The following is a 57,671-nucleotide window of genomic DNA, read 5'->3' as shown; positions in this document are numbered from 1 at the left end:
AGCGATTAGTATTCCAGGATATCAAGTGCCCTTTTCTTCGAGGGAAATGCCTATCGCTAGAGGTTGGGGTACAGGTGGATTACAGGTGACGCTATCCATCATTGGCAAAGACGATGTATTAAAGGTGATTGATCAAGGATCAGATGAATCAGTTAATGCAGTCAATATTAAAAAACTAGTTGAAAAAACGACAGGCATTGCCATTACGGAAGGAACAGCAGAAGCAACGATTATTCAGTCAAGACATCGCATCCCTGAGCAGCCTTTAACAGAAGGTCAAGTGCTCGTCTTGCAGGTCCCTGCTCCAGAACCATTGCGGTCAGTAGAAAAAAGTGAAAGACAAACGAAAATTCTCCATGCGGAAGAAGAATACAGCGGTGCTTGGCTACAGTTATTTGAACAAATTATGAAATATGGTCAGACCAAAACAGGAGCGGACCACCCCGTCTATGTAGCTGACCGTTATGTGATGGCACCGAGTCCTATCCCCCGATTTGATAATCATAAAATGAATCATTCGGAAGCACTTATTTTATTAGGGGCGGGACGAGAAAAGAAAATCTATGCGGTTCCACCTTATACAGATGTCCGTTCATTAGCATTTGAGGATTACCCATTTACTGTCGAATCTTTCGTAGAACAAGCTTGTCATTTATGCGGGGCAACAGATACGTTTTTGGATGAGATCATAGATGCAGATAAAGATAAAGTGTATTACCAATGTAATGATTCTCACCATTGTTTAGCACAAGTAAATGGGGCGATTCAAGGAAAAGGGGATATAAGCTATGCGTGATAAACCTATCTTACAAGTCCAGCGATTAGAAAAAGTGTTTGGAAGAAGCTGTAGTCATTGTCAGCATCAAGATACGAGACAGTTAGAAAAGAATTTTTGCCCTTATTGTGGGACAGTGTATGCCTGTCGAAATATCTCGTTTGAATTATTTCCCGGGGAAATATTAGGGATTGTTGGTGAAAGTGGGAGTGGGAAATCTACGCTTATGCAATGTTTATATTTTGATGAGACTGCGACAGGTGGGGAAATGTTTATCAACCATGAAGATTTTAAGGAGAAAAACATTTTTGCTCTTTCTAATCAGCAAAAAAGATATGTGCGCAACCATATCCTCGGAATGGTTTATCAAAATCCAGCAAAAGGGTTGAAGATGGACTTTTCCTCTATTGGTAATATCGCTGAGAAACTCATTGCAGCAGGCAATCGCCATGTCGGTGAAATGGAGCGTGTCGGAACGGAATTGCTCGACAAGGTCCATCTTCCCCTTTTTAGAATGAAAGAAGAACCCAAGCGGTTCTCAGGGGGAATGCAGCAGCGTGTGCAAATTGCAAAAGCCCTTTCTAACTATCCCCCCATTCTTTTCTTAGATGAAGTAACGACCGGGTTAGACTTATCTGTGCAAGCCAGTGTCCTTGATTTAATTAAAACGATTCAACGTGAGATGGGTATCAGCATGATTGTGGTATCACATGACTTAGCCGTTATTCGTATGCTAGCTGACCGCACAATGGTGATGTTAAATGGAGAAGTAATTGAAAAAGGGCTAACAGATCAAATCCTTGAAGATCCTCAAGACGCTTACACACAACAGCTTGTTTATTCGTTGCTATAAAAGAGGAGGGTGCATATGTATATTATTCATAACGGTGTGATTGTACTTGAAGATAGAATGCTAGAAAAACATGCAGTATTAGTAGAAGAAGAACGGATCAAGGCAATTGTAAGAGAAGATGAACTCACTTCATTTACCAATGTTGAAAGAATAGATGCAAATGGGGGTTATATTTCTCCAGGATTTATAGATATTCACTCTGATTATATTGAATCTATCATCTCGCCGCGCCCGACAAGTATGATGAATGTCCAAATGGGCCTGCGTGAAGCAGAAAGGATTCTCATTGGACACGGGATTACAACGATGTTTCATTCACTTTCTTTCTACCGGGAGGATATTTTCACCCATAAGCCGATGCGCTTACCAGAAAATGTACAGAAATTAGTTGAAGCGATTACGGAGACATCCGAGCAGCAACATCTTATTCGCCATCGCCTACATGCTCGTTTTGAAATAGATAATCTGGAAGGTGTCGACCGTTTAATAGAGAACCTCCGTTCAGGTAAAATTCACCTGCTATCTTTTATGGATCATACACCAGGTCAAGGTCAGTATCGTAATTTAGAAGTTTTTCGTGAAACGATGCGTGGTTATCGTGATTTAACTGAACAGGAGTTAAATCGTATTATCCAAGACCGCCTATCTTCAAAAGTGATGACGATTGATATGATGAAAGAGATTGCTGAAATAGCGATAAGGCAAGGGGTTAGCATTGCTTCACATGATGATGACCATAAAGGTAAGATTGACCTCGTCCAATCCATTGGGACCACAATCAGTGAATTTCCAATTACATTAGAGGTTGCTAAAAAGGCGAAGCAGAGCGGTCTATATACAATCGTGGGGGCGCCCAATATCCTTTTAGGTGGCTCGCACTCAGGCAATTTATCTGCAGCAGAAGCGATTCGAAATCAATGTGCAGATATTTTATGTAGTGATTATTATCCATCGGCCTTACTCCATTCTATCTTTACGCTCCATGAAAAGTATGATCAGAACCTCCTAGATATGTTCCAAATGGTCACTTCAAAGCCAGCGAAGGCAGTAAACCTTAATCATGAAATTGGTTCTATCAAACCGGGCTATAAAGCCGATTTACTCATCATTGAGAAATTGGATGATGGTTTTCCAACAGTAACATTAACAATGGTTAATGGTGTTGTGATAACGACAACAAATTACCGAAAAAACCTGGCGATGGAGGAGGTAATACGATGACATTCTTAAAAATTGAAGGTCTGGAGAAGAACTTTCAAATTGTGCATTTAGGTCAGACGATTCATGCTGTGCAACAGTTGAACTTCTCAATGAACCAAGGTGAATTTATTGGGATCACGGGCAAAAGTGGCAGTGGGAAATCAACGATCTTAAAAAGTATTTATCGCACATATTTACCTGAAGCGGGGCGGATTTATTTTGACTCAGAGAAATATGGATGGATTGATCTGCAAAAAGCGTCAGAAAGGGAGATTATCTATTTACGAAAATATGAAATTGGGTATGTGTCACAATTTTTAAATGTCATGCCACGAACAACCGCCCGCGAATTAGTAGAGCAATCTGTTTTGGAGACGGGGCGGTCATTATTAGAAGCACAAAAAGAAGCAGAGGAAGTGCTTTCTCATTTTGAACTTGATCGCAAACTATGGGATACGTACCCTAATACATTTTCAGGTGGGGAAAAGTTAAGGTTAAACATTGCCATTGCAGCCGTTAAAAAGCCAAGGTTACTCCTTTTAGATGAGCCAACAGCAAGTCTTGATCAACAGTCCAAGCAAAAGGTGAAAGAAGTGATTCAAAAGTTAAAGGAAAGTGGGACAACATTGCTAGGGGTTTTCCATGATATCGAATTTATGGATGAATTATGTGATCATATTTTTGAAATGAGCCAGCAATCGTTCAAAAGGGCAGGAGCGGCCTTATGATGAAGGCGGATTTACATGTTCATAGCGGTTTTTCAGATGGCGCAGATTCCATTCAAGTGGTTATGGAAAAAGCTGCAGCGACCGGTATCACACATATTAGCATCGTTGACCATGATACGGTAAAAGGGCAAGGGGAAGCCTTGAAATGGGCAGAAACATATCAGATTCAGCTCATTCCTGGGATTGAAATTTCCGCATTTGATTTCAAAAGAAACCGAAAAGTACACGTACTAGGCTACCATTATGATGCTAACAAAGGGCATATTTTAGCATTATGTAATGAAGTGCTTAAGCGTAGACAAGCCCATTCCATTTGGCAAATTGGGCAAATTCAACAGCAAGGCATCCATTTGTCTATAAAAGCAATATCGCAAATCGCCTCACCAAGTGAGACGATTTATAAGCAACATATTATGGCGGCCATTACGTCAGAACCTTACGACTCAGAAGCATATAAAAAGCTGTATCGTTCACTGTTTAAAGGAGGGGGAGTAGCTGCTGGGGATATTGCTTATGTGGACGTATATGATGCCATTCGAGCGATTAAAGCAGATGGTGGATTTGCTGTAATTGCTCATCCTGGTCAACTTGATTCCTATGATCTGATTGAAGAGCTTGTAGATAGTCAGATTGGATTGGATGGTATTGAGCGTAATCATCCTGATCATAGTGAAGCGGATCACCAAAGAATTGATATCCTTATGGCAAGGTATGGTCTTCTTATGACAGGTGGTTCAGATTATCACGGTGCATTTGGTTCATCAGTCCGTATGGGGGACTATGAGTCGCCTATAAACCGATTGTTAACTGATTATTTGGTTTGTAAATGATTAGTGAAAGCCGGTATATTTCGTGTAAAAAGACAGTAAATTCAGTCTTTTATTTAGATTATTATGCTTAAATAAAAGTGAAATAAGTTAAATCGTTTATAAAGGGAGTGAATGAAAATGGGTAAAAAATCATATGGTTGGTTGCTGCTTGTATTATTGACTTTGTTGCTTGGTGCTTGCTCAGAAGAAGGAAATAGCGAGGCTTCTTCAAGTGATGATGTTGTCGATATTGTTTGGTATCCAAGTGAATCAGGATCAGATATGAAATCATCAAGAGATGACATTGGTGAGGTAATTGCTGATGCAACAGGTCGTGAAGTGAAGCACCATTTAACAACGGATTATGCGATCTCTATTGAGACAATGGTAAATAACAATGCGGAGCTCGCTTTTATGGGTGCACAAGGTTATATAGAGGCGAAAGAGCGTAATGACGCTATTCAACCATTAGTTGTTTCAACAGGAGAATCAGGCACGTTAGACGATGCCGTTTATCATAGCTGGTTAGCTGTCAATGTTGATGATGTAAATAACTATAAAGAAAATGGGGAATTTTCTTTAGATACAATTGCCGATAAAAAAATGTCATTTGTATCAAATAGTTCCACATCAGGATTTAAAGTACCTGCCTCTGATTTGATTGCCCATTTTAGCGATAAAAGTTTAACAGAAGAAGATTTAATGGAAGGTGGCCCATTATTCTCTCAGGTATTGTTCGGCAATTCACATCAAGGGTCTGCGGTTAATTTGTTAAAGGGAAGTGCTGATGTAGCAGCTTTTTGTGATACATGTGTAGAAAATTATGTTGAGCTTGTGGAAGGCGAAGCGAATCGTCCGGGTTCGATTTATCGCGTAAAAGATAATGCAGCTGAGCCATTTAGTCTTGTTAAGGGTAAGGAATTTGTGCTCATTAGTGTCACGCCGGTTTTAAATGCACCTTTTGTTGGCAATATCGACCTTTTAGGGGAGGAAGGCTTCAAAAAGCTACAAGACTACTTATCAAGTGACGAAGTAGCAAATAATGAGAAAATCTTCGTTCCTGAGGGCTCAGATCAATCGGCTTTATTCTTTAAGTCTGGAGAAGAAAGATTGGCGCCAGTAGATGATGAATGGTTTAACCCGATAAGAGAGCTATCTAAGTAATCTATGAGGAGGCGAAATCCTTTGGCATTATTAGAAATTAGGGCACTAAATAAATCCTATCAAGGTCACCGTGTACTAACAAATATCGATTTTACTGTTGAAACAGGCGAATTTTTATCGGTTATTGGTCCATCAGGAGCTGGAAAATCAACATTACTGCGATGCATCAATCGCTTAGTGGAAGCGGATAGTGGCGAAATCCTTTTTAATGGGGAAAACATTCTTAAACTTGGCAGAAAGTCATTGAGAAAAGAAAGAGCCAATATCGGGATGATCTTTCAACATTATAATCTTGTCCCACGTTTAACAGTTATCGAAAATGTACTTCATGGGCGCTTCGGATATAAGTCGACTTTACAAGGAATGTTCGGTATTTTTAGTGAAGAAGAAAAAGAAAGAGCTTTCTATCTCCTAGAGAAGCTGGGAATCGCTGAACATGCTTATAAACGCTGTGACCAACTAAGTGGAGGACAACAGCAAAGAGTAGGAATTTGCCGCGCACTTATCCAAGATCCGAAGCTCATCTTATGTGACGAACCGATTGCGTCATTAGATCCTCATTCTTCCAAGGTCATTATGGATTATTTGAAGTCTATTACCGAAGAAATGGGTATCACTTGTATCGTTAACCTCCATCAAGTCGAAGTAGCCCAATCCTATTCGAATAGAATTATCGGTTTAAATAAAGGACATTTAGTTTTCAATGGGCCAAATAGACAATTAGACTCTCATCACATTGGAGAAGTCTATGGGATGGATACAAGAGAGCTTATAACGGTATGAGGAAGGCGAATATGTTAACAGATCAAAAACGATTAAGTAGGAAATGGCAACATCTCTTCTTACTGATTATTGTTTGTTGCTTCACATGGTTATCGATTGAAATGGTCCAATTTGACTTTTATCAAAGCTTGTTAGCTATTCCAACAGCTGGTCTATGGATGGTTGAAAATTTATGGATTACGGGGGATACTTGGCGTGAGTTTCCTGACATTATGTTGAAATTGGTTGAAACCATTCTCATGTCAGTAGCTGCGACAACGATAGCGGCATTCATTTCTTTTTTCCTCGGAATATCGGGTTCAACAACGACGAGGCGTAATGGTTTAATGGCGGGTTTATCTAGAGGAATAGCTTCTGTCGCGAGAAATATCCCTGTCGTAGCATGGGCGTTAATTCTTCTACTCTCATTTGGACAAAACTCACTAACCGGATTTCTTGCCCTATTTGTTGGTACAGTTGGCTTTTTGACGAGAGCGTTTATGGAAACGATTGATGAAGTGGGCTTAAAGTCTTTTGAAGCCTTAACGGCGACGGGGGCCACATATTTTCAAGTAATCTCCAAAGCTGTTATTCCACAGGCATTACCACAAATGTTGAGTTGGATGTTGTTTATGATCGAAACGAATATAAGAAGTGCAACTTTGGTTGGTATTTTGACAGGTACAGGCATCGGCTATACGTTTGACCTGTATTATAAGACATTAAATTATGAAGCGGTTGCGCTGGTGACATTATTAATTATCCTTACAGTCATCGCCATAGAACTCACATCGAACCGTATCAGAAAGGTGATCTTATAATGGGTATAGCCTATATAAAGCGCAGTAAAACGGGTCGAATTAATATAAAAATAGGCAATAAGGTTGACTATACATTAAAAGCCGTTCTATGGAGCCTCGGCATTGTAACTGTTGTTGCCTTCCTTTTTTTTGACTATACCGGCTTTCAGTTAACTTCCGCATTAAAGGAGACAATGACCAATTTACAGACAATGTTCCTTACGCCAGCTTTGAATCACTTTTCTTGGGGTGAAGCGTTTTATCAAGTCGGTGTTACATTAGCATTAGCCGTTCTATCGACAGTAATTGGAGCCGTAATTGCCTTTTTCCTTGCATTATTATCAGCGGAAAACTTATCAAATCAAGGTGTAGCTAAAGTTATTAAAACGTATGTCGCGTTCATACGAGCGGTTCCAACGGTTTTATGGGTTTTGATTTTTGCGATTGCAGCTGGATTAGGGAGTACGGCTGCAGTTTTAGGGATGCTGTTCCATTCCGTAGCCTATTTGGTAAAAGCTTTCTCCGAATCATTTGAGGAAGTTGATAAAGGGGTGCTCGAAGCGTTACGGTCGACAGGTGCTGGCTGGTGGCAAACTATCGTTCATGCAGTTTTACCATCTACAATGACTTATCTTTTATCATGGACATTTCTTCGTTTTGAAATCAATTTTTCGGTTGCTGTTGCAATGGGGGCGGCCGCAGGGGCAGGTGGCATTGGCTTTGAACTCTTTATGGCATCGGGATTCTACTTTGATTTAAGAGAAGTTGGTTTCATCACCTATTGTATTCTCCTTGTTGCGATACTATTAGAGCTTGCGTCGACACAGCTCAAAAAACGCTATTTTCCAAGTCAACATTAAAAGGCTGCCTTACATAGACAGCCTTTTTTAAGCTTCAAAGCTTTTTTTACCTGGTGCTTTCATACGGTAAACTTGAAATAATAATAATGCACAAACGGAAAGAATCATTCCTGAAATATAAGGAAATCCAATCGAAACAGTAAATAATAACCCGCCGAGAGGAGGACCGAGTATTCGTCCTAAGGAATCAAAAGAGGATAAAAGCCCTGTTATATTGCCATGCGCTCCTTTTGCTGATTTTGTTAATAGACTTGACACTGCAGGTCTTATCGCGCCATTGCCCATTCCGAAAATCGTAAGGAAGATTGCAGCGGTTAAGAAGTTATCTAATGTTAAAATAAGCCCCATACCAATCACACTGACGATTATGCCCCCTTGAATGACTGCTCCTTCTCCATATTTCTTAGATAGCCTACCGACTAACCCGCCTTGAACAAGAGCAGAACCGAAGCCCATTATCATAAAAATGATACCTAGTTCTGTTGGCTGTAGTCCTGCTTTTTGAAAAGCAAAATAAGCAAAGGTAGCCTCTAATCCTGCAAGAGACAGGGATACGCACAGATTCAAGATAAATAGAATGGAGGTCGTACCTTTAAACGCCTCCCAAAATGAAGGACGCTCTCTACCTTCGCCTGTACCTGTTGCAGGTAACGATTCTTTTAAAACAAAAAGGACGAAAAGACTCGTAATGAGCGAGAGAGTTCCTGCTACATAAAAGGGTGTACTTAAACTTGCTTGGGAAAATACCCCACCTATTGCTGGGCCAAATATAAAGCCTAAACCTGTTGCAGCGCCAATCATCCCCATGCCCTTTGCACGGTCTTCCTCTGTCGTGATATCAGCAACATAAGCCATCGCTGTTGGCATATTTGCTGCAGACAGCGTTCCTCCGATGATGCGTGCGACAAATAACATCCATAATTCACTAGATAAAGCCATTAGGAAGAACGAAAGTGAGAGGCCTAATATGCCGATGAGCATGACTGGTTTCCTGCCATAACGGTCAGATACACGTCCCCATAATGGTGCGAAGATAAATTGCATAAGTGAATAAACGGCCATTAATAAACCTAATTGCGAGGGGGTAGCCCCAATTTCTTCTGCATAAAATGGTATAACCGGAATAATGACACCAAATCCGGACATAACGAGAAACATAACAGCAAACAAGATAGGTAAAGCTTTTTTCTTTTCGATCACAAAAGTCACTCCAATACTGATAACAGCTCTATAACATAAATATCATAAGGGCAGAGAAAAAGAAAGTGCTGTAGGAAATCAAAGTTATATACCTCTATTATGTCCAGTAATGAAGGATTTAGTGCAGATAATAAGAAGTATCTATTAATTATTATTCTTAAAAAGTGATTTGGTGAGAAAATCTTTTACTAGCATAGCTTCTTGGGCATTCATTCTATTATGAACCAATTAAATAAGTTAAAAGAACTTTTTTTAGAAAACTATAGATTTTTTTGTATAAATATACTATTATATTGAAAATACAATATTTTGATATTTCTTATAATTATAGGGAGGTGCTAGAATGAGTAAAGCTCAGAATAGAAAAGTATTAATTGCTAGCCTTGTTGGAAGCTCGATTGAATGGTTTGATTATTTTCTCTATGGTACGGTTGCTGCTCTTGTATTTAATGAATATTTCTTCCATAGTGATGACCCAACAGTCGGCTTAATGTTGGCATATGCTTCATTTGCGTTAGCATTCTTTATTCGACCACTTGGTGGAGTAATCTTCAGTCATATTGGTGATAGGGTAGGAAGAAAGAAAACATTAGTATTAACATTAACCATTATGGGTGGATCTACTGTATTAATGGGCTTCTTACCAACGTATGAAACCATTGGTGTCATGGCACCTATTCTGCTGATTATTCTTCGTCTTATCCAAGGAATTGGACTCGGAGGAGAGTGGGGTGGAGCTGTTTTATTAGCTGTAGAATATGCCCCAAAGGAAAAACGTGGATTATTCGGTAGTGTCCCACAAATGGGGGTAACTATCGGTATGCTTCTTGGAACTATTGCGCTGTCTATTATGACATTATTACCTGAAGAGCAGTTTCTATCATGGGGTTGGCGTGTTCCGTTTATCATGAGTGCATTACTCGTCTTCTTTGGTCTTTGGATTCGTAAAGGAATCGATGAAACACCATCGTTTAAAAAGGCACAAGAAAGTGGAGAGATTGCTAAAATACCAATTGTTGAAACATTTAAAACGTCTTGGAGAGAAGTACTCATTTCAGTAGGAGCAAAAGTAGTAGAAACCGCGCCGTTTTATATTTTCGGTACGTTTATTGTTTCATATGCAACGAGCGAATTGGGCTTTTCAAGAACAGCGACCCTAAATGCTGTGACAGTAGGAACCATTGTTACAACTATTCTTATTCCTATCATGGGGAGTCTTTCTGATAAGATCGGTAGGAAGAAACTCTATATTGGTGGTACAATAGCAATGGCTGTTTTTGCTTTCCCTTATTTTTGGATGTTACAGCAAGGAACGGTTACTTGGCTTGTCATTGCAACTGTATTAGGATTAGGGATTGTCTGGGCACCGATTACAGCCGTCTTAGGCACAATGTTCTCAGAAATTTTTAAATCAAATGTTCGTTATACGGGTATTACATTAGGTTATCAAATTGGTGCTGCGGTAGCAGGTGGAACCGCGCCATTAATCGCTACAGCATTACTGGCCTACTTTAATGGTTCCTATGTACCGGTGGCATTATATATTATATTATGTGCTGCGATTTCTCTTATTGCCATGATTGCTGTACGTGAAAAAAGTAAACAAGAATTAGATCAAGATGTAGCCATGTAGTAGATTGTTAATTTAAAAAGCTCGGTACGTCATCGTATCGGGCTTTATGAGATGTGGTCAATAGTTGTAAGGGAGATGTTTTTATGCTTGTTTTATCAGAGAAAGAAATTAAAACATTATATGTAATGAAAGATGCGATTGAGGATATGGAAGCAGCACTTGTTGCTCATCATCAAGGTAAAATCGCGAGTCCACAAAGAACTGTTTTAGATATTCCTTCAAAAAAAGCATCGGCATTATATATGCCTAGTGCAATGGAGACAATGAAGAAAGCTGCAGTAAAAATAGTCACAATCTTTCCTGAGAACCCTAAAGAAGGGTTAAAAACAACCCAAGGTGTCATCTTGTTATCAGATACAGAAAACGGTACACACGTGGCTTGTCTGAATGCATCTTATTTAACTAGATTAAGAACGGGAGCGCTTAGTGGCGTCGCAACAAAATACTTAGCAAAAAAAGACGCAAAATCTGTTGCCGTGCTTGGTTGTGGTGCAATGGCAGAGGAGCAACTACAAGCTGTATGCGAAGTCAGAAATATTGATCATATATATTTATATAACCGTACAAGGGAAAGAGCGGAGAACTTTTATAACCGAATGAGAGAGATCCTGCCAAATTATAAAGGGAAAGTGGAAGTGGTAGCAGATCCTGATGATGCTGTGAAACGGTCTGATATTGTCAATTGTAGTACACGAGCAGTGGAGCCAATATTCAAAGGAGCTAGTTTGCAGCAAGGCACACATATCAATGGCATTGGATCCTATTTACCTAATATGCAAGAAGTGGACGTTGAAACATTAAAACGAGCGAGTAAAGTGGTTGCTGATACGATAGAAGGTGTAAAAGAAGAAGCTGGTGACTTTATTATTCCTAATAATAAAGGTGATTGGCATTTTAATGAGCTACATGGAGAGCTTACAGAATTAGCAGCACATACCATTAAGGGAAGAGAATCAGACGAAGAAATTACTTTCTTCAAATCTGTTGGAGCTGCTTATTTTGACTTAGCAGCTGCAGCAGCTGTATATGATAAAGCAAAAAAACAGGGAATAGGTACAGAAGTAGAGGTTTAAGCAAAAGAAAAAAGATGAACCGTCGTATAGGTTCATCTTTTTTATGAATTTATTTAATTCCTCGCATTTTTTTCTGGATTTTTGGTGCAACCAAGAAAAGGACGATTGAAAGGACAATGGATAAACCACCAATAATACCGAAGTAAAGTACTTCTGTTTCAGCTGAATAAAATCTAACCACTTGTGCATTGATGGCTTGAGCTGCTGCACTTGCTAAGAACCAAAGGCTCATTGTTTGTGCAGAGAATGCAGTTGGAGCTAGTTTTGTCGTTGCTGATAAACCAACTGGTGATAAACAAAGTTCACCAAGTACAACAATAAAATAACTTAATACTAACCAAAGTGGACTTACTAATGCACCTTCTGAAGCGAAATATCCAGGTACAAGAATAACGATAAAAGAAAGACCTGCAAATAGTAATCCGAGAGAGAACTTTTGTGGAATCGTAGGTTGACGATCTCCAAGCTTCACCCATAACCAAGCAAACATTGGTGCCAATACAATAATGAATAAAGGATTAAGAGATTGGAACCATGCTGGGGAAATAGTAATTCCCATAAATTCTAAATCCGTACGATTGTCTGCATAGCTGGCTAAGATTGTTGAACCTTGCTCTTGAATTGCCCAAAACATAACTGCTGCAATGAACAAAGGTATATAGGCAATTAATCTTGAGCGTTCCACATCTGTCGTTTTCTTACTTCTGTACATAACAGTAAAGTATATAATTGGAATTCCTACTCCTAAAATTCCGACAATAAAGACAAGACTTTCAAATGTTAAATATCCAGTAGGAATACCTACAGCAACTAGAATAGCAACAATAAGAATACCTAATCCTATTTGTGTAAATACTCGTTTCTTTTCATTTGGTGCTAATGGGTTAGGTACCTGAGTACCTGCTAGACCTAAATATTTTTTCTTAGTTACTTGGAAAGTGACTAATCCAACAAACATACCAACCGCAGCCACACCAAATCCAAGATGGAAACTTGTATCCATTAGTGAACCAACGATTAGAGGAGAAAGGAAACCACCAAGGTTAATTCCCATATAGAAAATACTGAACCCTGCATCACGGCGACTATCATTTTCGCTATATATATCGCCTACAACACTTGATACATTAGGCTTTAATAAACCAGTTCCCAATACAATTAATACCATGGATACAAAGAACATGGCAACGCTTCCAGGAATAGCCAATGCGATATGTCCAAGCATAATAAGGATTCCGCCATAGAAAATAGCTTTAGAAGTACCAAATATTCTGTCAGCGAACCAACCGCCAATGATTCCAGACATGTAAACAAGTGAACCATATATAGACATTATAGATAAAGCCGTTGTTTGACTAAGACCTAAACCGCCTTGTGAAACTTCATAATACATGTAGAAAACAAGGATGGCTCTCATTCCATAGTAGGAAAAGCGCTCCCAAAATTCAGTGAAAAATAGTGTGAATAAACCTTTAGGATGTCCAAAAAATCCCTTCTGAGGCACACTATCGACAATACGTTGTTTGTCGTCAGACATATAACTTCCTCCTTTTTTTACTTATACTATAATAATGTTTTTCAGATTTTTGTCAAATCAAAGATAAGTATATTTTAGCCATATAAACGTATAAATATTGATTTAATGGGAATGCTCCTTTTTTAAAAAATTATATTAAGATTATTCTGATAATGAAATAATATGTTTTTAGGTACAATTATAATAGGTGAACTTTATCAAAAATTCTAATCATGTTGATTACATTTCAGGAAATTTTGATAATTATATGTGAATTCCGAAGACCCACTAGCGGGAACTATAAACCATTGATAGTATTTTCTACTTGAATGATTCTGATACTATCTTTTATTCACTTCCAATAGACCTCCCTAAGGGCATGATAGTATCGTTCCCTTTAATATTTTTTATAAACAAATTAAGAGGTAGGGAGGTTTGTGTTTACATGTATTCTGTAATTGAATACATGTAAACGAAATAAGTATGCAAGTTTACGTTATTGTTTACGTATTATAGTTCTTATGTGTACAAGTATGCAAAAATGTATACATGTTGATATATCAAGGTGTGTGCGAGTTTTGTCTTCTTGTAAACATTAAAGTATACAAGTATGCGTAATTTTGCTGTTTGTTTACGTTTTTACGATTTGGTAACTTTTCTCCCTGTTTCATTGCTTAATACTTCATTCTCTATTACTCTTAAACTATTAACTCAAATTTATGAGAATGAAAGGGTTGGATAAGAGATGACGAATGCAAGAATTGCGGCTGTCGATGTTGGTAATGATTCGCTTAAAGCTATTTTTGGTAAGGTAGAGAACGAGCTTAATTTACCGAATGTCGTAGCAAGAGATATTGAGGATAGACCAGTCATTGGAATTGAAGAGCTAAATAGTAAGGATCCGCTAGATGGCATACATATTCGTGTCCACTCCCCTGCTTTGAAAGAGAATAATGCAATCTATCGTGTGGGACATTTAGCAACCAAAAGTGATAACGCGTCAGAGCTTGATCCAGGCAGTAGTAAATCTGAAGAAGATCAAACATTGGTCATGTTATTTACAGCATTGGCATTGGATGCAGTTAATGAAGAAAAAGGAGCTACATTTAAGAGATCTGGTAATGTGGTTGATGCGAATTATTTATTAGGTACAGGACTTCCATTGAGAGAAGCAAAAGAAGGTAAGGATTCGGGTTATCGTTCTAAATTAATGGGTTCTGTTCATCAAGTTGAATTTTTAATTACACCTAAATACCAAGGGATAAAGGTTAATATTAAATTTGATGATGTTAAAGTATATCCTGAAGGCTTTGCTGCATTCATTAATTTGGTGATGGACAATCAATTAAATATTATTAATAAAGACTTAATAGATAAACGCATACTTATTCAAGATATTGGTGGTTTATCAACAGATATCGCTGTCATTAAAGATCGAAATGTGGATGATGATAAAGCTCAGGGCTTTAATTTAGGTGTGTCTGAATCTTTAGAAGCGATTAGAGAAGAAATAAGATCAAAACATGGTATAGAGCTTGATAGTCGCCGCGATGTCGTGGAGATTATTACAAGAAAAAACAATCGCAACCATATTATGGTTAAAGGTAGCCGCACAAGCGTTCATGACATTACAGATCGCATTCTTTTAGACTTAGCGAAGAAGCAATATCGTTTATTAAGAAACGTATGGCAAAAAAATTCGCAAACTGAGATATGCTATTTTGTTGGTGGTGGTTCCATCGTCCTAAAAGATTACCTCAAGACATTGAATAATAATTTAGATGGCTTTAACATCGACTTTTTTGAAGATGAAAAAGAAAGCATTTGGATGATGGCGAATGCCTATTATAAATTGGTTGCAGATTATGCAAGAAGAACAAACAAAGATAAGCAGGATAAGAAACCTGTTAAATCAAACTAGGTGAGTTTTGATGAAAAAACCAGCTTCTTCGGAATTGAAAAGGGGTCAGTCAATTTCATTCCGAATACCATCCGATACACCAGATTATTTACTAAAAGAGCTACAAAGATTAAAAACAACAGAGAGAAGAAATTTTTCTAGTAAGGTTGCAGAAATTGTCCTTGCGGGAGTCAATCAAAATAAGAGTAATGAGAGAGAAGCTATTACGATTCCACTTCCGAAACACTTAACAAAGGTTCAAAAGGATTGGCTAAAACATGAGCATTCTGAGGCACTACTCGGAAGTATTGTGTATCAGCTTATTTCCGACCCACTCAGAGCCACAGCATTATTAGCCTCTTTAAATAGTGGCTCAGCTAATATCGATGAAGCATTATATTTGCAAGAAGAATCAGGTGTTACCCCTGTTGATGAATGGCAGGAAACTGCTGCGGCGGAAGAACCTGCTGACGATGCGACGTTTGAAGATGAACTAGATAGTTTCGATTGGAATCAAGCGAAGAAAAACGAACCAGAAACACATAAGGAAGAAGCCGAAGAAGAAGATATTGATGATTTATTAGGAGGTTTTTTGTCACATATGAATAAATAGCAGAAAGGTTGCCGACGTGGGCAACCTTTTTGTTATTTTTAAACCCATGTTGGGTGGGGCTGTGAGGACAAGTCTTTTATTTGGGAACAAGAGAGAGAATTGCGACTAAAAAGAGAGTTTTCCAAGAAATAAGTAGCGAAAAGGGGAGAATCGCGACTAAAAGAAGAGCTCCTCAAGAAATAAACAAAGTAAAAAGGAGTGTACCGCAAGTCTGGGTAACTAAAAAGTTAAAAATCAAATCGCTCGAAAACAATTTAAAGAATATTAGCACTTATCAACAGTTGTCCACAATAAAAAGTGGATAACTTAAAAAGGTGAAATTGACTCAAAGGAAGAAGTTATTTATATCACAGGAAAAAGCTATTAAACCAAGCGTTTGTTCGTATGTGTATAACCCTGTGAATATATATAATTTATCCACAAGTTAATTTATTTGTTGTGGATAATAAGTTTTTGTTGCCCTTTTTCATTTTTTTTCATCCGTTTGGAAACAATACGAAGATGAAAATGAGGAGGGGTGAGGAGTATGAAATACGAATGCATCATTATTGGTGGTGGAATCGCAGGGTTACAGGCAGCGATTCAATTAGGTCGTTATAAACACCGAGTGTTAGTGCTAGATGATAATCAAGGTCGATCGTCAATCTGTCAAAGTTATCATAATATATTAGGTTATCCTAATGGCGTAAGCGGCCCTTATCTTAGGGAAATCGGAAGAGCGCATGGAGAGAAATATGGTGTTCATTATCAAGATGAACTAGTGGTAGACATTGTATACGAGGAAGAGGAGTTCATTATTTACACAAGAAGTAATAAGCAATATAGAGGCATGCGGTTATTACTTGCCACAGGAATCATGGACCATATTCCCCCTTATGAATCGCTCGGCCCATGTCTAGGTTTGACTGTGTACGTGTGTCCAGACTGTGATGGGTATGAGGTGAAGGATAAAACAACGGTTGTGATGGGTTCTGGAAACACGGGTGCTAATATGGCATTGACGCTTGCTTATTGGACGAATTCAATAATATTCGTTAATGATGAGAAAAAAGAAGTTTATCCACAAACTTATCAACAGTTAGAGAAATTAGGAATCGAAGTGATTGAAGAGAAAATAGCCGAAGTATTGGCAGATGGCTCATCGTTTCGGGGAGTTCGATTGGAATCTGGGCAGATTGTAGAAGGTGAGAGGGGTTTTATTGCTTATGGAGGGAATCATGTAAAATCAGACTTAGCAGCAAAATTAGGAGTAGAACGTTTAGGTAATCAGCATATTATAACGGATGGGCGCTCGAAAATGACGAATGTCCCTCATGTTTGGGCTGCTGGTGATGTTGTGGCTCATTCAGAACAAGTGACAATTGCTATGGGTGAAGGCTCTCAGGCGGCCATATGGATTCATAAATCATTAATTAATCGTTAGTAGAAGGTGAGGAATGGGATGTGACTTGGTGGAAAAACGCAATTGCCTATCAAATCTATCCGCGAAGCTTTCAAGATTCAAATGGGGACGGCATTGGGGATATACAAGGCATTATTCAACGCCTATCATATTTAAAAGAACTTGGGATTGATTTGATTTGGATTTGTCCGATATATCAGTCTCCTAACGATGATAACGGCTATGACATTTCAAATTATCAAGCAATTCTAGCTGAATACGGGACAATGAATGACTTTGATCAATTATTAGAAGAAGTGCATCAAAGAGGTATGCGACTAATTATTGATCTTGTTTTAAACCATACAAGTGATGAGCATGCATGGTTTATAGAGTCGAAAGTTAGCAAGGAATCGAAAAAGCGAGATTGGTATATTTGGAGAAAAGGAAAAGATGGGAAAGAGCCGAATAACTGGGCCAGTATATTTGGTGGTTCTGCATGGACATTTGATGAAAAAACGAATGAATATTATTTGCATATATTCTCTAAAAAACAACCAGATTTAAACTGGGAAAATCAAGCGGTGCGTCATGCACTATACGATACAGTCAATTGGTGGCTAGAAAAAGGAGTAGACGGCTTTAGAATTGATGCGATTAGTCATATCAAGAAAAGCCCAGGATTACCAGACATCCCTCCAACTAATCAAGAGACATATGTTCCTTCTTTCTCGAAGCATATGAATCAACCTGGAATACATGATTGGCTTTTAGAATTAAAAAAAGAAACGTATGGGAAGTACCCAGTCGTTACGGTTGGGGAGGCAAATGGGGTTAGTGCAGAGGAGTCTCTTCTTTGGGTTGGTAAAGATCAAGGAAAAATGGATATGGTCTTTCAATTTGAGCATCTTGGTTTATGGGATGCAGAAGAAAACCCAATCCTGGATATCATTGCTCTGAAAAAAGTATTAACAAAATGGCAAGTCGCGCTAGCTTCAGACGGTTGGAATGCTCTATTTCTCGAAAATCATGATAAGCCGAGAATTGTTTCAACTTGGGGAAATGATAAAGATTATTGGTATGAAAGCGCCACAGCCTTAGCATGTATGTACTTCTTTATGAAAGGTACACCTTTTATTTATCAAGGCCAAGAAATAGGCATGACGAATGTGCACTTCGAAGGGATGTCCTCCTATTATGATATCCTCACTCATCATCTATATAAGGACAAACAACAGAAAGGCTGGTCACACAAAGAGATTATGAAACTCATCTGGGCTTCTTCTCGTGATAATAGCCGTACACCTATGCAGTGGAGTTCTGATTCAAACGCAGGCTTTACAGAGGGCAAACCATGGATGGAGACAAATGAAAATTATACTAAAATCAATGTTACTCTCCAAAAAAATTCAAATCATTCTGTATTGCAATTTTACAAAGAGATGATTACTTTAAGGAAAACTCACGCTACTTTTATTGAGGGTGAATATAATCTTCTTTTTCCAAATCATAAACAGATTTTTGCTTATACAAGAGAAGATGAAGAACAGAGGTTTCTGGTTATAGTAAACCTGTCTGAGTGTAACGTAACTTTAAATTTAAATCACCAACTTGTCAGGGATAGTTCAAAGCTATTATTATGGAACTATCAAGCACAAGGCGATATATCGCTATCTAAGAAAATGGAACTCCGTCCATATGAAGCTAGAGTTTATCGAACATAAGCAAATATAAATATATATTTTTTCGTTATTTCTAGGAGATGTAGATGAATGGCAAAAGGAAAAACAAATGCGATGCGGTTATTAGATCAGTCGAAAGTAAGCTATGAGATCATGACTTATGATGTCGCGGATGGAAAAATAGATGGTCTTTCGGTGGCAGAAAAAACGGGGAAATCAGGTCAAACGGTTTTTAAAACATTAGTGACAGTCGGTGCAAGTAAACAAAACTATGTCTTTGTTATTCCAGTCGATAAGGAACTGGATATGAAAAAGGCTGCTAAGGCGTCAGGTGAGAAGAAAATTGAAATGATCCATGTGAAAGATATTCAGAAGATTACCGGCTATATTCGTGGCGGTTGTTCACCAATTGGTATGAAAAAACAATATCCTACTATTATCGATGCATCAGCAAAGGATTTGAAAAGTATGATTGTTAGTGGGGGTAAATTAGGTACTCAGATAGAATTAAGGTTGCAAGTCCTCATTAAAATGAGAAGTGCAGAATTATACGAGATCGCTCAATAAAATACCAAATGCCTCAGAAGATGTTACTGCAGGCATTTTTTTGTTTTCTGGATAGGGATTATAGTAATTTCTAAAGAGGTGTGAGGCCAAATAGTCACTTTTCACATAAGATGTGCATGAGGTGATTAATATGAGTCATTTTAACGTACATGAACCAAAAGGTATTAAAGGGAAACTGTTAAAAAATATGGATATAGGTACATTCCAGCAAACGCCCCCTTCTTATAAACCGCCAAAAAAAATGCCCAATCTACCTGAAGAACAACCTGAATTCATTTTGAAACAAATTTGTGTGAAAGGATTATATCGTATTCACTGTATGGCGCTTAAAAATGGAGAACAACTTTGGTTTTGTCCAACCTTCGTAAAGGGGCAAACGTTGTATGGTTGGAGGTTTTATCATAACCGATGGATCTTTTTAGTTATACATCTATCAAAAGTTCAATCTATTCAATGTATATAAAAACGCCACCTGTTAGGAATGACAGGTGGCGAATAAAATTATTTCCCGAGAAAGAATAACGGGGTTAAAAAATAAAATGAGCAACCAATGTAATAACTGGTAAAGCAATAACTGTTCTAAGAATAAAAATTAATACTAAGTCAAAGAAAGATACAGGAATTTTAGAACCTAGTAGTAATCCACCAACTTCAGACATATAAATGAGCTGTGATACGGATAGAGCAGCGATGACAAACCGTGTCATTTCACTTTCTATTCCTGCCCCCATGACAGAAGGTAAAAACATATCTGCAAACCCAACGAATAATGTTTCAGATGCGGCAGCAGCTTCAGGTAGTCCTAAAAGCTCTAAAATAGGAATAAATGGCATTCCTATCCAAGTGAAGATAGGCGTATATTCAGCTAAAATTAACGCGAGTGTGCCGAGGGCCATAACAATTGGTGCAACACCCATCCACATATCTAAAATATTTTTAAAGCCATCGGTGAAGAAAGCCTTAACATCTTTATTTTTCTTTGCTCTATTAATCGCAGAATCAATACCCCAAGTAAAAGAATTATAGCCTTTAGGAATGTCCTCATCTGCTTCTTTTGCTTTCTCTTTATAATAAGTATCCGCTTTTCTTGAAAGTGGTGGGATACGAGGCATAATGAATGCTGCAATGATCCCTGTTGCTAGTATGGTTAAGTAGAAAGGAATAAAGTAATCCCCTAAGCCAACTTGAGAAATAACAACAAGACTGAAAGTGATAGACACAACAGAAAAAGTAGTTCCAATAATAGCCGCTTCTTTTTTTGTATAAAAGCCTTCTTCGTATTGCTTGCTTGTTAAAAGCACTCCGATTGTACCATCTCCAATCCAAGAGGCAACACAGTCGACTGCTGAACGACCTGGTAGTTTGAAAAGTGGTCTCATTACCTTGGTAAGTAAAGAACCAAATAACTCTAGTAGACCGAAATTGACTAATAACGGCAAAAGTAAGCCGGCAAATAAAAATACACTAAATAAAACGGGCAATAGATCAAATAATAAAAGTCCACCAGTAGCTGTAGACCAAACTGCTTCAACTCCCCATTGAAGATATGTTAGAACAGCAAATACAGCCCCGATGAAGCGGACAATTACCCATCCATATGTGACATTGAATAGGTTATTTAAAAAGGGTGAGTTTTTGAATATAGCAGGAGAAATCTTGGCAATCAAAGTTCCTACTAAAGTAAGGACAATAATAACGACCATAATAAGTGGAATAGATCCATTTAATAAATCCTGTATCCAGCCGGATAATATAGCGATAGGAATTGTTACCTCCCCATCAATACTAATAGGAATCATAAAGAATAAGATACCTAAAATTGACGGAATGAGGAAGGTCAACATATCCGATAATTTATATTTACGCATCAGTTGATGTCTCCTTCTAATAAAAATAAGTCAGACTACATTTTAATTCATTCTATATTAATTGCCAACCTTATACTTAAAAATGGTAGAGATGTTATTCTATTGTCAATTTTAATAATTGTCAAACTAAAAGGGGTGAGTCTTAGTAAAATTATGTTAAAATGTTTGCAGATGACGTGATTTTTAAAGAAGCAGGTGGGAAGTAGATGTTCAATTATCGATTGTATTGGACGTTTGCCAAAAAGTCTTTTCTACGTTCGGCTGTGTACCGATTTGATGTCTGGTCTAGACTCGGTTCTAATGTGATCTTTCTTTTAATGTGGGGTTCTATCTGGACAGCGTTATATGCGGGTAGAGAAGAGGCTGGTGGCGTCAGTTTTCAAGCAATGCTTACATATATTGTAGTAAGTCAATTTCTCTCAGGTGTAAACGGGGCTGGGACTCCTCTCTGGGAAATACAAGAGAAAGTGCGTACGGGTGATATTTCATTGGAATTAATGCGTCCTTTTGATGTGCCTTTACGTTATTTATTCGCAGACTTTGGCAGTGTGTTTTTCTATATGATTACTGCACTATTACCTTTGTATATTATATTATTTTTCTTCATGGACCTTTCATTACCTAACGATCCACTTATCTGGTTAGCTTTTTCATTTGCCGCTTTTATTGGGTTTTTAATTCGTTATTGTATTGAAATGGCCTTTGGATTATTAACTTTCTTTCTAGTAGAAACCGGCGGAGTTGAGGATATCTTTTATTTTGCGATGTCATTACTATCTGGTTCGGTTATTCCATTGTGGTTTTTCCCAGGTTGGCTCGCGAGCTTTGCCTCATACTTGCCCTTTCAAGGTATTTATTACATTCCAAATGCAATCTTTATAGGTGAGATTGCAGGATATCAGATCCTTACTTCTATTGGGGTTCAGTTGTTTTGGGTGGTCGTTACATATATCTTTTTAAGATTAGTATGGAATAAAGCATCGCAGAAGGTTGTTGTTCAAGGGGGATAAGTACATTCATGAGATATATTGATTTATATTTTAAACTTGTTGCTGCTGGTATAAGGGCCCAGCTGCAATACCGATTTGCCTTCTTTATGAGGATTGTAGGGATGCTGACCTCGTATGCAGGAACGGCGATAACAATGTGGGTAATGCTCTATCAGTTTCAGGAGTTAGGTACATGGAATTTTTATGAGATGTTATTTTTATTTGCGATAGCTGTGCTTTCTTGGGGGTTTTGCATTATTTTATTTTTCCATTTTCGTAGTCTTGATACATACATTTTGAACGGTACATTTGATCGTTTCTTAGTGCGGCCGATTAATCCTTTTTTTCACTTTATGGCGATGAAATTTGATGTGGCTTCCTTTGGACAGTTTATTTTTAGTATCTTTATTTTTATTTGGGTAAGTGTAGAATTGCACATTCATTGGACCATTGCTAATGTCCTATTTTTATTAGCTGCAGTGATTGGTGGAGTCCTTATACAAGGTGGCTTGCTCGTGATTATCTCAGCTTTTGCTTTTTGGACAACGAAATCGGAGCAATTTTATTGGGTAGTGATGTATCCGGCAAGAAACTTAACGAATTACCCATTAGTCATTTATCCAAAAATGGTGCAATGGTTTACGGCGTTTGTTGTTCCTTTTGGTTTTGTGAATTATTTTCCTGCAAGCGTTATCTTGGGTAAAGAAACGCCATACTTTCCAGAGAATATTGGTTATTTTTCACCATTAGTTGGTATTGTTTTCTTCATTATTGCCTATTACATTTGGATGCTAGGACTTAGCCGTTATAAGAGTACGGGCTCATAAAGCGTAGTGAAGGTTGGCAGTCATAAACAGAGTGGAGGGTAAAGAATGGCTATCATAGAAGTAGATCAGTTGATGAAAGAATTTAAAGTTGCGAAACGTGAGACCGGCTTTCTTGGTGCCATGAAAAGTCTGGTAAAACGTGAATTTTATACGAAGCATGCGGTAAAGGATGTAAGTTTCACTGTGGATAAAGGGGAAATGGTCGGCTATATCGGACCTAACGGTGCAGGGAAATCAACAACGATTAAAATGTTAACTGGAATTCTTGTACCTAGTGCGGGAACGGTTAAAGTAAATGGCATTGTTCCTTATGAAAACCGCCAAGCAAGAACCAACGATTGGGTTAGACGTAGTGGCGAAAGAACGCATGCGGACATTTATAAAAGAAATCAATAAAGAACGCGATATTACAGTTATTTTAACCACCCATGATATGGAAGATATAGAGCAACTTTGTAAGAGGATGGTATTAATTGATCACGGGCAGAAAGTGTATGATGGAGAAATGGCAGTAGTGAAAAATCGATTTGGGAAAATCCGTACTCTTGTAGTAGATCTAGAAGAACATTCTAAGCCATTGACGCTTGAAAAAGCAGAAGTGTTTAAAGTAGAAGCAGGTAAGTATTGGATACGCTTTAATCGAGAAGATATATCTGCTTCGGGTGTTATCACACAAATTACACAAACACATAATATAAAAGATTTAACTGTCGAAGAGCCTGAAATTGAATCAATTATTAGTCGTATTTATCAAGAAGGCTTTGACGGTGTTGAGCAACCTATTCCTGTTAAAAGTAGGTCATAAAAGAAGCTGAGTAGAGGTATATGCCTCTCTCTCAGCTTAAGTTTGACTGATATTTAATTGCTTTGTAGCGAGTTGTACGTATAAAGGGTGAGATTGCATCAATTCATCGTGTGTCCCTTTTCCTGTGATTTTTCCATTTTCAAGAACAATAATTTGGTCGGCATCAATGATAGTTGACAGTCTGTGTGCAATGACGAGTGTTGTTCGGCCTTTCATTAAATTTTGGAGAGCTGATTGTACGAGTTGTTCGGATGAACTATCAAGATTCGATGTGGCTTCATCTAATAAAAGGATTTTTGGATCACGAATAATGGCTCTAGCAATGGCAATGCGTTGGCGTTGTCCACCAGAGAGTTTAATTCCTCGCTCACCTACATCAGTGTTTAAACCATTTGGCAATCTCTCTATAAACTCTGCTGCATGAGCTTGTGTAGTTGCTTGCAGTAATTCCTCTTCACTAATTTCTCTTTTCGTGCCATATGTTAAGTTTTCTCGAATCGTGCCAGACATCAGCGGGCTCTCCTGAGAAACATAACCAATTTGTTCCCGCCAATTTTCAAGAGCATACTCCTCTGCTGGTTTACCATTTAATAGAATAAGGCCGCCATTAGGTCCATAAAAGCGTTCGAGCAGAGCGAATAGGGTCGTTTTACCGCTACCGCTTGGACCGACAAATGCCGTTGTTTTTCCAGCTGGAATGTGTAAATTGATATCTTTAATAATCTGGTCATCTTTATATGAGAATTGGAGTTGGTTAAAAGTAATCTCCTCTGGATGGATTATCCCTTTTGTTCCTTCATTCATATTCTCGGTAGGTGTATTCAACATATCCTGAATTCTTTCTGTTGCACCCATTGCTTTTTGATAAGCAGTAAAGAAGGAAGCCATTTGGGTAAATGGAACAACAATCTGGAACATATAAATAATAATAGCTACTAATGAACCAGCAGATAATTCCCCTGAAGCGACTCGTACGCCGCCATATCCAATTAGGACCACAAGAACAAACATCATAATAAAGGTCATAAATGGTGAGACGACAGCTTGGATTTTTGCTTCCTTTAAACCAAATTGGAATAAGCGCTGAATGTTTTTATTCCCTTTTTCAATCTCCGTTTTTTCAGCTTGATAAGCCTTCACAAGTCGAATATCTGATAAGACCCGACCAAGGTTGCTTGAAAAGTCAGCCATTTGATCTTGGGTAGATAAAGAGACTTTATATATTTTTTGCCCGAGCGGCATGATTATAAGAACGGCTAATGGAACAGCAATAAGCATGATGAGTGTCATTCGCCAGTCAATCATTAGTAGAATAATAATTGCCCCAATGATTGAAATCATTCCCGTTATAAACGTAATAATATGTTGTGTAATCAAAGTTTTTACTATATTTGTATCTTGTGTGATTCGGCTCATTGTTTCTCCTGATTGATGCTTATCAAAGAAAGGAATTGGGAGATGGATGGAATGTTCCCATAGTTTCCTTCGTAAAGAGGCAACCATTCTCTCTCCAATATAAGTCATTAAATAAAAGGAAAAACCTGAGGCAATTGTTTGGATAATGAACGCGCCTCCTAATAATGCAATGAGCGAAAGTTCAAGGCGAGATGTAGCTAACTGGTCGACCATATTAGCTGTGAATAACGGAACGACCAATCCTGCTGCGGTTTCAAGTAGGCTGAGTAGCAAAGCAACAATTATGATCCACTTTGGTACATTTGCGCCTTTTAATAATGACCACAGACTAGTCGTTTTCTTTTTTGTCTTCAATTTTTTCCATTCCTTTCTTTTCTAGATAAATGGAGATAGCTTGGGCAAGCCATTCTTCTTCTTCCACTGTAAATGGAGAGGGGAAAAGAACAGGAGCTTCGGCGAGATGGCGATCAATATCGTCATTTATTTCTGTTATGCGGAGAATGATTTCCTCTATATTGGGATAAAGGTCATAGAGGATATCCCAAATGGCTGCAACCACTGATTGGACATGCTCATCATTATGATCGGTGCCCACCAACTTTTTTATGTTTGCAAATTCTTTAGCGACTCGTTTGTTTAATTGTTGTTGTTTTTCATCAGAAATATTGTAGATATCTTGAATCATATGCTCAGGGATAAAATTCCTCATCCATTCTTTATGCTCCGCTTCCATTTGAATGGAGTTAATGAGCATAATGAAAATATTAGGATCAACTGTTTGATTTTCTTCTAAAATAGAAAGAGCATGGTCTAATGTTTTAATCATGTGATTTATTTGCTGTCTTTTGATAACGAGCTCTTCTCGTTGAAACGAAAGAGATTGTTGCAGATCCCACTCATTGTTGTTGAGAAGCTTCTGTATTTTATTTAATGGATAACCTAAATATTTTAAAGTAACAATCTTTTGAACTGTTAATATTTCATTTGTAGAATAATATCTATCACCTGTTTTGCTAGTGCGTGCGGGCTTTAATAAGCCAATCTCATCATAATAATGCAATGTACGAATGGTCGTATTTGTTTTCTTAGCAAACTCTCCAATACGGTAATAATCATTTGTCATAAGAGCCCTCCTTATGTAGTATTATAAAACCTCACGTTACGTTAGATACAATGGTAAAATAAAAAACTTATTCGATGTTGCTCAACACAATAAACGGTCGAATTTATTGGGTCCTTTCTCCTCACTTATTGGAGAATTAAATGTAAGAAACGGTAGATGAGTTGTTAAACACATCTTTTGGTCTAATAAATATCCTATAGGTGATGACTAGCAGAGGATAAGTGTGCAGAAGTTATGTAGATGCAAGTGGCAGCAAAAAGAGGCGATGTTGAGCGTAAAAGGGAATGCACCAATAGGTGAAATAGACTTTAGACAAATGATAATTTTACTATGGGGATTAACCAATCTAATTATCACACAGTCTGAAGGGATTTACATCACGAATTACTTCAGACTGGTGCATAAATCCTACTTAGTACTTTTCGTAAATTTGTTCGTTTATAATAGTAAGAAACCTAACGAAATAATGATTCCACTAGCAATTAATGTAAGTACACAAAAGCCCATAATATCTTTTGCTTTTAGACCTGCGATGGCAAGAGCGGGTAAAGCCCAAAAAGGCTGTATTAAGTTCGTCCAAGCATCTCCCCATGCTACCGCCATTGCGATTTTAGGAATGGAAACATCCAATGCGATCGCTGCGTCTAACATAACAGGAGCTTGCACAGCCCATTGACCTCCACCAGATGGTACAAAAATATTGACAAGACCTGCACTCAGGAAAGTAAATAATGGTAAAGTATGTTCATTAGCAATGGAAACAAATCCATTGGATATAACAGCCGCTAGGCCGGAAGCTGTCATCATACCAATAATTCCTGCATAGAACGGAAATTGAATAATAATGCCACTGCCACCTTTAACAGCATTCGTAACTGCCTGCAAAAAGTGACGAGGGGTACGATGAAAGAGAATACCAAGAAATAAAAAAAGAAAGTTTACAATATCTAAATTTAGGGCAAAACCATTAGTAACAAAATAATAAAATAAGAAGATTAATCCCATCACGCCAATAAGTAACGAGAGTATTTGGCTATTCTCTAATTTCTCTGCTGGTGTCATGGAATCTCTTTCTAATGTCGCTGCAGGTAAATCTTCTTTTAATAACGCTGGATCAACCGTAACAGTATCATCTTTAGCTGGAAGCATGATACGATTGACAATAGGTAAAACAATAAAAAGTGCGATAGTGATAATCAAGTTAAATGATGAAAAGATGGTTTCGCTTGTTGGAATAATCCCAATCAAATCTTCGGAAAAATGACCTGGAGTGGCAATTGTTAGCGGTGTTGATCCTGAAATACCACCATGCCATATAACAAAGCCTGAGTAAGCGCTTGCAATTAATAGCCTGTAGTCGACTCCTTTTACATGGCGCGCTAACTCTTTGGCAAATAAAGCACCAATGACTAATCCAAATCCCCAGTTAATCCAACTAGCAAGTAATGATATGATTGTTACAATAATAACAGCTTGCCCAGGTGTTTTTGCTTTTGAAGCTAATGCACTCAGTCCAGCTTTGAATATAGCGCTGCTTGCTAATACATGACCGGTAATTAATACTAGCACCATTTGCATAGCAAAAGATAATAATCCCCAGAATCCTTCACCCCAGAATTGGACCATTTGATATGGACCACTATCAGTAAATATGAGTCCAAGTGCAAACACTAAAAATGTTAAAATGATAACAAATAGAAATGGGTCTGGTAAGTATCTTTGCATTAAACGATTAAAAAAGCTAACAATTATTTTCATCTATCATTCCCCCTTTTGATAGAATTTTATCATATGATTCTGAAAATTATTACTTTAATATAACAAGATTTTAAAAAAAGAAAGGATGTAGATTTAGTGAAGAAACTGACTATTTTATTTGTTGCAAGTTTCCTACTTATTCTTATGGGTTGTAATTCTAACAATGAAATGGATGAAGAACCAGAATCGGTAGATGTATCGAATCAGCAAAAGGTAGAAGTGGTGGCAGAAGACCTTGATATCCCTTGGTCAATTAATAAGCGCGATGATGTATTCTATTTATCCGAAAGAACAGGTACAATTGCTAAAATTGAAGGGGGAGAATTAACTCGTCAACCCGTAGAATTAGAGAAATCATTATCAACGGCACAAGAAGCAGGATTACTTGGGTTTGTTTTAATTGATGATGGTACAAAAGGGATTGCATATTATACATACGAGCTCGATGGTCAACCGTTAAATCGTGTTGTCACATTATCATTGGATGATCAAAAACAGGTGTGGGTGGAAACGGATTTACTTTTAGATGAAATTCCGAGTGGTGCTTTTCATCATGGGGGTAGGCTAGCGATTGGTCCAGATGATAAATTATATGTCACTACAGGAGATGCGACAGAACCTGAACTTGCACAAGATCAAAATTCGTTAGCAGGAAAGATTTTAAGGATGAATAAAGATGGCAGTATTCCAGAAGATAATCCTTCAAAAGAATCTTATCTTTATAGCTATGGTCATCGTAATCCTCAAGGTTTGGCATGGACAGATGAAGGAGAAATGTACGCAAGTGAACATGGTCCAACAGCAAATGATGAAATTAATAAAATAACCGCACATGGGAATTATGGTTGGCCTGAAATTACGGGTACAGAGGAAAAAGAAGGGATGATTACCCCACTCGTCACCTCAGGAGATGACACAACCTGGGCACCATCAGGTATTGCTTATGCAGATAATAATCTTTATATAGCAAGTTTAAGAGGTACCGCAGTCATGCAGTTAAATTTAGAGACAAATGAAATGTCTACTTTAGTAAGTGACGTAGGTAGAGTAAGAGATGTTTATGTCGATGGGGATCATCTGTATTTTATCAGTAATAATACAGACGGCCGCGGCAATCCGGCAGAACAGGATGATCGGTTATATCGATTAAAAATCAGATAAGTAGCAAAACGATAAGTGAACAGCAGTTAAACTTCTATTCGTCTAAGATGACAGCGACCCCAACTTTATGGTAAGAATGAATGTAGATAGTTAACGAATGGAGTTGTAGAAAACATAATGTCTGACTTTCGCACAACCGTAATTATTCATAAACCAGTTGAAGAAGTTTTTTCCTATATGGTCGATATAGATAATATTCATGAGATCATGCCACTTGTAGTAAAGAGAGAAAAGATCAATGATGGGCCATTAGCTGTTGGTACAAAACTGAGAGAAACAAGAAGAGTTCGTGCTTCCGATATCACATCTGAAATCGAAGTATTAGCATATGAAACAAATAAAGTATTTGCAACGCGTTCCAATTCCAACGGTTTAATCGCAGAATACTATTATCGTTTTGATGAAGTGGATGAAGGTACACAGGTTGATTTAGAAGCTAATATTAAAACAACAGGATTTAAAATGAAGCTTTTGCGTAAATTTTTAGTGAACATGGTACATCGTGAAGATGGCTATCAATTAACGAATTTAAAAAATATGCTTGAAGGTACGAAAGAAATATCTGATGAAGATGTCTCCAAAGAAGGCGAACAGATAGAAGAAAGACCTGAAGAAAATCAAACAAAATAAGCTTTTAATAGAAAACAGAACTTCCAACGGTATATGGAGGTTCTGTTTTTTTAAAAAGTATTTATTCATCAAATTGATAGGTCCAAAAGCGTTCTTGGTTAATTCTAGCCATCACAGCAGGGTCCTGTTTCTTAAGGTTTTCTTCCATTTCCTTAATCATTAGCTGTGTTTGTGAGACATGGGCTTTTAATGTATTCAATTTAATGTCAGCAACTTCTGTTACATCATGAACAACATCTGCCGCACCAATTTCTTCCTCACAATTGTTAGAAAAAGCGACGCAATATACCTTTGGACGTTTTTCTTTTGGAAGGTTTTTAACGGCATGAATAACTGCCGCTCCTGTTGCATCATGATCTGGATGCACTGCATAACCCGGGTAGAATGTTATGACCAAAGAGGGGTTTAATTCTTCTATGATTTCACCCATATGTTGTGCTAGTTTATCTTCTGGTTCAAATTCAACCGTTTTATCGCGATAACCAAGCATTCTCAAGTCAGTTATGCCCATCGCTTTAGCGGCATTTTGAAGCTCTTGTTTTCGAATATGTGGCAATGATTCTCTTGTCGCAAAAGGGGGATCGCCCATATTTCTACCCATTTCACCCAGTGTTAAGCATGCGTAAGTTACAGGTGTGCCATTTTGAATATGCTTGGCAATCGTACCAGAAACGCCAAATGCCTCATCATCTGGATGAGGAAAAATAACAAGTACTTGTCTTTCTTTTTCCATCATTCTTCCTCCTTCCGCTATTTATTCAAAGGGTGTTTCGCTAATTTCTAGAGAAACCGCTAGTTTACCTTTAAAATCATGACCAGCCATTAATAAGCGATCATGTTCATCTATTTCATAATGGGTAATGCCTTCCGCATACACCCAACCGATGTCAGTTTTTAACCCGATTCTGTAAGGTCCGTTTCCGGCGATTTTACTATGAATATATTTTAGTTTGGCATTACGAATATAGGCACCTGATGAAAAGAAAGTCTCATCAAAGTGTGAAGCGTAAGCACCGTTTGTTGTTTCAAGGTGGATATAAACGTCCTTATTTGCACGTTCATCCAAAGCCAGCTGTACTTGTTCTTTCATGACGATATCCAAATTCATTTCCCCCTTTCGAAAAGCATTTCTATATAATTTGTCAAAATGAGAATTAAGCTATCCATTTGATTCTTTTATTTTACTAAAAAAAAAGTGGTTTTGCATAATGTGTGACTCAGGGAGCAGCATGATTAGAAGAATTGATCAAGAAACAAAAAGGAGAATGCTCACTCGAGAGACATTCTCCTTAAAATGTTATTATTGTTCAACCTTCGTACGATCCGCACCAAAAGTACGGTAAGCACCGTGCATTGTTGGTCCAACATATTCATTTAGTTTGAATCCATGTGTAATGGCTGCAGTGATAAAATCTTTGGCTACATCGATTGCTTCTGTTACCGATTTGCCCTTTGCCAGTTCAGCAGTGATGGCACTTGAGAAAGTGCACCCTGCCCCATGGATGTAAGGCGTATTAATCAGTTCAGCCTGTAAGATTGTGAAATTTTCTCCATCAAATAAAAGGTCAATGGCTTTTTCAGATTGCAACTTACTGCCACCTTTAATGATGACATATTTTGGACCAAGTGCATGAATCTTTTCCGCCGCTTTTTTCATTTCTTCAATTGTTTTGATCGGTTTCACTTGTGCAAGTTGTGATGCTTCAAAAAGATTTGGTGTCACAACGGTTGCTAAAGGAACGAGTACCTCACGAAGGGCATCCGCTGTTTCAGGATGTAGTACTTCATCTTCGCCTTTACATACCATTACTGGATCAATAACTGCAGGAATGCCACTCTCTTTAATTGTTTTGGCAGCTGTTTCAATAATTTCCACTGAACCAAGCATACCTGTTTTCATTGCATCTATGCCAACAGAAAGGATGGTTTCAATTTGAGCCTCTAATGTACTAATTTCAATTGGAAAAACATTATGATGCCAGTCGTTTTTAGGGTCCATTGTTACAATAGTAGTAAGTGCTGACATTCCGTACACACCAAGCTCTTGAAAAGTTTTCAAATCAGCTTGAATCCCCGCACCACCACTAGAATCTGATCCAGCTATAGTTAAGACTTTTTTCATAGTCATCTGACGTTTCCTCCCTGGAGTGATAGATTAGACATGCATTTTATCATCATTATAACAATTATTTTAAAAATGTATATGGTCTCTATTTTAATATAGTGAATCTGGTTATATTTTATTTATAATTGGTTGATTTTTATCAATTCGCTCGTAAAACATAATACCGTTTAGATGATCGAGCTCATGTTGCATAAGAATAGAGGCAAACCCTTTAAAAGAGAGTGTGACTTCCTCACCTTTTTCATTATACGCTCTAACTTTAATTTTTTCATACCGTGGCACTTGGCCGAATACTTCACGATTAACTGATAAGCAGCCTTCTCCTTCTGGAATACAAATAATATTTGTTGAATGACTGATAATCTTCGGGTTAATCAATTGGTATTCATATGATTGCCCTTTTTCATCTTCATATTTAGCAGCGAACATTCGTTTAGCAATGCCGATTTGATTGGCTGATAAGCCAGTGCCAGGGCGTAATTTGTATTTCTTAGCTAATTTCTCATCCTGACTATTTCGTAAGTATACGAGCATCGCTTGTAGCTCCGCTAAATCTTCCTCAGTTGCCGGTAACCTTAAATCCTCTATTGGTTGATGAAGAATCTCATGCTTTTCATCGACAAAATCTTTCATGGTAATTATCGTATCTTTAGAAATTTTCCTCATAGTTAAAAACCTCTTCTACATTTGTCTGTAATGACCTTGCAATTTTGAAGGCGAGCGCTAAAGTTGGGTCATATTTATCGTTTTCAATACAATTAATGGTCTGCCTACTAACGTTGCATTCCTTTGCTAATGCCTCTTGTGTTAAGCGCAGCTGTATTCTTAGCGGTTTTATCCGGTTTTTCAAATCGTAGTCCTGCCTCTCCTGTCAAAGGTTTTGGACATTGTTTAAATTAACAAACATTTTCCTGTTTGTCTATCTTTCAGTTTTATCCATTGCATAGCCGCCGGAAAATCGCTTTAATGGTATATATAGACGTGAATGGTGAAAAAGGTGGTAGTATGCAGAGTACCGGAATTATTTTAGCGGGTGGTAAGTCGAGTAGGATGGGGGAAAATAAAGCTTTGTTAGCGGTGAATGGGGAAACAGTAATCGAACGCCTAGTAAGGGAGTTGCAATCCGTAACGAATGATATTCTTATTGTAACAAATACACCAGAAGATTATCATTTCCTCCCTGTTAAAAAGGTAAGTGATCGCTACCCTAATAAAGGTCCGTTAGCTGGAATTGAGTCTGGCCTATATCATTCTACAAATGATGAAAATATTATTGTTGCTTGTGATATGCCCTTTGTTACGGCTGAAACAATGAAATGGCTTTTAAACCATCTCGAAGGCTATTCAGCAGTTATTCCTGAAGTGAATGGTCAAATTCATCCACTTCTTGCTGTCTACCATAAGAGAGTAAGGGAAATAGTAGAGAAATGTTTAGAGGCAAATGATTTGAAGCTACAGTTATTCTTAAATCAGTTAAAGGTAAAAAAAGTAACAGAAGAAGATGTAACTCGGCATCGTCTAGTTAATTTTGAACAAAGCTTCTTCAATATGAATGACCCGAGTGATTGGAGGAAAGCAATACAAATTTCTAGTAAGAATTGATAAAATAGAACTTAGATGCGAGGTGTTAAAATGAAGTTTGGAATTTCAAAAGAGCCAATCAATATACAAGAAGTAATTGATCATGTCGTACAAAGAAACGCAGGCGCTATTACGACGTTTATTGGAACAGTAAGAGAATTAACTAAAGGTAAGAAGACTTTGTTTTTAATATATGAGGCATATGAAAGTATGGCTATAAAAAAGCTTGAGCAAATTGGCACGGAAATTAGGGAGCGATGGCAAGGAGCCGAAGTAGCAATAGTGCATAGAGTAGGTAAATTAGATATAACGGACGTTGCTGTTGTGATTGCTGTCTCGACACCTCATCGTGCTGATGCTTATGAAGCAAACCGATATGCCATTGAACGTATTAAAGAAATCGTACCCATTTGGAAAAAAGAACATTGGGAAGATGGACAAGAATGGATTGGCGACCAATTGGAAAAAGTATCTTATCCTGAAGGGAAACCGGAGGCGAAACATCTAGATGAATAATGTATTGTTTTTTGCTCATTTAAAGGATGAAGTTGGTGTGGAAAGTTTACAAATAGAGGCGAAAGGTAAGAGCGTATTAGCGTTAAAACAAGAAGTACATGAAACGTATGGTTTATCATCAATTGATAGTGTCATGACAGCGATCAACGAAGAGTTTGCTGAAGATGATGATGTGATTCAAGAAGGGGATACGATTGCCTTTATTCCGCCAGTTAGTGGAGGCTAATGTAATGAATGATAGATACTCAAGGCAATTATTATTTTCTCCCATTGGTGAAAAAGGGCAATCACTCATTGGGCGTAAGCATGTCTTAATGATAGGGGCGGGGGCACTTGGTTCTGGCAATGCTGAAGTGTTAGTTCGCTCGGGTGTAGGCAAGTTAACCATCATTGACCGCGACTACGTAGAAGCAAGTAATCTCCAAAGACAACAGCTTTATACGGAAGAGGATGTAAAAGAGAAGTTGCCTAAAGCTATTGCTGCTAAGAAGAGACTAATGGCGATTAATTCAGAAGTTGAAGTGGTGGCGATGGTAGCTGATGCTGTGCCGTCTTTGTTAGAAGATCTCGTTAGTGAAGTTGATTTAATTCTTGATGCGACAGATAATTTTGAAACGCGAATGCTCTTAAATGATATATCACAAAAACATCACATTCCATGGATTTATGGTGCATGTGTCGGCAGCTTTGGAATGAGTTTAACCATTATTCCTGGTGTGACACCCTGTCTGCATTGCTTGTTGAAGAAGATTCCTATTCAAGGTATGACCTGTGATACAGGTGGAATTATAGCTCCTGCTGTGCAAATGGTTATCGCTCATCAAACCGCAGAAGCACTCAAGATATTGGTAGGTGACTTAGATGCCATTCGCACGACTTTTACAAGCTTTGACATGTGGCGAAATCAATATTCGAATATAAAGGTTGCTAAAATAAAGGATACAGGTTGCTTATCATGTGGGGAGGCACCGACCTATCCGTTTCTCCAACAAGAAAACTTAACAAAGACGACTGTACTTTGTGGAAGAGATACGGTGCAAGTGAGGCCATCGACTGTCCAGCAATTAGACTTGCAAAGGCTATCTCAACAAATGAAGGTGTCGGGCTATGACACGAAAGGGAACCCGTACCTTTTGTCAATTGATCTGAAACCAGAAAGAGTTGTAATCTTCCAAGATGGTCGGGCACTCATCCACGGAACAAAAGACCTGGCACAAGCACGCTCCATCTACCAAAAATTATTAGGTTAATAAGAACCGCATCTTCTGTTTGAAGAGCGGTTTTTCTTGTTTGCTTTTAAGGAGCCAAAAACAAACAACATGGTGGGTGTTATTGCCGATATGAACATAACATATAAGAAGTCCAATAAGTAGAGTGGGGAAACGGGAAATCTCAACCAACGCAGGTTATTTTAGATCGAAAACTGAATTGAGTGTCGAGTTAAAGCGATTTGAAGTTCGGTCAGAAGCAAACACAGAAAGGAAACAAAACGAATCTGTACACCGTATATTATTACAATTCCGTGTATACCGTCGGAGGTGGTATAAAAAAGATTGAATCATTGTCTCTCATATCGCTAACTGTGTAACGCTGTTTTCGTAAAAAAATCATTAAATGAGACAACAGCGTAAATAGTATTTGATAATTTCTGTTTGATATGATAATTAAATATACAGGTTAATTTCATTTTTTACATAGTCAAAAGAGAAGGTGGTGTTTTTTTGGATCAGGTCGATAAGAAGATATTAGATTTATTAATTGAAAATGGTAGAATGTCTTATGTTGATATTGGTAAACAATTAGGTCTTTCCCGAGTAGCCGTAAGGGAAAGAGTGTCTAAACTTGTTGAAGATGGTGTGATTGAACAGTTTACAGTTGTGATTAATAGTGGCAAGGCAGGGAAAGAAGTTTCCGCTTTTTTTGAGATTGATTGTGAACCGAGTTCGTTAGTGAAAGTAGCCGAGGCGTTGGCGGAGAATGCAAGTGTTGCTAGTTGTTACCAAATGACCGGCCCCTCTACTTTACATACACATGTGTTAGTAGATAACTTTGATGCACTTGAGAGGTTTATTAACGAAGAATTATATGCCCTAGATGGCATTACGCGTGTGGAAAGTAACATATTGCTAAGAAGATTTAAAAGTCGTCGCGGGTTAAAATTGTAGTAACATTGCTTATTTTGTATCGAATGCAAGCTGCGATAATAACAATTAAGCCAATTGGAACTTCTGATTAGACATTCTGATAGATAGCGGAGGTAATCCCAAGTAGCACGTCCAACTTCGGAACAACCGAAAAGATAGCTGAACAGCACCAACCAATTTGTCCGTCTTTTGAAAAGAAAACCTCCTAACTTTGCTAGATTCCTGATCAACGAGATTTGATACCCTATTAAACTTAAATATTTTTTGAAAAACAGGTACTCGCCACTGGCGGGTCTTTTTTTTGTGTGGGACAAGAAATTGGTAAATTACCTTTTGTTTTTGAAAACGCTTTACCTATCGATAACTAAAAGATAATAAATAATTATACTTAAGTTACATAATGAACATATTTGTAAAATAATGAAAACAAAAGGAAATTGAAATAAAAAATAATTTAAAAAAATGAAAAAATATATAGAATTTTGTATATTTATGTTTTATAATCATTTTTAAATTATTTTAAACATTTAGTAATTAAAAAAAGGAAAATGATTAACAAATGATTTCGAAGGAGGGGTGAAATTGGTCGGATTTATATTCAGAAGATTTTTTCAACTTGTGATTCTACTATTTGGTATTTCCTTTCTTGTATTCTCATCCATGTATTTGGCGCCTGGTGACCCGGCATCAATGATTGGAGGGCCAACAGCATCAAAAGAAGATGTGGAGGCGATAAGAGATAATCTTGGTTTAGATGACCCTTTTCTTACACAATATGGTCGCTATGTAGTAGATCTTGTACAAGGTGATTTAGGATATTCATATCAAAACCAACAGTCTGTAGCTGAGGCGATTGGGGTAAGACTGCCAAATACGCTAAAGTTAGCAATTGCCAGTATGATTGTCGCCATTGTTATTGGTATTTTAACAGGGTTGATATCAGCTCTTAAACAAAATTCTTGGCTAGATGTAGGGTCAACAACCTTTGCTCTTGCGGGTATCTCTATACCGAACTTTTGGATGGGTGCTGTCCTTATCCTTATATTTTCCGTTAACTTACAACTACTCCCGGTCGGTGGGTTATCTTCACCATGGTATACCATTGAAGGGGTGAAGGAATTAATCTTACCTGCAATCACTTTAGGGACAGGGGCAGCTGCGATGATTGCTAGAATGACGAGATCATCTATGCTTGAAGTAGTAAGGGCAGATTATGTAAGAACAGCAAGAGCAAAAGGTGTAAAAGAACGCGAAGTTATATGGATTCATACATTAAAAAATGCGATGATTCCTGTTTTGACAGTGATTGGTGTGAACTTTGGTTCGCTATTAGGAGGGACCATTATCACTGAAAAAGTATTTGCGATTAATGGTGTAGGTAGGCTAATGATTGACGCCATAGCAGCTAGAGATTTTCCGATGGTACAAGGCTCTGTTCTTTTAGTAGCTACACTCTTTGTTGTTGTGAATTTAGTCGTTGATGTGGTTTATACATATATTGATCCAAGGATTAAATATCAGTAATGACGAAGGGAGGAAAAACTGATGCCAGAGGTTGTTCAGGCAACGAATAGTCCAGTAGCAGTAACACCGAAAAAGGATAATGAGTGGTTGTTAATTATAAAAAGGTTGCTACGAAATAAGTTAGCGGTTCTAGGGTTAATCATTATCATTCTTCAAATCGCCATGGCGTTGTTGGCACCTATTATTGCAACCCACGATCCCGTGAAGCAGGACCTATCAGCTAGTGAATTACCTGTATTTAGTGAGGGTCATTGGTTAGGCACAGACAATTATGGAAGAGATGTTTGGAGCCGAATTGTTTATGGCTCACAAATTTCTCTATTAGTAGGGATCGTAGCTGTAGTGCTCGGCCTTCTTGGTGGCGTTACGCTAGGTTTACTTGGTGGATATTACAAAAAATTAGATGGCATTATTATGAGATTTGTCGATTTATTATTTTCATTCCCAGGGATTTTACTTGCTATGCTCATTATTGCTGTACTCGGTACAAGTTTAGTAAATGTAGCTATCGCTATAAGTATTTGGTCGATACCTTCCTGTGCACGAATTGTGCGAGGGTCCGTTTTATCGATAAAGGAAAAAGAATATATTATGGCCATGAAATCGGTAGGTGCTTCAGATCTTCGTATTATGATTAAACATATATTACCAAATTGTTTTGCGCCTATTATAGTTTTTGCCACAATGCGAATGGCTACGGCTATTCTTTCAACAGCTGCATTAAGCTATTTAGGCTTAGGTGCACAACCACCTACCCCTGAATGGGGATCAATGATTTCGCAAGGACAGGCTTTTATGTGGTCATCTCCACATCTAACGATTGTACCTGGGATTGCCATCATGTTAACTGTATTTGCTTTTAATGTATTAGGGGATGGATTAAGAGATGCCATTGATCCTAATATGAATGTATAAAATTTGGGGGGAATTAAGAATGAGGAAAAAGTTATTAGCAATACTAGCGATATTCACATTAATGATTGTATCTGCTTGTTCAAGCGGTAATGAACCGGCAAGTGGGGAGGGTGAAGGGAACGGTAAAATCGATACATTTACATATGCTTCACTATCAGATGCAGTAGGGCTATCACCTATTATGACAAATGATAGTGCATCAGCTAATGTGACTGACCATGTGTATGAAAAGTTGTTTGATAGAAATACAGAAACAATGGAAATAGAACCTAAATTAGCTGAATCTTATGAAAATCCAGATGAGAACACTTGGCTGATTAAATTAAAAGAAGGAGTTAAGTTCCATGATGGAACAGACTTTAATGCAGAAGCTGTTAAATATACTTTTGATAAATTAAGAGATCCAGAGACAGCAGCCCCACGAGCTTCACTAATGGAGCCGGTTGAATCTATTAATGTGATTGACGATTACACAGTTGAAATCAAAACTAAATATCCATACGGTCCTTTTCTAGCGGCACTGTCACATTCTAATGCAGCCATTGTAAGCCCAACAGCTGATAAAGAGGGAGATTTAAATAAAGAGCCTGTCGGTACAGGGCCATTCAAATTTGCGAAATGGGTACCAGGGGATCAAGTCGTATTAGAAGCAAATGAAGACTATCGTGATGGCGCACCTGCGATTCAACAATTAATTTTTAAAGTTGTTCCAGAAATATCAACAGCAATCTCGATGTTACAAACAGGAGAAGTACAATTTATTGATAACCTTCCTATGGAACAGATTGAAAGAATTGAAAGTCTTAAGAATGTAACAGTTGAAAAGGTGGATGGGACACCAGAATACTATTTCACTGTGAATCATGGAAAAGAAGAATACCAAGATGCAAAATTACGTGAAGCTTTTGCTAGCGCGATTGACCGGGATGCTGTTGTTTCAAAAATGAATGGGTTAGGCATTCGCAGTGATAGTGTCATAGGGCCAAAAGTATTTGGGTACGTAGAATCTGCTGCTGAAGCAGGTACACCTTATGATTTAGAAAAGGCTAAAAGTTTAGTAGAGGAAAATGGATTTGGAGAGAAAACGTATAAGTTATTAACACCAAATAGAAGTAATTTCTTACTGATGGCTGAAATCGTTCAAGCGCAATTGTCAGAGGCCGGGTTTAACATCGAAATTGAGTCAATGGAATGGGCTTCATTCCTAGATACGGCAAGACAAGGGAACTTTGATTTAACCTTCTTAAGCTGGTCTAACTTAACGGCTGATGGCTCAGAATTATTTTATCCTAATTTCCACACTGATAATGTAGGTGCATCAAATAGAGCACAATATAGTAACGAAGCATTTGATCAATTAGTAGATGAATCGAGAACAACAACAGACCAAGATAAACGGTTAGAACTATTAGATCAAGCTAATCGCTTAATGTTAGATGACGATGCAGTCGTTATTATGTATCACTCCATCGTAACAGCTGCAATGGATCAATCTTATGAAGGTCTACTTTTAGAAGCAACTGGTAAATGGAATCTATCAGAAGTAACAAGAAAGTAGGTGCAACAATGGGAGAGGCTTTACTAGAAGTGAAAAATATGATTACAGAGTTTCGGACAGCAGACGGGTATTTACCTGCTGTCCGCGATGTTTCATTCTCGCTAAATAAGGGTGAGACATTATGTATTGTTGGCGAATCGGGCTGTGGTAAAAGTATAACTTCTCTCTCAATTATTGGATTGTTACCTAGTAACGGTAGAATTGCAAGTGGAGAAATTAAGTATGAGGGAGAGGCTATTCAAAGTCATACAGCTGAACAAATGAGACAGATTCGTGGCAACCAAATCTCGATGATATTTCAAGAACCGATGACAGCGCTGAATCCTGTTTTAACGATAGGCTATCAGTTAAGAGAACCTCTAATAATTCATGAGAAATTATCTAAAAAAGAAGCCCATAAAAAGGGAATTGATCTTCTGAAAAGTGTGGGTATTCCTTATCCTGAGAAAAGAATGAGTCAATATCCACATGAATTAAGTGGAGGCATGCGTCAAAGGGTAATGATCGCGATTGCGTTGTCATGTAACCCCGGATTACTGATTGCAGATGAACCGACGACTGCGTTAGATGTGACGATTCAAGCGCAAATTCTAGATTTGATTAATGATTTAAAGCAAGAATATCATATGGGCGTAATCATGGTGACTCATGATATGGGTGTTGTTGCAGAAGTAGCTGACAGAGTAATGGTTATGTATGCAGGGAAAAAGGTAGAAGAAGGGACAGTAGAGGAGATTTTTAATCATCCAAAACATCCTTATACCGTTGGACTGTTAAATTCTGTACCAGATGTAGACAAACCTGACTTTGAACTTGAAGCTATTCCTGGTTCTTTACCTAGTTTAAATCAACAAATTCAAGGTTGCCGATTCCACGACCGTTGTAAATTTGCCATGGAAACATGTAAACAACAAGAGCCACCTGCCTTTGATTTGTCTCACTCTCATTCGGTGAGTTGCTGGCTTGAAGCAGAGGAGGTAACAAATCCATGAGTGTCGCAAATGATAATGGGAGAAAAAAGACCCTTCTTGAAATTAACCAGTTAAAGAAGTACTACCCAATCAAGGGTGGTTTGTTGCAAAGGGTACAATCTCATGTGAAAGCAGTAGAAAATGTTTCTTTTAAATTATATGAAGGTGAAAGTTTAGGTGTTGTAGGAGAGTCAGGGTGTGGAAAATCGACGTTAGGAAAAGCCATTCTAGGATTAGAAGAATTAACGGCCGGGACAGTTAAATTCAAAGAGACCGAAATACAATCATTAAGAAAAAAAGAAAAGCTTAAATTTGTGAAAGAAATGCAAATGATCTTCCAAGATCCCTTTGCTTCTTTAAATCCTAGACAAAAAATAGGTCCAGCTATAGCAGAGGTTTTTTCCATACATACATCTATGTCCAGTAAAGAAAAAAAGTTAGCGGTTTTAGATTTATTAAAAGAAGTAGGCTTAAAAGAAGAGCATTATGATCGTTTTCCTCATGAATTCAGTGGTGGACAAAGGCAGAGAATTGGGATTGCACGTGCCATCTGTTTAAATCCATCCTTTATCATTTGTGACGAGGCAGTATCTGCTCTCGACGTATCTGTCCAAGCACAGGTGTTAAAGTTATTGAAAACCTTACAGCAAAAGTATCAACTATCTTATATGTTTATTTCTCATGACTTAGGTGTTGTTCGTTATTTTTGCGATAGAGTACTAGTGATGTATTTAGGGAATACGGTTGAGGAGGGAAAGGTAGAGGATTTATATAATGCTCCTCTACATCCCTATACACAAGCATTACTTTCTGCTATTCCTAGACCCTCTATTGAAAAGAAACGAAATAGAATAAGATTACAAGGTGATTTACCGAATCCGGCAGATCCTCCTTCTGGTTGTCCCTTTCATACACGTTGCCCAATAGCGAGGACACAATGTATGGAAGAGAAGCCTCAATGGAGAGAGTACGGTGAGGAACATTATGCAGCTTGTCATTTTGCTGGGGAATCTATTTTTAAAGAAGCGAAGTGAAATTCCTTTGAAGAGCGAGGTGCTGTTAGCTAGCATCTCGTGTTTTTATTGTAGGTTAACATTTGTGTAAGAATAATCTAGATAATTAACATATTGTTTTTGGAGAATTTAAAATATATTAGATTTAAATCCTGTTATTATCATTAATTTTATTCTATAATCTGTAATGTGTAATATACATTACGTAAGTTAAAATTGATTTTATATTTACAAATGTAAAAGGAGAGGTTAATTTGGATTACTTACATCACCCATTCTCGGCAAAAAGACATACAGTGTTCGCTAAAAAAGGAATGGTAGCGACTTCACAGCCTTTAGCAGCACAAGCAGGTATTGAGATATTGCAAAAAGGGGGGAATGCGATTGATGCAGCGATTGCAACAGCTGCAGCATTAACAGTCGTTGAGCCAACTTCAAATGGAATCGGTGGAGATGCCTTTGCTCTCGTTTGGGTAAAAGATCAACTTCATGGATTAAATGCTTCTGGCCCTGCACCTCAATCCATTTCTGCTGATGAGGTTAAAAAGCGTGGATTCACAAAAATGCCAACATACGGTACCATCCCTGTTACTGTACCTGGGGTACCAGCCGCATGGGCAACGTTATCGAAACGGTTCGGTAAACTATCTTTACTTGAATCATTAAAGCCAGCGATTAGATATGCAGAAGAGGGCTATCCGCTGACACCGATTCTAGGGAAGTATTGGAAAAGGGCATATACGAAGTTTAAAGAAGAATTTACGGATGAGGCTTTCGAAGGATGGTTCGAAACGTTCGCACCGGGGGGAAGAGCACCAGAAATCGGTGAATTATGGCGTTCAGAAGGGCACGCTAAAACCCTTCAAGCAATTGGAGAGTCGGAAGGTCGCTCCTTTTATGAGGGTGAATTAGCGGAACAAATGGATGCTTTTATGAAGAAACATGAAGGTTTTTTAACAAAAGAAGATCTGTGTAAATATGAGCCTGAATGGGTAAATCCTATCTCTACTCAGTACAGAGGTTACGATGTATGGGAGATTCCTCCGAATGGTCAAGGAATGGTTGCGTTGATGGCACTTAATAATTTTGAGAGATTGTCAAAGCCACAATGGCAATCAGCCCAAACGCTTCATGAACAAATTGAATCGATGAAACTTGCCTTTACCGATGGAAAAGCATTTATTACAGAGGCAGCAGATATGCCTATTGAAACAGAAGAGTTACTTTCTAAGGAGTATGCGGATAAACGCAGTCAAACAATTTCGGATATCGCTTCCAATCCGGAACCTTATGAGTTGCCGAAAGGCGGTACAGTATATTTAGCTGCTGCAGATGAAGAAGGAAATATGATTTCTTATATTCAGAGTAATTACATGGGCTTTGGCTCAGGAATTGTGATCCCAGGTACGGGCATTAGTTTACAAAATAGAGGTCATGATTTCTCATTGGATGACAATCATCCGAATTATTTAAAAGGTGGCAAACGGACTTATCATACAATCATCCCTGGCTTCTTAACAAAAGATGGTAAGGCAGTTGGTCCTTTTGGTGTAATGGGCGGCTATATGCAACCACAAGGTCATTTCCAAGTAGTAACCAATACGGTCGACTATGCCTTAAATCCGCAAGCTGCACTAGATATGCCAAGATGGCAATGGATGAAAGAAAAATCTATTTTCGTAGAACCAGAGTTTCCTAATTATATAGTGCAAGAGTTAGAAAGAAGGGGTCATCAAGTTACAATTACACCGGATGGAGGAAGCTTTGGGCGTGGGCAAATCATTTGGCGTAATCCTGAGACTGGTGTATTAATGGGTGGAACTGAATCCCGTACAGATGGTACGATTGCCGCTTGGTAGCATCAGCGAAAGAAAAACAACGAGAAGAAGCTAAGCCTCAAACACGCCAAGGCTTACGTTTACAAAAAGAATTAATGATTGGGAACTTCCGTACTGGAATGTTAGGGTTTGGCGGTGGACCATCCTCTATACCACTATTCCAGCAAGAAGCAGTAAAGAAATACAAATGGATGACAGAAGAAGAGTTTGCCGATACTTTGGCATTGGCTAACACGATGCCAGGCCCCATTGCGACAAAGATGGCCGGTTACATTGGCTACCGTGTCGGAGGAATCGTAGGAATGATTAATGCCCTTGTTTCTTCCGTTCTCCCTACTGTTATTATCCTTATAAGTCTTCTGCAAGTTTTACAAGCTTATAAAGATATTCCATGGGTAAAGCATATGTCAGCATCGATTGTCCCGGTTGTAGCTGTGATGCTGGCGCAAATGACTTGGGAATTTGTAAAGAAATCGGGCACGACGCTTGGGTGGAAGAAAGCTATTATTCTCATATTAGCGTCTTTCTTACTTACAGAAGTGACGCACTTGCATCCAGGTATTCTCATCATGATATTAATTATTTCCGTCTTTATTCCTTTTAAGAGGAAGGAGAATCCATCATGATTTATTGGGAAATCTTTTTAGCTTTCTTTATTCCAGGTATTCTTGGTTACGGTGGTGGACCTGCGACCATTCCCTTAATTGAAAATGAAGTCGTCGGTAAATATGGCTGGATGTCCACTCAAGAATTTAGTGAAGTCCTAGCGATTGGGAATTCCTTGCCAGGGCCGATTGCGACGAAAATGGCCGGTTATATCGGCTACGCAGAAGGGGGAATTTTAGGTAGTTTCGTTGCCCTCTTTGCTACAATAGCTCCTTCGATTATCTTAATGCTCGTACTGATGGCGATTTTAATGAAATATAAAGACACCCCTCAAGTCAAAAATATTTCTAAAATTGTCCGTCCAGTGATCGCTGTGTTGCTAGCCGTCATGACCTTCCAATTTCTGAAGGATTCCTTCTCTTCATTAGGGATGGTTTATTCTCTTTTGATGGTCATTGGTAGTTATTTTTTATTAGAAAAAATGAAAATGCACCCCGCCATTGTTATTAGTATCGCTTTAGCCGTAGGGGCCATTTCGGGATTGATTATCTATTAGTCTAGGTGAGAGAACGTAAGACCGAATGAAAAACTGCTTTGGTTCAACAAGTTATCACAGAGGGATATCTGCAAATGGATTCGCAACTTCGTTCTTTAATCTGAGAAGGACGATTGCCCTGTTTGCAAGATGCTCATGCTGAAATGAAGTCATCAATAGAAGGGAATATGTGAGAAAAATCTATTAATCTTTCATCCTACTCTTTAATTATAAAAACCGGTAGCGATTCGCTACCGGTCATATATAGTGAAATGGGGGGAATTATATTAGACATAAAGATTAGTTTTTAGTAGAGCCGACAACAACAAGTTTACCTTGATCAAGTACTTCTTCATACCTCTCAGCTTCAACATCAGTCATACCAACTGATCTCATTTTAGAACGTAATTCATCGCCTCGGCTTTTGAAGACGTTTCCGATGGAGTCAAAAACACCTTGTTCTTTCATACCAATATCATTTGTATCTGTTGCATCTGTTAAATTTTCTGAGCGGTCTCTGTCATGTGCGAATAAGTATATATCCTTCTTAGTATAACCTTCGTTTTCAAGAGAGTTAATGATGCTAACCGCCTGTACTCCGTTTTCTACAACTTCGATTTTATACATAGTTTACATCCTCCTCTTTTTTGAAGAGTATCTTGTGTCTCTTCTTAGTGTATATATATCCGTTCTACAATAGATTAAACCTTAATGTTTATTGGTAAAAAATAGAATCATTAATTGATAGATAAAAATGTTCTTTGGAGCCTTGTGTTATGAAAGTGATTTATTTATTATTTAAATATAAAATATTTATAATTTTCTAACATAATAAGGAGATCATTTTGCGCAAAGTATTGCTCGTTTTCATGTTTTTCACTCTCTTCCCATTCACTCATGTCTTAGCAGAAGAACAAGTGTATCGAATAGGAACAGAAAAAGCGTTTCCACCATTTTCTTATCTTAATCAAAACGGGGAGCTACAAGGCTTAAGCATTGCCATCTTAGAAAGGATAGCCGACAAAAATGATGTGAAGTTTGAGTTTATCCCTATGGATGGAAAGCAAGCTGAGGAAGCGTTAAGAAGGGGAGAAATAGATGGTGTTGCCGGGGTCACCTATAGTATAGACAAGGAGAAGTATATGGACTTTTCCACCCCTTATTTTACGATGTCGGATTCATTAGTGATACCTAGACGCTTGAAAGACGAAGTAGAGAATATAGAAGATTTGCGGGATACGCATATAGTATTAAAAGAAGATACGGCTGGATTAAATACATTAATAAACTTGCGAAATAATAACTTTACTGTGACGACTAACCAATACAACGGTTTATTTATGCTTTGGAATGGCCGCGCGGATGTTTTTATTGGCAACAAATGGACCTCATATTTTTTTTTAGATCGGTATGAGTTAGAGAAACAATATGTTGTGTTAGATATCATTTTGGATCCTGCAGATTATGCTGTAGCTGTACAAGAAGGGGACGAGGAATTTCGACAGTTCTTAGATAAAGCCATCATTGATTTAAAGGCAACAGGGGAAATGAACCAGCTGGTTGATTTTTGGACGAAAGGTGAAAATGAAGAGGAAATCACAAGGTTAAAGGATTTCATTACCATTTTATCAATATTTATGGCCATTGGTGGTTTTATTCTTATTCTCATCTATATATGGAATTATCGGTTGAAATTAGCTGTCAATGAACATACGAAAGAACTGACTCTTTTGAATGAGGATTTGCATGACCAACGGCAACGTACCGCTGATAGCAATGCTTTTAAAGATCAAATAATCAATAATATAGATGCTGGCATTATTACTTTTGATTTGAACTTTATGATGACGAGTTGCAATTCAAGGGCACTTGATATTTTAGAGTGGCCCCAACAAGAGGGGATTGAGCATTCACCCATTTTTAAAGAAGTACGAACGCAATTCTATCATGATAGTGCCAATCAATTCGTGCTTCATCGAAACGGTCAACGGAAAATTATCTATTATTCATTGAACGAAATGTATAATTCTTTGGAAAATCAAGCAGGGTATTTGCTTACTATCAGAGATGAAACGGAAAAGGTCCAATTAGAGCAGAAGTTACTCACACAGGAAAAGCTTCATGCGCTTGGACAGTTAGTCGCCGGTGTTGCTCACGAAATAAGAAACCCATTAACATCCATTAAAACATTTATCAATTTAATTCCAAGAAAAATAGCACAAAAAGACTTTCAAGAGATGTTAGTCAAACATTTACCAAAAGAAGTTGACCGGCTAAATCAGATTGTCACCGATCTTATTGATTATGCGAGACCAAGTACCCCACGTATTCAGCCATGTTCTGCATCTGAGTTAACTACTATGCTGACATTCTTACATGTAACGATGAAGGATGAGCACATTGACTTTCAATTAAAAGTACCAGATGGGTTAGTTTTTTATATTGATCCGCAGCAAATTAGACAAGTACTTTTGAACATTTTACTGAATGGGGTGGATGCAGTAAAGAATGTTACTGGGAAGCGTATAGAGTTAGAAATGTATCATCTAGATGGAGAATGCGGAGAAATTTCAATTAAAGATAATGGTGAAGGGATGAGTGTGGAGCAACAACATCATATTTTTGATCCGTTTTATACGACAAAAGCAAAAGGAGTCGGTCTAGGGCTTACACTTTCTTATCATTTAGTACAAGAAAACAATGGGGACATTAGCGTAACAAGTACGAAAGAAGAAGGGACACGGTTCGTCATTACTTTACCTATTTATCGAGAGGAGGATTCGCTCAATGAAGCCAGGTCTACTCGTCATTGATGATGAAGCTGCGATTTGTATGTCAATAAAGTTTGCCTTAGAAGATGATTATCAAGTATATACAACCATAGACCCAAAGGAAGGGATAGAGTGGGTGAAGAGTAAACGAATCGATATCGTCTTATTAGACTTAAGAATGGGGGCTGTTAGCGGTCTAGATATTTTAAAGAAAGTGAGGGAAATACGTTCGGAGCTCACGGCCATTATGATGACAGCTTTTGCTAGCATTGAGACATCGATTGAGGCAATTAAACAAGGTGCCTATTATTATATTGAAAAGCCGATTGATATGGATAAATTATCTGTGTTAATCATGCGCGCACTGCAATATAAACAAGTCTCAAATCGCCTGGAGTCAAAAGATAAACAACTGGAAGCACGTGCGTTTTTAGGGACAAGCAAGGCGATGCAACAAGTATTCTCAATGATTGATCGCATTAAGGACATCGATTCAAGCGTACTTATTACGGGAGAAAGTGGAACAGGCAAAGAATTAGTTGCGAGGGAAATCCATTTTTCGGGTAGAAGGTATCAAGGTCCATTAGAGATTGTCAATTGTGCGGCTATTCCTGATAATTTACTAGAATCAGAGCTGTTTGGTTACGAAAAAGGAGCCTTTACAGGAGCCACTCAATCGAAGGATGGCAAATGTGTTGCAGCTAACGGCGGGACATTATTTCTAGATGAAATGAGTGAATTGCCTTTGTCTCTACAAGCAAAGCTTTTACGAGTCATCCAAGAGCGTGAAGTCACACCACTTGGATCTAATAAGAAAAAGCAACTCGACATCCGTATTATTAGTGCAGCCAACAAAAATATCGCGCAAATGGTCAAAAACGGTGAGTTCCGCGAAGATTTATACTTTCGCTTAAATGTGATTCCTATTCATATGCCACCGCTTAGACAAAGAAAGGAAGATATCCCGCTACTCATCAATCATTTGATTCAAAAATTTAATCAATCAATGAACAAACAAAAAGAGGGTCTGACACCGAAAGCGATGGAAGTGCTTCTCCATTATCCATATGCAGGGAATGTCAGAGAACTTGGCAATATAATCGAGTATGCTGTGGCGTTATCAATGGACCGATTAATCGACGTGTTAGATTTGCCCCATTTCGTCCAAGGTCATGCCGAACATCCGATGAATGAGGATGAAATGATTCAATTACCACTTGGTATCCCGATGAAGGAGGTAGAGAAGCGAGTTATTACTGCTACCCTTAAGCACTATAAAGATCATAGGCAAAAAACCGCTCATTCCTTGCAGATTTCGGAGAGGAGTTTGCGGGATAAGTTGAAGAATTATAAGAAATAAAAGAACCGGCAATATTTTCTGCCTCATACGGAAATAATTGCCGGTTTTCCTTTTGATAAAATTGTAAGCGTATACATAAAACAATATTATGAATTTTGGCACAACATTTGCATTAATAAAACTAAGGAGGATGTTAGTAGGGATGAAGTCATTTTTGTGGGTGGCAATTATTTTTCTGTTAAGCGGTTGTTCGAATACTCATTCCGAGATCCGGTCTTCTTATGATCCATATAAGGCTCCATCAGAAGAACTAGCGGTTGGGAAAAAGTCAATCGTGCTGGCAACAGGTGATGTATCAGGTGTGTATTATCCGCTAGGTACGGGGTTAATGACGATTTTAGAAGAATATAATAAGGCTGCTTTTGGTACAAGAGTGACAAATGCTTCGATTCAAAATGCGAAGCTCGTAAGTAGTAATGAGGTAGAGCTTGGGATATCGATGGCTGATGTATTGTATTCTGATGAACTATCACAAAAACATTTAAATGTATTAACCAATCTCTATCGCAACTATATGCAAATCGTAACATCAGATCCATCCATTGAATCCTTATCTGACTTAAAAGGTAAGCGAGTCAGTTTAGGTGCAGAAGGAAGTGGCACAAGATTTACGGCAGAAAGGCTATTAGACGCAGCAGGGCTTAGTCAAGAGACAATGGACATTTCGTATTTATCCTTTACCCAATCGGCTGCGGGTATGAACAATGGTACCATTGACGTTGCCTTCCTCTCTTCCGGATTACCTAATCCAGTTATCGAACAATTGCTAGAGGAGGAGAATCTTACGTTAGTTAAGGTAGATGAGGAAACAAGTAAGCGCTTAAATCAGCAATACGAGGGTTATGAGTGGCAAGAAATTCCGAGCTATACATATGAGGGAATAACGGAGCCGACACCGACAGTTACAGTACAAAACGTGCTGTATGCGAATGAAGAATTATCTAATGAGCTGGCTTATCACATTTTAAAAGGTATCTATGAGCACTTAGATGAATGGGCCGTCTATCATCCAGCCGTAGCAAATATGACGGTTGAAGAAGCAGCAACTAATATAGCGATTCCGCTTCATCCAGGTGCCAAACAATATATAAACGAAGTAGGGGGAAAGTAAAATGAAAAAAATCATTACGGCATTATCTATTTTTATGTTGCTATGTCTAGCTGCTTGTGGGGCGCCAACACCACAAAAATCCGGTGAACAAGCAAGTTCAGAAGGCGGAGGCTCAGATAGTAAGTCAATTACGGTAGCGGGTAATGGTGGCGTTATTGAACAAACGATAAGAGATGTAATCGCACCGAAATTTGAAGAAGAAACCGGTATTAAAGTGAATTATATCCCAGGATTATCAGGAGAGATTCTTTCTAAAGTAGAGTTACAAAAGAATGCGCCACATATTGATATCGCTTTCTTTGTACCAACTGATGTTTATCGGGCGAATGAAAAAGATTTAACTGAGACATTAAGTGAAGAGAACGTACCGAACTTCTCCAATGTCATTGATGATTTCGTATCTGTTGAGGGTGCGGGGGCACCAGTTTTTGGCTTAGCTATTGCCCCAGCATATAATACGGAATCATTCGAAAAAAATGGTTGGGGACCAATTGAATCTTGGAATGACCTTGTATCCGGAGATTATGAAGGAAAAACCGCATTTGTTGATATCACAAATGACTGGGGATTTAATACATTAAACGCGTTAGCAATAGCAAATGGTGGGAGTACAGATAACGTTAATCCTGGTATAGAAAAAGCGAAGGAATTGGCAGGTTACTCAACCACTTTCTATAAAAACTCAACACAGGTGATGCCAGCGATTCAACAAGGTGCTGCTGACCTATCTGTTTTAGGTTCTTATGTAATTAGTGATTTAGCTGAATCAGGTATACCAATTAAAATGGCGATACCAAAAGAAGGTGTTCCACTACAAGCCTTTAGTGCAACTTTAGTGAAGAACACACCAAAAGAAGAGCAAGCTCTCCAATTTATTGATTATCTTGTGAGTGAGGAAGCACAATCGTTAATTGCAGAGGAAGGGTTCTATCCAATTGCTGAAGGAGTAGAACTACCTGAAAAATATCAAGAATCTATTGGGATAGCAGAGGATGATCCAACATTTAAGCCAGATGTCCCTCAATTCGCGGAAATTAGAGCGGAATGGTCAGATCGTTGGAATAAAGAAGTCGTTCCTGAAATTGGCAAACTACTAGAATAATAGAAGAGGAGGCATAATGAGATGACGACAGCGATAAGCGACGTAGAAATTAAGGGAGCTATAAAAAAATTCGGATCAAATATTGTTCTTAATTCCATCGATTTAGAAGTAAGGCAGGGTGAGCTTCTCACCTTGCTTGGCCCTTCTGGATGCGGAAAATCGACCACTTTAAATTTAATTGCGGGTTTTCTTGAGGCAGACCAAGGAGATGTGTTTATTAAAGGAAAAAAGGTGACAAAGGTGCCTCCATATAAAAGAGATTTGGGTATGGTTTTCCAAACGTATTCTCTTTTTCCACATATGACGGTTTATGACAACTTAAGCTTTGGTTTAAAATTAAGAAAAATTTCCAAGTCAGAACAAAAAAAGAAAATCGATCGTGTTCTTGAACTTGTAAAGTTATCAGGGTTAGAACATCGCTATCCCCGGGAACTTTCAGGCGGACAAAGACAGAGAGTAGCCATCGCCAGAGCGTTGGTTGTTGAACCGGAATTATTATTATTAGATGAGCCATTATCGAACCTTGATGCGAAGTTAAGGCATGAGCTTCGCTTAGAAATCAAAAGGTTACAAAAAGAAATCGGTGTAACGACTATCTTTGTTACCCATGATCAGGAAGAAGCACTATCGCTTTCCGATCGTGTCGTAGTAATGAATGCAGGTAAGATTGAACAAATTAGTACACCGACATCCATCTACAAACATCCAAAAACAGAATTTGTTTTTCAATTTATCGGTAAATCTAACTCATTTGAAGGTATTGTTACATCAACAGATCAAAAGCGGATTATGGTTCAAGCGGGTCAAGAAGTCACATCAGTAAGTTGGGATAATGTGATTGGAGAGAATCGCACGTTCCAAAAAGGGGATGAAGTAAAATTATACATTCGCCCAGAAAACATTCATATTTCTGAGTCACAAGAGGCTGTTGATGGATATGAACTACATCCTGCGAAAATCACACAACTGAATTACTTAGGGACTTCTTGGGAAATAGATGTCGCATTTATGGGGAAATCTCTGCAAATATTAACAAATGAGTACCGTTCATCATGGAAAGAGGGAAGCGAGGTGTTTGTAGGATGGAAGCCGCAAGAGCTCAAAATCATCAGAAAAGAGTAGAACCTAAGGGACAACCGCCGCAACAAGAGAGGCGCGTGAAAAAACGGAAGCCATGGGCACCTGGCTTGTTGTTATTAACACCGATTCTCTTGTTCTTATTCGGATTTTTTGTTGTACCGATGTTATATATTTTGTACTTAAGCTTTATTTCAACTGATAGCTTAAGTGGTGAAGGCGCTAGTTACAGTTTATCAAATTATATCACGCTCTTTACGGATAGCTATTATTTAAACTCTTTATGGATTACGGTTAAGATTAGCTTATTATCTAGTCTGGTTGCGCTCGTATTGGGTTATCCGATCGCTTTAACGATGGCAAAGGCTTCTGCAAAAATGCGCGCACTTATTACACTACTGATTGCTTCACCTCTTTTAGTTAGTATTGTTGTTCGTAACTTTGGCTGGTATTTATTACTTCTACCTAATGGGACCGTTAATACACTATTAATGGATATGGGTCTAATTAGCAAGCCTATGAATCTATTGTTTTCAGAGGTTGGTGTCATTATAGGTCTTTCAAATGCCTATTTACCATTTATGGTACTAGCTATAGTCACAAGCTTATACAATATTGACCCATCATTAGAGAAGGCATCGGCCATCTTAGGTGCAAGTCTATTAAGGAACTTCCTTTCGATTACATTACCACTGAGCTTACCAGGTATTGTCTCTGGTTGCGTTTTAGTCTTTAGCTTATCGATGAGTGCCTACGTAACACCGGCACTTATGGGTGGAGCGAATGTGCCTGTGATGCCAGTTGTTGTATACGACCAAATTAATAATCTCCTGCAATGGACATTTGGATCGGCATTATCATACGTTTTGCTTGGGACAACGCTTCTATCAGTCTTTTTATTTACTCGAGGGTTTGAGAAGAGTAAATTCAAGGAGGTGTTCCGTTAATGAATGCCATTGGGAAATTACGCGGAGCATTGGCTGTTATTGGGATTATCTACATCTTGATACCACTAATCGCTGTCATCCCTGCATCGTTCACAAAAGCAAGCTATCCAAGCTTTCCGCCAGAAGGGTTTTCGTTTCAATGGTATACGAAAATCTTGGAAAGGCCTGAATTTATTGACGCCTTCATGAATAGTTTGCAATTTGCAGTGCTTGCAGCACTATTTGCCGTTATATTCGGCACACTAGGTGCGCTAGCTATTGCCAAGTATGATATTCCCGGAAAGTCAGCGATTACATCCTTTTTAACGGCGCCACTTAGTGTACCTCAGCTTGTATTAGGGATAGCATTATTAATTTACTTCACACCATTAATGCTTGCGGGTACGTCAATAGGATTCCTAATTTCACATATTATCATTTGTATTCCATACGTGATTCGTTTAGTGTTAACTGGCTTAAGCGGTTTTGATTATAATTTAGAAAAAGCGGGGGCAATTTTAGGCGCCAATCCATGGACGGTCTTCTGGAAAATCACGCTCCCATTAATCCGACCTGCAATTATCTCCGGTGGCCTTTTCGCTTTCTTAACCTCCTTTGATAATGTAACGGTCTCACTCTTTATGATCTCTCCTGAAACACGCACTTTACCAATTGAAATATTCTCTACCATGCAAGATGCTTATAATCCAATTGTTGCCTCTGTATCCAGTGTTGTCATATTCATCTCCGTGATTCTCATCGTCATCTTAGAGAAAATCCACGGTGTCGGAAAAGTTTTTGGTGGGGGCCATCATTAATTATTTCTTTAGTCAGGATTAGCGCGCACATTGATATGTGCGTGCTTTTGCTCGTTCATAACAACAATTGCAGGAATAAACAAAGCGTGTCTTGAAAGTTAGACTAATCAATAGTAAGGGTGAATATAAATGAGAAGATTAAAAGAGATTTATAGATATATGTTATTTCGGCTGTTTGGGAGAAAGTCTAGAAAAGTAGGGTTGGCATTATTTGCTCCATTAAAGATATTCCCTGAATATATAGTTGATACGGAAAATGGCCAAGTGACTGGGTTAGTCATGTATGATGAGAAGGTTTACTTGACCGTTGTTGTAGATGTTCTGAACGAAAAAACTTCCGTAAAAGGAAGCCTTAGAAGAATCCATAAATTTACGAAACCTTTTAAAAAGCACAACTATATAGAAATGATTGAAGAAGAAGCTAAATTTTTGCTAGAAGATAAATGCCCAAATGAGTAAATCTCCTCAGGAGGTCTAGAGTAAAGTGGGAGAGTGGAAATAATTGTATAATAAGATAATGGAATATAATCGATAGGAACCTGGAAGGATGGAGGTAATAAGATGAGCATTTAAATAGAATATAGTAACACAGCTTTAATATTGACCTATCAGGTCTTACGACGATTACCTCTTTTAGGAAAACAATCAAAATTCCTTACAATGTGATTGAAGAAGTGCAGACTGGAAGTTTCAAGTTCCCCTTAACAGCAATTAAAAGAACAGGTATTACTACAGTCGGTCATAAAGCAGTGCTTTTCATTATTAATAAGGCTGTTTTCGTATAGATTGTTGCTTTCTTGACCATACTTATAAAGGGTTGATAAATGGGGTTTAAGGAGGCGTTCAAGTATGTGGAAAGATGTATATGAAGAGTTCAGCGAACTAACCAAATCAGAGCAAATGGCTTTATTTAATGCTATGAAACAGGATTTATTTCCAGACGAACCAGATAAGATTAATAAACTACTCAAAAGCATTCGTGAAGCCCGATTTGCTTCTGGTTTAGGGTGCGTTCATTGTGGAAGTACATCTGTAAAAAGAAACGGTAAATATCGTTCAAGACAACGCTATCTGTGTAATGATTGCGGAAAGTCCTTCAACGATATGACGAATACACCATTTTCAGGCTCTCGCTACCCTGAAAAGTGGATAAAATACATTGAACTAATGGTCGAAGGTTACACCCTACCGAAAATCGCTGAACGCTTAAAAATTCATATATCAACTGCATTCTATTGGAGACATAAAATCCTGAACGCATTAGGAAGTCTTGGTTTTAATCAACTGCAAGGTATCGTTGAAAGTGACGAGACCTTCTTTCGAGAGTCTATGAAGGGTCGTGAAATTACCCATAGAAAAGCCAAGAAACGTGGAGAAAAGGACAAGAAAAGAGGGATTTCTAATCTTAAAATAGCAGTTGTCGTGGCACAAGACCGAAATGGTAATATGATTGCTCGGAAAGCAGGAACAGGTCGTGTAAAGGCAGAAGAAATTGATACTGTGATAGGTGAGTATATTCACCCGTCTGCTTTGTTATGTACAGATACAGCAACTAACTACAAGAAATTCGCCAAACTAAAAGGATTACAACACGAAACAGTTAATGAAAGCCAAAAACAACGGGTGAAAAAAGGCATATACCATATTCAACACGTCAATAACTCTCATAATCGTTTGAAAGGTTGGATGGAACGTTTTCAAGGGGTGGCAACCAAATACTTAGATAATTACCTCAACTGGTTTCGTTGGCTTGAAATAGGCAAACAAATAGCATTTGATGAACGAGTCAAACAAATGCTTGTTTCTGCCTGTCGAAAATCAAGTCACACCACAATAGAAATGTTGAGATGTGCTTAACTAATTATTAGACGTATATTTATTGCTTCCAGGGAGTTTTTTGATGTTGTTCCACGCTTCAATCGCTTCCTCACGACTTTTTCCTTGATTATTAGAGTCGGCAAAAAAATCACGAATAAATTGATTGTATTCAAATTGAGGAGCGATTTTTTTCTTGTACAATGGGTTTTTCTTTCGTTCTTCTTCTTTATACCAAGCATCTACAACATCTCGATACGTTTTTCCAATGTTAGTTTTAAAATAGTTTTGGATATAGGTAGAAAAATGAAAATTAGGGATAACTGTCTTGAAAAAGGCTCTTACATTTTGACTACAACGATGGTTTTTCGAAATGACTGTATCAAGACTTAAATCGACCTGTGGTTCTGACTTACTATTCACCTTTGATTTTCTAATTGGCTTTTTTATCTCTCCTGTTCGAAGAAATGTTTCAATTCTATCGGAAATCTCTATTTTTGAACCAGAAGCACTTATTCCATTTTCTCTGCAAAAAGATTGTAATTCTTCCTTTAACCAATAGAAATCTTTAAAACTATCTACACTAATATCTTTTGTTAGATTTGGTCTCATATTCTACACCTCAATATTCACTTATTTCTATTATAGAACAATTGTTCCTGTTAATCAAAAATAATCATAAGCAAAAACAACAAAGTTTACGAAAACAGCCATTAATAAAAAGAAATATTTTATCCTATTAAAACGAAGAACAAGTAGTACTCCTCGTTTTAATACTTTGAATTTGATAGGTGAGTGATTGAAAAAGGTGATCCAAAACAACTAGAGAAAAGCTTCGTGATGCGCTGTGGTCATATGAATAAATAAAAGTACTGTTTATTAAAGTAACAATCTATCAACTTAGAGAATGGGCAATGATAGATCTAAAGGTAGGAGGATGAATTTGAATAGGATTATTAGTATTATACTTGCCATAGTATTTTTTGCTTTTCTCTTTGGATATGAACCTATACAACTTATTTTTGAAGATGTATTTGCATTGATGTACCCATTTTTAATCTTACTAGGCCTTATCACATTAATCATTATCCTAGGGGTGTTTATAAAATAGGTCTGAAGATATTATTCTATCTCTATAATAGTATACGGTGCTTTAATATGTAACAGCTAGGATATAAGTATTCTAGTTAAGGATTGATCCGGATGATTAGGAGTGTGAAACATTTTGATTAATATCCTTATATGAAGAGAATAGAGGAATGGAGCAAAAGA

General features: G+C 37.9%; 58 protein-coding genes (1 of these 58 running past the window's edge). 45 read left to right on the top strand and 13 right to left on the bottom strand.

Features of this window, described 5'->3' with window-relative positions; all coding sequences use genetic code 11:
* From U9M49_RS12170 to U9M49_RS12130, 9 genes are all read left to right on the top strand, one after another.
* On the top strand, window positions 1-796 hold the 3' portion of the coding sequence (locus tag U9M49_RS12170) for an alpha-D-ribose 1-methylphosphonate 5-phosphate C-P-lyase PhnJ (RefSeq protein ID WP_307316401.1). 71 nt of this gene lie to the left of the window's left edge; the window shows 796 of its 867 coding nt (coding positions 72-867); its start codon lies off the left edge, out of view; it ends in the stop codon at window positions 794-796.
* Window positions 789-1,628 carry an ATP-binding cassette domain-containing protein gene (locus tag U9M49_RS12165; RefSeq protein WP_307316403.1) on the top strand — a complete coding sequence of 280 codons (840 nt, stop codon included), beginning with the start codon at window positions 789-791 and terminating at the stop codon, window positions 1,626-1,628. Before U9M49_RS12170 ends, U9M49_RS12165 begins: the two co-directional genes overlap by 8 nt.
* Window positions 1,629-1,643: 15 nt before the next feature.
* Window positions 1,644-2,849, top strand: coding sequence for a phosphonate metabolism protein PhnM (phnM, locus tag U9M49_RS12160; protein ID WP_095371453.1), 1,206 nt, complete (start codon window positions 1,644-1,646; stop codon window positions 2,847-2,849).
* Window positions 2,846-3,556 (top strand): phosphonate C-P lyase system protein PhnL, encoded by a 711-nt coding sequence (locus U9M49_RS12155; protein WP_095371454.1) that lies wholly within the window; start codon window positions 2,846-2,848, stop codon window positions 3,554-3,556. The genes phnM and U9M49_RS12155 overlap by 4 nt, the downstream gene beginning before the upstream one ends.
* A complete protein-coding gene (locus tag U9M49_RS12150) occupies window positions 3,553-4,386 on the top strand; it encodes a PHP domain-containing protein (protein WP_307316408.1) in 834 nt (277 codons plus the stop codon). The genes U9M49_RS12155 and U9M49_RS12150 overlap by 4 nt, the downstream gene beginning before the upstream one ends.
* A gap of 117 nt (window positions 4,387-4,503) precedes the next feature.
* Window positions 4,504-5,529, top strand: coding sequence for a PhnD/SsuA/transferrin family substrate-binding protein (locus tag U9M49_RS12145; protein WP_095371455.1), 1,026 nt, complete (start codon window positions 4,504-4,506; stop codon window positions 5,527-5,529).
* 21 nt (window positions 5,530-5,550) lie between these two features.
* Window positions 5,551-6,312 carry a phosphonate ABC transporter ATP-binding protein gene (gene phnC / locus U9M49_RS12140; protein WP_095371456.1) on the top strand — a complete coding sequence of 254 codons (762 nt, stop codon included), beginning with the start codon at window positions 5,551-5,553 and terminating at the stop codon, window positions 6,310-6,312.
* An 11-nt stretch (window positions 6,313-6,323) separates the two neighbouring features.
* Window positions 6,324-7,112 carry a phosphonate ABC transporter, permease protein PhnE gene (gene phnE / locus U9M49_RS12135; RefSeq protein ID WP_095371457.1) on the top strand — a complete coding sequence of 263 codons (789 nt, stop codon included), beginning with the start codon at window positions 6,324-6,326 and terminating at the stop codon, window positions 7,110-7,112.
* Entirely contained in the window at window positions 7,112-7,951 is an 840-nt protein-coding gene (locus U9M49_RS12130) for an ABC transporter permease subunit (protein ID WP_322909872.1), read from the top strand. Before phnE ends, U9M49_RS12130 begins: the two co-directional genes overlap by 1 nt.
* 27 nt (window positions 7,952-7,978) lie before the next feature.
* On the opposite strand, the gene U9M49_RS12125 is transcribed toward U9M49_RS12130, so the two are convergent.
* Window positions 7,979-9,148: an MFS transporter gene (locus U9M49_RS12125; RefSeq protein ID WP_095373575.1), complete on the bottom strand. Its 1,170-nt coding sequence runs from the start codon at window positions 9,146-9,148 to the stop codon at window positions 7,979-7,981.
* A gap of 346 nt (window positions 9,149-9,494) precedes the next feature.
* On the opposite strand from U9M49_RS12125, the gene U9M49_RS12120 reads away from it, so the two are divergent.
* Both U9M49_RS12120 and U9M49_RS12115 read left to right on the top strand, forming a co-directional pair.
* Window positions 9,495-10,784 (top strand): MFS transporter, encoded by a 1,290-nt coding sequence (locus U9M49_RS12120; protein WP_095371459.1) that lies wholly within the window; start codon window positions 9,495-9,497, stop codon window positions 10,782-10,784.
* 83 nt (window positions 10,785-10,867) lie between these two features.
* Window positions 10,868-11,857, top strand: coding sequence for an ornithine cyclodeaminase family protein (locus U9M49_RS12115; protein ID WP_095371460.1), 990 nt, complete (start codon window positions 10,868-10,870; stop codon window positions 11,855-11,857).
* A 49-nt stretch (window positions 11,858-11,906) separates the two neighbouring features.
* On the opposite strand, the gene U9M49_RS12110 is transcribed toward U9M49_RS12115, so the two are convergent.
* On the bottom strand, window positions 11,907-13,394 hold the full coding sequence (locus U9M49_RS12110) for a peptide MFS transporter (RefSeq protein WP_095371461.1): 1,488 nt from the start codon (window positions 13,392-13,394) through the stop codon (window positions 11,907-11,909).
* A gap of 724 nt (window positions 13,395-14,118) precedes the next feature.
* Here U9M49_RS12110 and U9M49_RS12105 point away from each other — a divergent pair.
* The 6 genes from U9M49_RS12105 to U9M49_RS12080 all read left to right on the top strand — a co-directional run bounded on the left by U9M49_RS12105 (window position 14,119) and on the right by U9M49_RS12080 (window position 19,979).
* Window positions 14,119-15,294 carry a ParM/StbA family protein gene (locus tag U9M49_RS12105; protein ID WP_095371462.1) on the top strand — a complete coding sequence of 392 codons (1,176 nt, stop codon included), beginning with the start codon at window positions 14,119-14,121 and terminating at the stop codon, window positions 15,292-15,294.
* Between the two features lie 10 nt (window positions 15,295-15,304).
* Window positions 15,305-15,886, top strand: a complete 582-nt coding sequence (locus U9M49_RS12100; RefSeq protein ID WP_095371463.1) for a hypothetical protein — start codon at window positions 15,305-15,307, stop codon at window positions 15,884-15,886.
* 526 nt (window positions 15,887-16,412) lie between these two features.
* Window positions 16,413-17,309: an NAD(P)/FAD-dependent oxidoreductase gene (locus U9M49_RS12095; RefSeq protein WP_095371465.1), complete on the top strand. Its 897-nt coding sequence runs from the start codon at window positions 16,413-16,415 to the stop codon at window positions 17,307-17,309.
* 20 nt (window positions 17,310-17,329) lie between these two features.
* A complete protein-coding gene (locus U9M49_RS12090) occupies window positions 17,330-18,991 on the top strand; it encodes a glycoside hydrolase family 13 protein (protein WP_095371466.1) in 1,662 nt (553 codons plus the stop codon).
* Between the two features lie 48 nt (window positions 18,992-19,039).
* Entirely contained in the window at window positions 19,040-19,516 is a 477-nt protein-coding gene (gene ybaK / locus U9M49_RS12085; RefSeq protein ID WP_322909871.1) for a Cys-tRNA(Pro) deacylase, read from the top strand.
* A 130-nt stretch (window positions 19,517-19,646) separates the two neighbouring features.
* Window positions 19,647-19,979 carry a hypothetical protein gene (locus tag U9M49_RS12080; protein ID WP_095371468.1) on the top strand — a complete coding sequence of 111 codons (333 nt, stop codon included), beginning with the start codon at window positions 19,647-19,649 and terminating at the stop codon, window positions 19,977-19,979.
* Window positions 19,980-20,043: 64 nt separating this feature from the next.
* Here U9M49_RS12080 and U9M49_RS12075 read toward each other — a convergent pair whose 3' ends face one another.
* Window positions 20,044-21,384 (bottom strand): YjiH family protein, encoded by a 1,341-nt coding sequence (locus U9M49_RS12075; RefSeq protein ID WP_095371469.1) that lies wholly within the window; start codon window positions 21,382-21,384, stop codon window positions 20,044-20,046.
* A gap of 206 nt (window positions 21,385-21,590) precedes the next feature.
* On the opposite strand from U9M49_RS12075, the gene U9M49_RS12070 reads away from it, so the two are divergent.
* Genes U9M49_RS12070 through U9M49_RS12055 form a run of 4 tightly spaced genes read left to right on the top strand, consistent with a single transcriptional unit; the run spans window position 21,591 to window position 24,005 of the window.
* Window positions 21,591-22,394, top strand: coding sequence for an ABC transporter permease (locus U9M49_RS12070; RefSeq protein WP_095371470.1), 804 nt, complete (start codon window positions 21,591-21,593; stop codon window positions 22,392-22,394).
* A gap of 8 nt (window positions 22,395-22,402) precedes the next feature.
* Entirely contained in the window at window positions 22,403-23,200 is a 798-nt protein-coding gene (locus U9M49_RS12065) for an ABC transporter permease (RefSeq protein ID WP_095371471.1), read from the top strand.
* Window positions 23,201-23,245: 45 nt separating this feature from the next.
* Entirely contained in the window at window positions 23,246-23,596 is a 351-nt protein-coding gene (locus tag U9M49_RS12060) for an ATP-binding cassette domain-containing protein (protein ID WP_322909868.1), read from the top strand.
* A complete protein-coding gene (locus U9M49_RS12055; RefSeq protein ID WP_322909867.1) occupies window positions 23,553-24,005 on the top strand; it encodes a hypothetical protein in 453 nt (150 codons plus the stop codon). The genes U9M49_RS12060 and U9M49_RS12055 overlap by 44 nt, the downstream gene beginning before the upstream one ends.
* Window positions 24,006-24,041: 36 nt before the next feature.
* Here U9M49_RS12055 and U9M49_RS12050 read toward each other — a convergent pair whose 3' ends face one another.
* The 3 genes from U9M49_RS12050 to U9M49_RS12040 form a co-directional block, all read right to left on the bottom strand.
* The gene (locus tag U9M49_RS12050) at window positions 24,042-25,775 is read right to left on the bottom strand and encodes an ABC transporter ATP-binding protein (RefSeq protein WP_095371473.1); all 1,734 of its coding nucleotides are present in this window, start codon (window positions 25,773-25,775) and stop codon (window positions 24,042-24,044) included.
* Window positions 25,750-26,544 carry a MerR family transcriptional regulator gene (locus U9M49_RS12045; protein ID WP_095371474.1) on the bottom strand — a complete coding sequence of 265 codons (795 nt, stop codon included), beginning with the start codon at window positions 26,542-26,544 and terminating at the stop codon, window positions 25,750-25,752. Before U9M49_RS12045 ends, U9M49_RS12050 begins: the two co-directional genes overlap by 26 nt.
* A 438-nt stretch (window positions 26,545-26,982) precedes the next feature.
* Window positions 26,983-28,302 carry a short-chain fatty acid transporter gene (locus tag U9M49_RS12040; RefSeq protein ID WP_095371475.1) on the bottom strand — a complete coding sequence of 440 codons (1,320 nt, stop codon included), beginning with the start codon at window positions 28,300-28,302 and terminating at the stop codon, window positions 26,983-26,985.
* A gap of 96 nt (window positions 28,303-28,398) precedes the next feature.
* Between U9M49_RS12040 and U9M49_RS12035 the strand changes: the two genes are divergently transcribed.
* Together U9M49_RS12035 and U9M49_RS12030 are read left to right on the top strand one after the other, a co-directional pair.
* Complete coding sequence (locus U9M49_RS12035) at window positions 28,399-29,463, top strand: PQQ-dependent sugar dehydrogenase (RefSeq protein WP_233435339.1); 1,065 nt, start codon at window positions 28,399-28,401, stop codon at window positions 29,461-29,463.
* A gap of 117 nt (window positions 29,464-29,580) precedes the next feature.
* The gene (locus U9M49_RS12030; RefSeq protein ID WP_095371476.1) at window positions 29,581-30,093 is read left to right on the top strand and encodes an SRPBCC family protein; all 513 of its coding nucleotides are present in this window, start codon (window positions 29,581-29,583) and stop codon (window positions 30,091-30,093) included.
* A gap of 61 nt (window positions 30,094-30,154) precedes the next feature.
* On the opposite strand, the gene bshB2 is transcribed toward U9M49_RS12030, so the two are convergent.
* The 5 genes from bshB2 to U9M49_RS12005 all read right to left on the bottom strand — a co-directional run bounded on the left by bshB2 (window position 30,155) and on the right by U9M49_RS12005 (window position 33,068).
* A complete protein-coding gene (gene bshB2 / locus U9M49_RS12025; RefSeq protein WP_095371477.1) occupies window positions 30,155-30,826 on the bottom strand; it encodes a bacillithiol biosynthesis deacetylase BshB2 in 672 nt (223 codons plus the stop codon).
* 21 nt (window positions 30,827-30,847) lie between these two features.
* Window positions 30,848-31,201 carry a YojF family protein gene (locus tag U9M49_RS12020; protein ID WP_370873353.1) on the bottom strand — a complete coding sequence of 118 codons (354 nt, stop codon included), beginning with the start codon at window positions 31,199-31,201 and terminating at the stop codon, window positions 30,848-30,850.
* Window positions 31,202-31,393: 192 nt separating this feature from the next.
* Window positions 31,394-32,221: a pyridoxine/pyridoxal/pyridoxamine kinase gene (gene pdxK, locus U9M49_RS12015; RefSeq protein ID WP_322909866.1), complete on the bottom strand. Its 828-nt coding sequence runs from the start codon at window positions 32,219-32,221 to the stop codon at window positions 31,394-31,396.
* 105 nt (window positions 32,222-32,326) lie between these two features.
* Window positions 32,327-32,884: a peptide deformylase gene (def, locus tag U9M49_RS12010; protein ID WP_095371480.1), complete on the bottom strand. Its 558-nt coding sequence runs from the start codon at window positions 32,882-32,884 to the stop codon at window positions 32,327-32,329.
* A complete protein-coding gene (locus U9M49_RS12005; protein WP_095371481.1) occupies window positions 32,868-33,068 on the bottom strand; it encodes a helix-turn-helix transcriptional regulator in 201 nt (66 codons plus the stop codon). Before U9M49_RS12005 ends, def begins: the two co-directional genes overlap by 17 nt.
* 155 nt (window positions 33,069-33,223) lie before the next feature.
* On the opposite strand from U9M49_RS12005, the gene mobA reads away from it, so the two are divergent.
* The 13 genes from mobA (at window position 33,224) to U9M49_RS11940 (ending at window position 45,440) form a co-directional block, all read left to right on the top strand.
* Entirely contained in the window at window positions 33,224-33,820 is a 597-nt protein-coding gene (mobA, locus tag U9M49_RS12000) for a molybdenum cofactor guanylyltransferase (protein WP_218971977.1), read from the top strand.
* Between the two features lie 30 nt (window positions 33,821-33,850).
* The gene (locus tag U9M49_RS11995; RefSeq protein ID WP_095371483.1) at window positions 33,851-34,315 is read left to right on the top strand and encodes a molybdenum cofactor biosynthesis protein MoaE; all 465 of its coding nucleotides are present in this window, start codon (window positions 33,851-33,853) and stop codon (window positions 34,313-34,315) included.
* Window positions 34,308-34,541 carry a molybdopterin converting factor subunit 1 gene (gene moaD, locus U9M49_RS11990; protein ID WP_095371484.1) on the top strand — a complete coding sequence of 78 codons (234 nt, stop codon included), beginning with the start codon at window positions 34,308-34,310 and terminating at the stop codon, window positions 34,539-34,541. Before U9M49_RS11995 ends, moaD begins: the two co-directional genes overlap by 8 nt.
* 4 nt (window positions 34,542-34,545) lie before the next feature.
* Entirely contained in the window at window positions 34,546-35,565 is a 1,020-nt protein-coding gene (locus tag U9M49_RS11985) for a thiazole biosynthesis adenylyltransferase ThiF (protein ID WP_095371485.1), read from the top strand.
* 471 nt (window positions 35,566-36,036) lie between these two features.
* The gene (locus U9M49_RS11980) at window positions 36,037-36,480 is read left to right on the top strand and encodes an Lrp/AsnC family transcriptional regulator (protein ID WP_224936847.1); all 444 of its coding nucleotides are present in this window, start codon (window positions 36,037-36,039) and stop codon (window positions 36,478-36,480) included.
* Between the two features lie 561 nt (window positions 36,481-37,041).
* Window positions 37,042-37,983, top strand: a complete 942-nt coding sequence (nikB, locus tag U9M49_RS11975; protein WP_095371486.1) for a nickel ABC transporter permease — start codon at window positions 37,042-37,044, stop codon at window positions 37,981-37,983.
* A 21-nt stretch (window positions 37,984-38,004) separates the two neighbouring features.
* Window positions 38,005-38,898, top strand: a complete 894-nt coding sequence (locus U9M49_RS11970) for an ABC transporter permease (protein ID WP_095371487.1) — start codon at window positions 38,005-38,007, stop codon at window positions 38,896-38,898.
* Window positions 38,899-38,917: 19 nt separating this feature from the next.
* A complete protein-coding gene (locus U9M49_RS11965) occupies window positions 38,918-40,456 on the top strand; it encodes an ABC transporter substrate-binding protein (protein ID WP_095373577.1) in 1,539 nt (512 codons plus the stop codon).
* Window positions 40,457-40,464: 8 nt separating this feature from the next.
* Window positions 40,465-41,448, top strand: a complete 984-nt coding sequence (locus U9M49_RS11960; protein WP_095373578.1) for an ABC transporter ATP-binding protein — start codon at window positions 40,465-40,467, stop codon at window positions 41,446-41,448.
* Window positions 41,445-42,461 carry an ABC transporter ATP-binding protein gene (locus U9M49_RS11955; protein ID WP_095371488.1) on the top strand — a complete coding sequence of 339 codons (1,017 nt, stop codon included), beginning with the start codon at window positions 41,445-41,447 and terminating at the stop codon, window positions 42,459-42,461. The genes U9M49_RS11960 and U9M49_RS11955 overlap by 4 nt, the downstream gene beginning before the upstream one ends.
* Before the next feature lie 233 nt (window positions 42,462-42,694).
* Window positions 42,695-44,299: a gamma-glutamyltransferase family protein gene (locus U9M49_RS11950; protein WP_307316474.1), complete on the top strand. Its 1,605-nt coding sequence runs from the start codon at window positions 42,695-42,697 to the stop codon at window positions 44,297-44,299.
* Between the two features lie 74 nt (window positions 44,300-44,373).
* Window positions 44,374-44,904: a chromate transporter gene (locus tag U9M49_RS11945; RefSeq protein WP_095373579.1), complete on the top strand. Its 531-nt coding sequence runs from the start codon at window positions 44,374-44,376 to the stop codon at window positions 44,902-44,904.
* Window positions 44,901-45,440 carry a chromate transporter gene (locus U9M49_RS11940; RefSeq protein ID WP_095371490.1) on the top strand — a complete coding sequence of 180 codons (540 nt, stop codon included), beginning with the start codon at window positions 44,901-44,903 and terminating at the stop codon, window positions 45,438-45,440. The genes U9M49_RS11945 and U9M49_RS11940 overlap by 4 nt, the downstream gene beginning before the upstream one ends.
* 279 nt (window positions 45,441-45,719) lie before the next feature.
* On the opposite strand, the gene U9M49_RS11935 is transcribed toward U9M49_RS11940, so the two are convergent.
* The gene (locus U9M49_RS11935; protein ID WP_095371491.1) at window positions 45,720-46,046 is read right to left on the bottom strand and encodes a general stress protein; all 327 of its coding nucleotides are present in this window, start codon (window positions 46,044-46,046) and stop codon (window positions 45,720-45,722) included.
* Between the two features lie 218 nt (window positions 46,047-46,264).
* Between U9M49_RS11935 and U9M49_RS11930 the strand changes: the two genes are divergently transcribed.
* The 9 genes from U9M49_RS11930 (at window position 46,265) to U9M49_RS11890 (ending at window position 56,441) form a co-directional block, all read left to right on the top strand.
* Window positions 46,265-48,232 carry a transporter substrate-binding domain-containing protein gene (locus U9M49_RS11930; protein WP_322909865.1) on the top strand — a complete coding sequence of 656 codons (1,968 nt, stop codon included), beginning with the start codon at window positions 46,265-46,267 and terminating at the stop codon, window positions 48,230-48,232.
* Window positions 48,207-49,550 carry a sigma-54-dependent transcriptional regulator gene (locus tag U9M49_RS11925; RefSeq protein WP_095371493.1) on the top strand — a complete coding sequence of 448 codons (1,344 nt, stop codon included), beginning with the start codon at window positions 48,207-48,209 and terminating at the stop codon, window positions 49,548-49,550. Before U9M49_RS11930 ends, U9M49_RS11925 begins: the two co-directional genes overlap by 26 nt.
* 142 nt (window positions 49,551-49,692) lie before the next feature.
* A complete protein-coding gene (locus U9M49_RS11920; RefSeq protein WP_157733854.1) occupies window positions 49,693-50,661 on the top strand; it encodes a TAXI family TRAP transporter solute-binding subunit in 969 nt (322 codons plus the stop codon).
* Between the two features lies 1 nt (window position 50,662).
* The gene (locus U9M49_RS11915) at window positions 50,663-51,763 is read left to right on the top strand and encodes an ABC transporter substrate-binding protein (protein ID WP_095371495.1); all 1,101 of its coding nucleotides are present in this window, start codon (window positions 50,663-50,665) and stop codon (window positions 51,761-51,763) included.
* A gap of 21 nt (window positions 51,764-51,784) precedes the next feature.
* Entirely contained in the window at window positions 51,785-52,885 is a 1,101-nt protein-coding gene (locus U9M49_RS11910) for an ABC transporter ATP-binding protein (RefSeq protein WP_095371496.1), read from the top strand.
* On the top strand, window positions 52,846-53,787 hold the full coding sequence (locus U9M49_RS11905) for an ABC transporter permease (protein ID WP_322909864.1): 942 nt from the start codon (window positions 52,846-52,848) through the stop codon (window positions 53,785-53,787). Before U9M49_RS11910 ends, U9M49_RS11905 begins: the two co-directional genes overlap by 40 nt.
* Entirely contained in the window at window positions 53,787-54,584 is a 798-nt protein-coding gene (locus U9M49_RS11900) for an ABC transporter permease (protein ID WP_095371498.1), read from the top strand. The genes U9M49_RS11905 and U9M49_RS11900 overlap by 1 nt, the downstream gene beginning before the upstream one ends.
* Window positions 54,585-54,713: 129 nt before the next feature.
* A complete protein-coding gene (locus tag U9M49_RS11895) occupies window positions 54,714-55,043 on the top strand; it encodes a hypothetical protein (protein ID WP_322909863.1) in 330 nt (109 codons plus the stop codon).
* Window positions 55,044-55,433: 390 nt separating this feature from the next.
* Window positions 55,434-56,441, top strand: coding sequence for an IS1595 family transposase (locus U9M49_RS11890; RefSeq protein ID WP_322909862.1), 1,008 nt, complete (start codon window positions 55,434-55,436; stop codon window positions 56,439-56,441).
* Here the strand turns inward: U9M49_RS11890 and U9M49_RS11885 are convergent, their stop codons facing one another.
* On the bottom strand, window positions 56,442-57,011 hold the full coding sequence (locus tag U9M49_RS11885) for a DUF6434 domain-containing protein (RefSeq protein ID WP_224939361.1): 570 nt from the start codon (window positions 57,009-57,011) through the stop codon (window positions 56,442-56,444).
* Between the last annotated feature and the right edge of the window lie 660 nt (window positions 57,012-57,671).

Source organism: Cytobacillus sp. OWB-43, assembly GCF_034651445.1.
In the GTDB taxonomy this organism is placed as follows: Bacteria; Bacillota; Bacilli; order Bacillales; family Cytobacillaceae; genus Cytobacillus; species Cytobacillus kochii.
This window is presented reverse-complemented; position numbering and strand designations above follow the sequence as displayed.

Coding starts and splice junctions, on each gene's coding strand:
- U9M49_RS11890 (WP_322909862.1), top strand. CDS start 55,434: ATGTGGAAAGATGTATATGAAGAGTTCAGCGAACTAACCAAATCAGAG.
- U9M49_RS11970 (WP_095371487.1), top strand. CDS start 38,005: ATGCCAGAGGTTGTTCAGGCAACGAATAGTCCAGTAGCAGTAACACCG.
- U9M49_RS12095 (WP_095371465.1), top strand. CDS start 16,413: ATGAAATACGAATGCATCATTATTGGTGGTGGAATCGCAGGGTTACAG.
- phnM (WP_095371453.1), top strand. CDS start 1,644: ATGTATATTATTCATAACGGTGTGATTGTACTTGAAGATAGAATGCTA.
- U9M49_RS12060 (WP_322909868.1), top strand. CDS start 23,246: ATGGCTATCATAGAAGTAGATCAGTTGATGAAAGAATTTAAAGTTGCG.
- U9M49_RS12070 (WP_095371470.1), top strand. CDS start 21,591: ATGTTCAATTATCGATTGTATTGGACGTTTGCCAAAAAGTCTTTTCTA.
- mobA (WP_218971977.1), top strand. CDS start 33,224: ATGCAGAGTACCGGAATTATTTTAGCGGGTGGTAAGTCGAGTAGGATG.
- U9M49_RS11995 (WP_095371483.1), top strand. CDS start 33,851: ATGAAGTTTGGAATTTCAAAAGAGCCAATCAATATACAAGAAGTAATT.
- U9M49_RS11885 (WP_224939361.1), bottom strand. CDS start 57,011: ATGAGACCAAATCTAACAAAAGATATTAGTGTAGATAGTTTTAAAGAT.
- U9M49_RS12120 (WP_095371459.1), top strand. CDS start 9,495: ATGAGTAAAGCTCAGAATAGAAAAGTATTAATTGCTAGCCTTGTTGGA.
- pdxK (WP_322909866.1), bottom strand. CDS start 32,221: ATGACTATGAAAAAAGTCTTAACTATAGCTGGATCAGATTCTAGTGGT.
- U9M49_RS11895 (WP_322909863.1), top strand. CDS start 54,714: ATGAGAAGATTAAAAGAGATTTATAGATATATGTTATTTCGGCTGTTT.
- U9M49_RS12100 (WP_095371463.1), top strand. CDS start 15,305: ATGAAAAAACCAGCTTCTTCGGAATTGAAAAGGGGTCAGTCAATTTCA.
- U9M49_RS11940 (WP_095371490.1), top strand. CDS start 44,901: ATGATTTATTGGGAAATCTTTTTAGCTTTCTTTATTCCAGGTATTCTT.
- U9M49_RS12020 (WP_370873353.1), bottom strand. CDS start 31,201: ATGAATTTGGATATCGTCATGAAAGAACAAGTACAGCTGGCTTTGGAT.
- U9M49_RS11915 (WP_095371495.1), top strand. CDS start 50,663: ATGAAAAAAATCATTACGGCATTATCTATTTTTATGTTGCTATGTCTA.
- U9M49_RS11985 (WP_095371485.1), top strand. CDS start 34,546: ATGAATGATAGATACTCAAGGCAATTATTATTTTCTCCCATTGGTGAA.
- U9M49_RS12045 (WP_095371474.1), bottom strand. CDS start 26,544: ATGACAAATGATTATTACCGTATTGGAGAGTTTGCTAAGAAAACAAAT.
- U9M49_RS12165 (WP_307316403.1), top strand. CDS start 789: ATGCGTGATAAACCTATCTTACAAGTCCAGCGATTAGAAAAAGTGTTT.
- U9M49_RS12065 (WP_095371471.1), top strand. CDS start 22,403: ATGAGATATATTGATTTATATTTTAAACTTGTTGCTGCTGGTATAAGG.
- U9M49_RS12105 (WP_095371462.1), top strand. CDS start 14,119: ATGACGAATGCAAGAATTGCGGCTGTCGATGTTGGTAATGATTCGCTT.
- U9M49_RS12110 (WP_095371461.1), bottom strand. CDS start 13,394: ATGTCTGACGACAAACAACGTATTGTCGATAGTGTGCCTCAGAAGGGA.
- U9M49_RS11900 (WP_095371498.1), top strand. CDS start 53,787: ATGAATGCCATTGGGAAATTACGCGGAGCATTGGCTGTTATTGGGATT.
- U9M49_RS11910 (WP_095371496.1), top strand. CDS start 51,785: ATGACGACAGCGATAAGCGACGTAGAAATTAAGGGAGCTATAAAAAAA.
- bshB2 (WP_095371477.1), bottom strand. CDS start 30,826: ATGGAAAAAGAAAGACAAGTACTTGTTATTTTTCCTCATCCAGATGAT.
- U9M49_RS12040 (WP_095371475.1), bottom strand. CDS start 28,302: ATGAAAATAATTGTTAGCTTTTTTAATCGTTTAATGCAAAGATACTTA.
- U9M49_RS12150 (WP_307316408.1), top strand. CDS start 3,553: ATGATGAAGGCGGATTTACATGTTCATAGCGGTTTTTCAGATGGCGCA.
- def (WP_095371480.1), bottom strand. CDS start 32,884: ATGAGGAAAATTTCTAAAGATACGATAATTACCATGAAAGATTTTGTC.
- U9M49_RS11955 (WP_095371488.1), top strand. CDS start 41,445: ATGAGTGTCGCAAATGATAATGGGAGAAAAAAGACCCTTCTTGAAATT.
- U9M49_RS11920 (WP_157733854.1), top strand. CDS start 49,693: ATGAAGTCATTTTTGTGGGTGGCAATTATTTTTCTGTTAAGCGGTTGT.
- U9M49_RS11965 (WP_095373577.1), top strand. CDS start 38,918: ATGAGGAAAAAGTTATTAGCAATACTAGCGATATTCACATTAATGATT.
- U9M49_RS12155 (WP_095371454.1), top strand. CDS start 2,846: ATGACATTCTTAAAAATTGAAGGTCTGGAGAAGAACTTTCAAATTGTG.
- ybaK (WP_322909871.1), top strand. CDS start 19,040: ATGGCAAAAGGAAAAACAAATGCGATGCGGTTATTAGATCAGTCGAAA.
- moaD (WP_095371484.1), top strand. CDS start 34,308: ATGAATAATGTATTGTTTTTTGCTCATTTAAAGGATGAAGTTGGTGTG.
- phnE (WP_095371457.1), top strand. CDS start 6,324: ATGTTAACAGATCAAAAACGATTAAGTAGGAAATGGCAACATCTCTTC.
- U9M49_RS12075 (WP_095371469.1), bottom strand. CDS start 21,384: ATGCGTAAATATAAATTATCGGATATGTTGACCTTCCTCATTCCGTCA.
- U9M49_RS11935 (WP_095371491.1), bottom strand. CDS start 46,046: ATGTATAAAATCGAAGTTGTAGAAAACGGAGTACAGGCGGTTAGCATC.
- U9M49_RS11945 (WP_095373579.1), top strand. CDS start 44,374: ATGATTGGGAACTTCCGTACTGGAATGTTAGGGTTTGGCGGTGGACCA.
- U9M49_RS11960 (WP_095373578.1), top strand. CDS start 40,465: ATGGGAGAGGCTTTACTAGAAGTGAAAAATATGATTACAGAGTTTCGG.
- U9M49_RS11925 (WP_095371493.1), top strand. CDS start 48,207: ATGAAGCCAGGTCTACTCGTCATTGATGATGAAGCTGCGATTTGTATG.
- U9M49_RS12115 (WP_095371460.1), top strand. CDS start 10,868: ATGCTTGTTTTATCAGAGAAAGAAATTAAAACATTATATGTAATGAAA.
- U9M49_RS12130 (WP_322909872.1), top strand. CDS start 7,112: ATGGGTATAGCCTATATAAAGCGCAGTAAAACGGGTCGAATTAATATA.
- U9M49_RS12145 (WP_095371455.1), top strand. CDS start 4,504: ATGGGTAAAAAATCATATGGTTGGTTGCTGCTTGTATTATTGACTTTG.
- U9M49_RS12030 (WP_095371476.1), top strand. CDS start 29,581: ATGTCTGACTTTCGCACAACCGTAATTATTCATAAACCAGTTGAAGAA.
- U9M49_RS12080 (WP_095371468.1), top strand. CDS start 19,647: ATGAGTCATTTTAACGTACATGAACCAAAAGGTATTAAAGGGAAACTG.
- U9M49_RS11905 (WP_322909864.1), top strand. CDS start 52,846: ATGGAAGCCGCAAGAGCTCAAAATCATCAGAAAAGAGTAGAACCTAAG.